This is a genomic window from Streptococcus sp. KCJ4932, from assembly GCF_004352745.1.
In the GTDB taxonomy this organism is placed as follows: domain Bacteria; phylum Bacillota; class Bacilli; order Lactobacillales; family Streptococcaceae; genus Streptococcus; species Streptococcus ruminicola.
This window is the reverse complement of sequence record NZ_SJWW01000016.1, coordinates 1-49,923: the sequence shown is the minus strand read 5'-3', so window position 1 is coordinate 49,923 and position 49,923 is coordinate 1. Positions and strand designations below refer to the sequence as shown.

At 38.7% G+C, this 49,923-nt stretch carries 58 protein-coding genes, 17 tRNA genes, 1 rRNA gene and 1 pseudogene; all 77 read left to right on the top strand.

The window, feature by feature from the left end:
* Positions 1-10 precede the first annotated feature (10 nt).
* The 77 genes and pseudogenes from rrf to rplQ all read left to right on the top strand — a co-directional run bounded on the left by rrf (position 11) and on the right by rplQ (position 48,909).
* Positions 11-126, top strand: a 5S ribosomal RNA gene (gene rrf, locus E0E02_RS07845).
* A 4-nt stretch (positions 127-130) separates the two neighbouring features.
* Positions 131-203 (top strand) — tRNA-Val (locus tag E0E02_RS07840).
* Positions 204-227: 24 nt separating this feature from the next.
* A tRNA-Asp gene (locus E0E02_RS07835) sits at positions 228-300 on the top strand.
* Positions 301-303: 3 nt separating this feature from the next.
* A tRNA-Lys gene (locus tag E0E02_RS07830) sits at positions 304-376 on the top strand.
* 9 nt (positions 377-385) lie between these two features.
* A tRNA-Leu gene (locus E0E02_RS07825) sits at positions 386-467 on the top strand.
* Between the two features lie 14 nt (positions 468-481).
* Positions 482-554 (top strand) — tRNA-Thr (locus E0E02_RS07820).
* A gap of 17 nt (positions 555-571) precedes the next feature.
* Positions 572-643, top strand: a tRNA-Gly gene (locus tag E0E02_RS07815).
* Between the two features lie 8 nt (positions 644-651).
* Positions 652-737 (top strand) — tRNA-Leu (locus tag E0E02_RS07810).
* A gap of 22 nt (positions 738-759) precedes the next feature.
* Positions 760-833, top strand: a tRNA-Arg gene (locus tag E0E02_RS07805).
* Between the two features lie 6 nt (positions 834-839).
* A tRNA-Pro gene (locus E0E02_RS07800) sits at positions 840-913 on the top strand.
* Between the two features lie 5 nt (positions 914-918).
* Positions 919-992 (top strand) — tRNA-Met (locus E0E02_RS07795).
* A 22-nt stretch (positions 993-1,014) separates the two neighbouring features.
* Positions 1,015-1,088 (top strand) — tRNA-Ile (locus E0E02_RS07790).
* Positions 1,089-1,112: 24 nt separating this feature from the next.
* Positions 1,113-1,202: transfer RNA gene (locus E0E02_RS07785), tRNA-Ser, on the top strand.
* 13 nt (positions 1,203-1,215) lie between these two features.
* Positions 1,216-1,289, top strand: a tRNA-Met gene (locus E0E02_RS07780).
* Between the two features lie 6 nt (positions 1,290-1,295).
* Positions 1,296-1,368 (top strand) — tRNA-Phe (locus E0E02_RS07775).
* Positions 1,369-1,385: 17 nt separating this feature from the next.
* Positions 1,386-1,456, top strand: a tRNA-Gly gene (locus E0E02_RS07770).
* 38 nt (positions 1,457-1,494) lie between these two features.
* A tRNA-Ile gene (locus tag E0E02_RS07765) sits at positions 1,495-1,568 on the top strand.
* 10 nt (positions 1,569-1,578) lie between these two features.
* A tRNA-Ser gene (locus E0E02_RS07760) sits at positions 1,579-1,666 on the top strand.
* Positions 1,667-1,739: 73 nt separating this feature from the next.
* Entirely contained in the window at positions 1,740-2,567 is an 828-nt protein-coding gene (mreC, locus tag E0E02_RS07755) for a rod shape-determining protein MreC (RefSeq protein ID WP_276319490.1), read from the top strand.
* The gene (gene mreD, locus E0E02_RS07750) at positions 2,560-3,075 is read left to right on the top strand and encodes a rod shape-determining protein MreD (RefSeq protein WP_206282023.1); all 516 of its coding nucleotides are present in this window, start codon (positions 2,560-2,562) and stop codon (positions 3,073-3,075) included. The genes mreC and mreD overlap by 8 nt, the downstream gene beginning before the upstream one ends.
* Positions 3,076-3,176: 101 nt before the next feature.
* Positions 3,177-4,514 carry a CHAP domain-containing protein gene (locus E0E02_RS07745; protein WP_039696067.1) on the top strand — a complete coding sequence of 446 codons (1,338 nt, stop codon included), beginning with the start codon at positions 3,177-3,179 and terminating at the stop codon, positions 4,512-4,514.
* 142 nt (positions 4,515-4,656) lie between these two features.
* Positions 4,657-5,628, top strand: coding sequence for a ribose-phosphate diphosphokinase (locus tag E0E02_RS07740; protein WP_039696066.1), 972 nt, complete (start codon positions 4,657-4,659; stop codon positions 5,626-5,628).
* A gap of 185 nt (positions 5,629-5,813) precedes the next feature.
* Positions 5,814-6,989, top strand: coding sequence for a pyridoxal phosphate-dependent aminotransferase (locus E0E02_RS07735; protein WP_074565237.1), 1,176 nt, complete (start codon positions 5,814-5,816; stop codon positions 6,987-6,989).
* Positions 6,979-7,734: a DNA repair protein RecO gene (recO, locus tag E0E02_RS07730; RefSeq protein WP_133018278.1), complete on the top strand. Its 756-nt coding sequence runs from the start codon at positions 6,979-6,981 to the stop codon at positions 7,732-7,734. Before E0E02_RS07735 ends, recO begins: the two co-directional genes overlap by 11 nt.
* 138 nt (positions 7,735-7,872) lie before the next feature.
* Complete coding sequence (plsX, locus tag E0E02_RS07725; RefSeq protein ID WP_133018277.1) at positions 7,873-8,868, top strand: phosphate acyltransferase PlsX; 996 nt, start codon at positions 7,873-7,875, stop codon at positions 8,866-8,868.
* Between the two features lie 17 nt (positions 8,869-8,885).
* Entirely contained in the window at positions 8,886-9,128 is a 243-nt protein-coding gene (locus E0E02_RS07720) for an acyl carrier protein (RefSeq protein WP_039696062.1), read from the top strand.
* A 124-nt stretch (positions 9,129-9,252) separates the two neighbouring features.
* On the top strand, positions 9,253-9,963 hold the full coding sequence (purC, locus tag E0E02_RS07715) for a phosphoribosylaminoimidazolesuccinocarboxamide synthase (RefSeq protein ID WP_074565243.1): 711 nt from the start codon (positions 9,253-9,255) through the stop codon (positions 9,961-9,963).
* Positions 9,964-10,013: 50 nt separating this feature from the next.
* Positions 10,014-13,739 carry a phosphoribosylformylglycinamidine synthase gene (locus tag E0E02_RS07710; protein ID WP_133018276.1) on the top strand — a complete coding sequence of 1,242 codons (3,726 nt, stop codon included), beginning with the start codon at positions 10,014-10,016 and terminating at the stop codon, positions 13,737-13,739.
* Positions 13,740-13,848: 109 nt separating this feature from the next.
* Positions 13,849-15,312: an amidophosphoribosyltransferase gene (purF, locus tag E0E02_RS07705; protein WP_133018275.1), complete on the top strand. Its 1,464-nt coding sequence runs from the start codon at positions 13,849-13,851 to the stop codon at positions 15,310-15,312.
* A 48-nt stretch (positions 15,313-15,360) separates the two neighbouring features.
* Positions 15,361-15,768: a hypothetical protein gene (locus E0E02_RS07700; RefSeq protein WP_133018274.1), complete on the top strand. Its 408-nt coding sequence runs from the start codon at positions 15,361-15,363 to the stop codon at positions 15,766-15,768.
* A gap of 9 nt (positions 15,769-15,777) precedes the next feature.
* Positions 15,778-16,758, top strand: a complete 981-nt coding sequence (pyrF, locus tag E0E02_RS07695) for an orotidine-5'-phosphate decarboxylase (RefSeq protein WP_240789026.1) — start codon at positions 15,778-15,780, stop codon at positions 16,756-16,758.
* 36 nt (positions 16,759-16,794) lie between these two features.
* Positions 16,795-17,814 (top strand): phosphoribosylformylglycinamidine cyclo-ligase, encoded by a 1,020-nt coding sequence (purM, locus tag E0E02_RS07690; protein ID WP_074561393.1) that lies wholly within the window; start codon positions 16,795-16,797, stop codon positions 17,812-17,814.
* Positions 17,814-18,365, top strand: coding sequence for a phosphoribosylglycinamide formyltransferase (gene purN, locus E0E02_RS07685; RefSeq protein WP_133018273.1), 552 nt, complete (start codon positions 17,814-17,816; stop codon positions 18,363-18,365). The genes purM and purN overlap by 1 nt, the downstream gene beginning before the upstream one ends.
* A 70-nt stretch (positions 18,366-18,435) precedes the next feature.
* Positions 18,436-19,983 (top strand): bifunctional phosphoribosylaminoimidazolecarboxamide formyltransferase/IMP cyclohydrolase, encoded by a 1,548-nt coding sequence (purH, locus tag E0E02_RS07680; RefSeq protein WP_074603843.1) that lies wholly within the window; start codon positions 18,436-18,438, stop codon positions 19,981-19,983.
* Between the two features lie 362 nt (positions 19,984-20,345).
* Complete coding sequence (purD, locus tag E0E02_RS07675; protein WP_074481033.1) at positions 20,346-21,608, top strand: phosphoribosylamine--glycine ligase; 1,263 nt, start codon at positions 20,346-20,348, stop codon at positions 21,606-21,608.
* Entirely contained in the window at positions 21,598-22,047 is a 450-nt protein-coding gene (locus E0E02_RS07670) for a DUF523 domain-containing protein (protein ID WP_093816058.1), read from the top strand. Before purD ends, E0E02_RS07670 begins: the two co-directional genes overlap by 11 nt.
* Positions 22,047-22,535 (top strand): 5-(carboxyamino)imidazole ribonucleotide mutase, encoded by a 489-nt coding sequence (purE, locus tag E0E02_RS07665; protein WP_074603837.1) that lies wholly within the window; start codon positions 22,047-22,049, stop codon positions 22,533-22,535. Before E0E02_RS07670 ends, purE begins: the two co-directional genes overlap by 1 nt.
* Complete coding sequence (gene purK / locus E0E02_RS07660) at positions 22,522-23,613, top strand: 5-(carboxyamino)imidazole ribonucleotide synthase (protein WP_133018272.1); 1,092 nt, start codon at positions 22,522-22,524, stop codon at positions 23,611-23,613. The genes purE and purK overlap by 14 nt, the downstream gene beginning before the upstream one ends.
* A 3-nt stretch (positions 23,614-23,616) precedes the next feature.
* Positions 23,617-23,712, top strand: a pseudogene (locus tag E0E02_RS09540) (phosphoribosylaminoimidazole carboxylase); the annotation flags it as partial.
* 92 nt (positions 23,713-23,804) lie between these two features.
* The gene (purB, locus tag E0E02_RS07650) at positions 23,805-25,103 is read left to right on the top strand and encodes an adenylosuccinate lyase (protein WP_006531307.1); all 1,299 of its coding nucleotides are present in this window, start codon (positions 23,805-23,807) and stop codon (positions 25,101-25,103) included.
* A 157-nt stretch (positions 25,104-25,260) separates the two neighbouring features.
* Positions 25,261-26,163, top strand: coding sequence for an XRE family transcriptional regulator (locus tag E0E02_RS07645; protein WP_133018271.1), 903 nt, complete (start codon positions 25,261-25,263; stop codon positions 26,161-26,163).
* Positions 26,164-26,336: 173 nt separating this feature from the next.
* Positions 26,337-27,335, top strand: a complete 999-nt coding sequence (gene ruvB, locus E0E02_RS07640) for a Holliday junction branch migration DNA helicase RuvB (RefSeq protein WP_074565269.1) — start codon at positions 26,337-26,339, stop codon at positions 27,333-27,335.
* A 172-nt stretch (positions 27,336-27,507) separates the two neighbouring features.
* The gene (locus tag E0E02_RS07635; RefSeq protein ID WP_074965577.1) at positions 27,508-28,038 is read left to right on the top strand and encodes a hypothetical protein; all 531 of its coding nucleotides are present in this window, start codon (positions 27,508-27,510) and stop codon (positions 28,036-28,038) included.
* Positions 28,039-28,277: 239 nt separating this feature from the next.
* Positions 28,278-28,709: a low molecular weight protein-tyrosine-phosphatase gene (locus E0E02_RS07630; RefSeq protein ID WP_074965575.1), complete on the top strand. Its 432-nt coding sequence runs from the start codon at positions 28,278-28,280 to the stop codon at positions 28,707-28,709.
* 17 nt (positions 28,710-28,726) lie between these two features.
* Positions 28,727-29,107 carry an MORN repeat-containing protein gene (locus E0E02_RS07625; protein ID WP_133018270.1) on the top strand — a complete coding sequence of 127 codons (381 nt, stop codon included), beginning with the start codon at positions 28,727-28,729 and terminating at the stop codon, positions 29,105-29,107.
* Positions 29,104-30,897 carry an acyltransferase family protein gene (locus tag E0E02_RS07620; RefSeq protein WP_133018269.1) on the top strand — a complete coding sequence of 598 codons (1,794 nt, stop codon included), beginning with the start codon at positions 29,104-29,106 and terminating at the stop codon, positions 30,895-30,897. The genes E0E02_RS07625 and E0E02_RS07620 overlap by 4 nt, the downstream gene beginning before the upstream one ends.
* A 451-nt stretch (positions 30,898-31,348) precedes the next feature.
* Positions 31,349-32,833 (top strand): threonine synthase, encoded by a 1,485-nt coding sequence (gene thrC, locus E0E02_RS07610; protein WP_133018268.1) that lies wholly within the window; start codon positions 31,349-31,351, stop codon positions 32,831-32,833.
* A gap of 59 nt (positions 32,834-32,892) precedes the next feature.
* Positions 32,893-34,191, top strand: a complete 1,299-nt coding sequence (locus tag E0E02_RS07605) for an MATE family efflux transporter (protein ID WP_133018267.1) — start codon at positions 32,893-32,895, stop codon at positions 34,189-34,191.
* A gap of 272 nt (positions 34,192-34,463) precedes the next feature.
* A complete protein-coding gene (gene rpsJ / locus E0E02_RS07600; RefSeq protein ID WP_006531319.1) occupies positions 34,464-34,772 on the top strand; it encodes a 30S ribosomal protein S10 in 309 nt (102 codons plus the stop codon).
* 109 nt (positions 34,773-34,881) lie between these two features.
* Complete coding sequence (gene rplC, locus E0E02_RS07595; RefSeq protein ID WP_003067226.1) at positions 34,882-35,508, top strand: 50S ribosomal protein L3; 627 nt, start codon at positions 34,882-34,884, stop codon at positions 35,506-35,508.
* A gap of 23 nt (positions 35,509-35,531) precedes the next feature.
* Positions 35,532-36,155: a 50S ribosomal protein L4 gene (gene rplD, locus E0E02_RS07590; RefSeq protein WP_003067225.1), complete on the top strand. Its 624-nt coding sequence runs from the start codon at positions 35,532-35,534 to the stop codon at positions 36,153-36,155.
* Positions 36,155-36,451 (top strand): 50S ribosomal protein L23, encoded by a 297-nt coding sequence (locus E0E02_RS07585; RefSeq protein ID WP_003062842.1) that lies wholly within the window; start codon positions 36,155-36,157, stop codon positions 36,449-36,451. The genes rplD and E0E02_RS07585 overlap by 1 nt, the downstream gene beginning before the upstream one ends.
* Before the next feature lie 17 nt (positions 36,452-36,468).
* The gene (gene rplB, locus E0E02_RS07580; RefSeq protein WP_039696045.1) at positions 36,469-37,302 is read left to right on the top strand and encodes a 50S ribosomal protein L2; all 834 of its coding nucleotides are present in this window, start codon (positions 36,469-36,471) and stop codon (positions 37,300-37,302) included.
* A gap of 102 nt (positions 37,303-37,404) precedes the next feature.
* The gene (gene rpsS / locus E0E02_RS07575; protein WP_020916215.1) at positions 37,405-37,680 is read left to right on the top strand and encodes a 30S ribosomal protein S19; all 276 of its coding nucleotides are present in this window, start codon (positions 37,405-37,407) and stop codon (positions 37,678-37,680) included.
* Positions 37,681-37,695: 15 nt separating this feature from the next.
* Positions 37,696-38,040 (top strand): 50S ribosomal protein L22, encoded by a 345-nt coding sequence (gene rplV / locus E0E02_RS07570; RefSeq protein WP_003062848.1) that lies wholly within the window; start codon positions 37,696-37,698, stop codon positions 38,038-38,040.
* A gap of 12 nt (positions 38,041-38,052) precedes the next feature.
* On the top strand, positions 38,053-38,706 hold the full coding sequence (gene rpsC / locus E0E02_RS07565) for a 30S ribosomal protein S3 (RefSeq protein ID WP_021141408.1): 654 nt from the start codon (positions 38,053-38,055) through the stop codon (positions 38,704-38,706).
* A gap of 3 nt (positions 38,707-38,709) precedes the next feature.
* Entirely contained in the window at positions 38,710-39,123 is a 414-nt protein-coding gene (rplP, locus tag E0E02_RS07560; RefSeq protein ID WP_003029477.1) for a 50S ribosomal protein L16, read from the top strand.
* A 9-nt stretch (positions 39,124-39,132) separates the two neighbouring features.
* Positions 39,133-39,339 (top strand): 50S ribosomal protein L29, encoded by a 207-nt coding sequence (gene rpmC, locus E0E02_RS07555; RefSeq protein WP_003062854.1) that lies wholly within the window; start codon positions 39,133-39,135, stop codon positions 39,337-39,339.
* 27 nt (positions 39,340-39,366) lie between these two features.
* Positions 39,367-39,627: a 30S ribosomal protein S17 gene (rpsQ, locus tag E0E02_RS07550; RefSeq protein WP_002885836.1), complete on the top strand. Its 261-nt coding sequence runs from the start codon at positions 39,367-39,369 to the stop codon at positions 39,625-39,627.
* A 24-nt stretch (positions 39,628-39,651) separates the two neighbouring features.
* The gene (rplN, locus tag E0E02_RS07545; protein ID WP_020916217.1) at positions 39,652-40,020 is read left to right on the top strand and encodes a 50S ribosomal protein L14; all 369 of its coding nucleotides are present in this window, start codon (positions 39,652-39,654) and stop codon (positions 40,018-40,020) included.
* Positions 40,021-40,096: 76 nt separating this feature from the next.
* The gene (rplX, locus tag E0E02_RS07540; protein WP_003067218.1) at positions 40,097-40,402 is read left to right on the top strand and encodes a 50S ribosomal protein L24; all 306 of its coding nucleotides are present in this window, start codon (positions 40,097-40,099) and stop codon (positions 40,400-40,402) included.
* Positions 40,403-40,428: 26 nt separating this feature from the next.
* Positions 40,429-40,971, top strand: coding sequence for a 50S ribosomal protein L5 (gene rplE / locus E0E02_RS07535; RefSeq protein WP_006531327.1), 543 nt, complete (start codon positions 40,429-40,431; stop codon positions 40,969-40,971).
* Between the two features lie 17 nt (positions 40,972-40,988).
* A complete protein-coding gene (locus E0E02_RS07530) occupies positions 40,989-41,174 on the top strand; it encodes a type Z 30S ribosomal protein S14 (RefSeq protein ID WP_003062863.1) in 186 nt (61 codons plus the stop codon).
* Positions 41,175-41,349: 175 nt separating this feature from the next.
* Positions 41,350-41,748 carry a 30S ribosomal protein S8 gene (gene rpsH, locus E0E02_RS07525; protein ID WP_006531328.1) on the top strand — a complete coding sequence of 133 codons (399 nt, stop codon included), beginning with the start codon at positions 41,350-41,352 and terminating at the stop codon, positions 41,746-41,748.
* Positions 41,749-41,892: 144 nt separating this feature from the next.
* A complete protein-coding gene (rplF, locus tag E0E02_RS07520; RefSeq protein ID WP_039696044.1) occupies positions 41,893-42,429 on the top strand; it encodes a 50S ribosomal protein L6 in 537 nt (178 codons plus the stop codon).
* Positions 42,430-42,536: 107 nt separating this feature from the next.
* Positions 42,537-42,893 carry a 50S ribosomal protein L18 gene (rplR, locus tag E0E02_RS07515; RefSeq protein WP_003001342.1) on the top strand — a complete coding sequence of 119 codons (357 nt, stop codon included), beginning with the start codon at positions 42,537-42,539 and terminating at the stop codon, positions 42,891-42,893.
* An 18-nt stretch (positions 42,894-42,911) separates the two neighbouring features.
* The gene (gene rpsE, locus E0E02_RS07510; protein ID WP_003062871.1) at positions 42,912-43,406 is read left to right on the top strand and encodes a 30S ribosomal protein S5; all 495 of its coding nucleotides are present in this window, start codon (positions 42,912-42,914) and stop codon (positions 43,404-43,406) included.
* A gap of 14 nt (positions 43,407-43,420) precedes the next feature.
* Entirely contained in the window at positions 43,421-43,603 is a 183-nt protein-coding gene (rpmD, locus tag E0E02_RS07505) for a 50S ribosomal protein L30 (protein WP_006531331.1), read from the top strand.
* Between the two features lie 140 nt (positions 43,604-43,743).
* Positions 43,744-44,184 carry a 50S ribosomal protein L15 gene (rplO, locus tag E0E02_RS07500; protein ID WP_003062876.1) on the top strand — a complete coding sequence of 147 codons (441 nt, stop codon included), beginning with the start codon at positions 43,744-43,746 and terminating at the stop codon, positions 44,182-44,184.
* A 16-nt stretch (positions 44,185-44,200) separates the two neighbouring features.
* Positions 44,201-45,505, top strand: a complete 1,305-nt coding sequence (gene secY / locus E0E02_RS07495) for a preprotein translocase subunit SecY (RefSeq protein ID WP_039696042.1) — start codon at positions 44,201-44,203, stop codon at positions 45,503-45,505.
* Positions 45,506-45,601: 96 nt separating this feature from the next.
* Entirely contained in the window at positions 45,602-46,258 is a 657-nt protein-coding gene (locus E0E02_RS07490) for an adenylate kinase (protein ID WP_133018266.1), read from the top strand.
* Positions 46,259-46,376: 118 nt separating this feature from the next.
* Entirely contained in the window at positions 46,377-46,595 is a 219-nt protein-coding gene (gene infA / locus E0E02_RS07485; RefSeq protein WP_001040189.1) for a translation initiation factor IF-1, read from the top strand.
* Between the two features lie 25 nt (positions 46,596-46,620).
* Complete coding sequence (gene rpmJ, locus E0E02_RS07480) at positions 46,621-46,737, top strand: 50S ribosomal protein L36 (protein ID WP_002959355.1); 117 nt, start codon at positions 46,621-46,623, stop codon at positions 46,735-46,737.
* Between the two features lie 17 nt (positions 46,738-46,754).
* Complete coding sequence (gene rpsM / locus E0E02_RS07475; protein ID WP_006531334.1) at positions 46,755-47,120, top strand: 30S ribosomal protein S13; 366 nt, start codon at positions 46,755-46,757, stop codon at positions 47,118-47,120.
* Between the two features lie 17 nt (positions 47,121-47,137).
* Positions 47,138-47,521: a 30S ribosomal protein S11 gene (gene rpsK, locus E0E02_RS07470; protein WP_003062885.1), complete on the top strand. Its 384-nt coding sequence runs from the start codon at positions 47,138-47,140 to the stop codon at positions 47,519-47,521.
* A gap of 48 nt (positions 47,522-47,569) precedes the next feature.
* On the top strand, positions 47,570-48,508 hold the full coding sequence (locus tag E0E02_RS07465; RefSeq protein WP_009853219.1) for a DNA-directed RNA polymerase subunit alpha: 939 nt from the start codon (positions 47,570-47,572) through the stop codon (positions 48,506-48,508).
* Positions 48,509-48,522: 14 nt separating this feature from the next.
* Complete coding sequence (rplQ, locus tag E0E02_RS07460; RefSeq protein WP_003067190.1) at positions 48,523-48,909, top strand: 50S ribosomal protein L17; 387 nt, start codon at positions 48,523-48,525, stop codon at positions 48,907-48,909.
* Positions 48,910-49,923: the final 1,014 nt, after the last annotated feature.

The following is a 49,923-nucleotide window of genomic DNA, read 5'->3' as shown; positions in this document are numbered from 1 at the left end:
TCAATCATAGTTAAGTGACGATAGCCTAGGAGATACACCTGTTCCCATGCCGAACACAGAAGTTAAGCCCTAGCACGCCTGATGTAGTTGGGGGTTGCCCCCTGTTAGATATGGTAGTCGCTTAGCAAAAGGGAGTTTAGCTCAGCTGGGAGAGCATCTGCCTTACAAGCAGAGGGTCAGCGGTTCGATCCCGTTAACTCCCATTAACAATGGTATATAAACCAAAAGGTCCCGTGGTGTAGCGGTTATCACGTCGCCCTGTCACGGCGAAGATCGCGGGTTCGATTCCCGTCGGGACCGTTTGACTCGTTAGCTCAGTTGGTAGAGCATCTGACTTTTAATCAGAGGGTCACTGGTTCGAGCCCAGTACGGGTCATATTAATATGCGGGTTTGGCGGAATTGGCAGACGCACCAGATTTAGGATCTGGCGCTTAACGGCGTGGGGGTTCAAGTCCCTTAACCCGCATTAAATAAGAAGTTGCCGGCTTAGCTCAGTTGGTAGAGCATCTGATTTGTAATCAGAGGGTCGCGTGTTCAAGTCATGTAGCCGGCATATAGGATACTCTTTATGCGAACGTAGTTCAGTGGTAGAACATCACCTTGCCAAGGTGGGGGTCGCGGGTTCGAACCCCGTCGTTCGCTTGTTAGAGGCCGGGGTGGCGGAACTGGCAGACGCACAGGACTTAAAATCCTGCGAAGGGTAACCTTCGTACCGGTTCGATTCCGGTCCTCGGCAGTATACAATTTAATATTATGATGCACCCTTGGCTCAACTGGATAGAGTACCTGACTACGAATCAGGCGGTTGCAGGTTCGAATCCTGCAGGGTGCATAATTTCGGGAAGTAGCTCAGCTTGGTAGAGCACTTGGTTTGGGACCAAGGGGTCGCAGGTTCGAATCCTGTCTTCCCGATTGATGGCGGTGTAGCTCAGCTGGCTAGAGCGTCCGGTTCATACCCGGGAGGTCGGGGGTTCGATCCCCTTCGCCGCTATAGATGATATATGGATGACTTTGGACCTTTAGCTCAACTGGTTAGAGCACTCGGCTCATAACCGAGCGGTCGTAGGTTCGAGTCCTACAAGGTCCATATTGATTTGAAACTTTTTATTATGGAGGATTACCCAAGTCCGGCTGAAGGGAACGGTCTTGAAAACCGTCAGGCGTGTAAAAGCGTGCGTGGGTTCGAATCCCACATCCTCCTTTAATATTGTTAGCGCGGGATGGAGCAGCTCGGTAGCTCGTCGGGCTCATAACCCGAAGGTCGTAGGTTCAAATCCTGCTCCCGCAATAGTTTGGCTCGGTAGCTCAGTTGGTAGAGCAATGGATTGAAGCTCCATGTGTCGGCGGTTCGATTCCGTCTCGCGCCATTTAAAATTTAATAAATGCGGGTGTAGTTTAGTGGTAAAACTACAGCCTTCCAAGCTGTTGTCGCGAGTTCGATTCTCGTCACCCGCTTTTTATTTTTTATTTATATTGGTTATTCCAAGTTTCATGGGCGCATAGCTCAGCTGGTTAGAGCGCACGCCTGATAAGCGTGAGGTCGGTGGTTCGAGTCCACTTGTGCCCATACATGGAATGGAGAATTACTCAAGAGGCTGAAGAGGACGGTTTGCTAAATCGTTAGGTCGGGTAACTGGCGCAAGGGTTCGAATCCCTTATTCTCCGTGCTATTTTACAAACGAGATTATCTTTTGATATCTCGTTTATTTTTATATTCTAAGTTAGTTGGTGCACAATTTTGAAAAAATTAAGAATCTCTCGTCTCGTTTTCTTCGCTGTGTTGATTTTATTGGTTCTCTGTCTTTCTTTGGCATTTCTATTTAAGAATGAGGGAATTATTTCTAGTGTAACTTCTCCAGTTCGGAGTGTTGTTGCAAGAGTGGATTCTATTGTTTCCGCTCCCTTTAGATCTTTAGATTCTCTTAATGAGGATATTCACGATCTTTTTGATACTTATTCTGAGAACAAAAAGTTAAAGAAAAAGGTTGCAGAGCTTGAAAATCAGAGTGAAGTGATTGATTCTTTAAAATCTGAAAATGATCAATTAAATAGTGCTATTAATGCATCATCATCTATTACTACTCAGTTTTCTGCTACAGGAAAAGTTATTGTTAGAAGCCCAGTTTCTTGGTATGATTCTTTGACTGTTAAGTTAGGAAAAAATAATAATGTTGCTAAAAAGATGCTTGCTTTGTCAAATGGGGGACTTATTGGTGTAGTCACTGACGTTTCTTCAACTACTTCAAGTATTGCACTTTTAGCAAATGGTTCTGATTTTAGTATTCCTGTTAAAATTTCAACTGCTTCAGGTGATGTTTTTGGAATTTTAGAATCTTATGATTCAGATAAGAAATGTTTTGTTGTTTCGAATCTAAATTCTTCTACTGATATTAATGGAAATGATAGTGTTGTGACAAGTGGACTTGATGGTGATACTGTTGCAAATATTGCTGTTGGCTCAGTTTCAAGTGTGAAGAACAGTTCAGAGAATTTAGAACGTGTTGTTTATGTAACACCTGCGGCAGATTTTTCTGATATCTCATATGTAACAATAGTTGGTGATTAAAGTGGCTTTTTTTAAGAATAAATACTTTTTACTTTTTTTACTTTTTCTCTTGATGTTGATTGATGGTCAGCTTTCTTACTTGATGAGTTCTGTTTTCTCGTATCATGTAACCATTAGTAGTCATCTACTTTTGCTGGCAATTATTAATTTTTATCATGATAGGAATAAACATTTTGTCTTATTCAGTGCCTTGGTCTTAGGTGCTTTATATGATATCTATTACTTGAATCGAATTGGTTTGGTTGTTTTCTTACTACCGGTTTTAGTAATTTTTACTAATAAGATTACTAAGAGTATTTTTGCAAGTAATTTTCAAACATTAACCTTCTATATTATTGTTTTGTTTTTGTTTGAAATTGTTGGAGAATCAGCAGCTGTTTTATTAGGAATGACAACGTTATCAATGGCTAATTTTATAGCATATAGTTTTGCGCCTACACTTATTTTTAACATTTTGTTGTATTTGATATTCCAGAAATTGTTTAAAAAAGTATATTTTAACGCTTAGATTACCATAACAAAACATAAATGTAACAATCACGTAATATTAATTGCGTGATTTTTTGGTAAAATAATAATGTCTTATCAAAAAGGAGTAGTTTAATTAATATGAAAAAAAGAATTTTATCAGCTGTTCTTGTCAGTGGTGTGACACTTGGAACAGCGGCCGTAACTGTAAATGCGGACGATTATGATACACAAATTGCTGCACAGGATGCTGTAATCAGCAACCTAACTTCAGAACAAGCTGCAGCTCAAAGTAAAGTTGACGCTATTCAAAGTCAAGTGTCTTCTCTTCAATCACAACAAGCTGATTTGGAAGCACAAAATGCTCAACTTGAAGCTGAATCTCAAAAATTAAGTGAAGAAATTCAAGCTCTTTCAAGCAAAATTGTTGCTCGTAACGAAACTTTGAAAAACCAAGCTCGTAACGCACAAAAAAATGCTTCAGCTACAAGCTACATCAACACAATCTTGAACTCTAAATCAGTTTCTGATGCTATCAACCGTGTTCAAGCAATTCGTGAAGTAGTTGCTGCAAACAAAAAAATGCTTGATGAACAAGAAGCTGATAAAGCTGCAATTGAACAAAAACAAGCTGAAAACCAAGAAGCTATCAATACAGTAGCTGCTAACAAAGCAACTATCGAACAAAACCAAGCTGCTTTGGCAACACAACAAGCTGAATTGCAAGCTGCTCAATTGGATCTTTCTGCTCAATTGGCAACTGCTGAAGATGAACGTGCTAACCTTGTAGCTCAAAAAGAAGCTGCTGAACAAGCCGCTGCTGAAGCTGCTGCAGCACAAGCTGCTGCCGAAGCACAAGCACAAGCTGAAGCACAAGCACAAGCTGAATCTGTAGCACAAGCACAAGCTGCTGTTCAAAACGGTACAGCTACAACTGATACAACTACAGATACTTCAGCTCAAGATTCATCAGCTGCAGCACCAGCACAACAAGCTTCAACTCCAGCTCAAGCAGCGCCAGCACAACAAGCTGCAACACCAGCTCAAAGTGCACCAGCACAAACTGCTGCTAAACCAGCTGCTTCAACTTCATCATCAGCTGCTAAACCATCTTCAGTAACACCAACTACTAACACAGCAGGTAACACTTACCCAGTAGGTCAATGTACTTGGGGTGTTAAATCACTTGCTTCATGGGTTGGTAACTACTGGGGTAATGCTAACCAATGGATTGCTAGCGCACAAGCTGCTGGTCACTCTGTAGGTACTACACCACAAGCTGGTGCAGTAGCTGTATGGCCATACGATGGTGGTGGTTATGGACACGTTGCATACGTAACAGCTGTTCAAAGCTCAACTAACATCCAAGTTATGGAAGCTAACTACGCTGGTAACTCATCAATCGGTAACTACCGTGGATGGTTCAACCCAACTTCATCAACTTGGGGTGGCGGAACTGTCTACTATATCTACCAATAATAAAACTGTGAGAAGGATTATGTCCTTCTCTTTTTTTGTGTCCCTCTATTTTGCCTGTATTTAGCGGATTTAACGCATTTGTCATTGAAAAAATGCTAAAAAAACGTTAAAATGGTAAAGGATAAAAACTTTGGAGGAAATCATGTCTTATTCTGATTTAAAATTGTTTGCCTTATCGTCAAACAAAGAATTAGCAGAAAAAGTAGCTTCGGCTATGGGAATTCAACTCGGAAAATCAACCGTTCGTCAATTTTCTGATGGTGAAATCCAAGTCAACATTGAAGAATCAATTCGCGGCGACCATGTCTTTATTTTACAGTCAACTAGCTCACCAGTTAACGATAACTTGATGGAAATCTTGATTATGGTTGATGCTCTTAAACGCGCTAGTGCTGAAAAAATTAGTGTGGTTATTCCTTACTACGGTTATGCACGTCAAGACCGTAAAGCTCGTTCACGCGAACCGATTACTTCTAAATTAGTCGCAAATATGCTTGAAGTAGCTGGAGTTGATCGTCTTTTGACTGTTGACTTGCACGCTGCACAAATTCAAGGCTTCTTTGATATTCCAGTTGATCATTTGATGGGTGCACCATTGATCGCTGATTACTTTGACCGTCACGGATTGGTTGGAGACGATGTTGTTGTCGTTAGTCCTGACCACGGTGGTGTGACTCGTGCACGTAAATTGGCACAATTCCTCCAAACACCGATTGCTATCATTGATAAACGTCGTAGTGTTACAAAAATGAATACCAGTGAAGTTATGAACATCATTGGTAATGTTAAAGGTAAAAAATGTATCTTGATTGATGATATGATCGATACAGCAGGTACTATTTGTCACGCAGCAGATGCTCTTGCTGAAGCTGGAGCAACTGCGGTTTATGCATCATGTACTCACCCAGTTCTTTCTGGCCCTGCTCTTGAGAATATCGAGAAATCAGCAATCCAAAAATTGGTTGTTTTGGATACTATCTATCTTCCAGAAGAACGTTTGATCGATAAGATTGAACAAATTTCAATCGCTGAATTAATTGCTGAAGCAATTACTCGTATTCACGAAAAACGTCCTTTGTCACCATTGTTTGAAATGGGAACAGCTAATAAATAAGATTTGACTTTAAGTCAGAAGAAATCGTTGGTGTTATTCCAGCGATTTTTTTAGTTTTAGATATTAACATGTGGATAAGTCACTTTTAGACATCGTTCGGTTATTGCTGTGGATAACTTGAAAAAGGGTGTATAATTATCAAATTTTATGTATAATAGATGTAATTAGATTTTTGAGGTGAAACTATGAGTTTAACAGATCGTTTTAATAAAAATTTAAATAAGATCGAAGTGTCGTTGATTCGTCAATTTGATCAGTCTATCTCTGACGTGCCAGGCATTATGAAATTGACTCTTGGAGAGCCTGATTTTACAACACCTGATCATGTTAAAGAGGCAGCAAAAGCTGCGATTGATGCCAATCAGTCTCACTATACTGGGATGGCAGGTTTACCTGCTCTTCGTCAAGCAGCTGCAGATTTTTTGAAATCTAAATATCATTTGTCTTATAATCCTGACAATGAAATTTTGGTTACAATTGGAGCAACGGAAGCTTTGTCAGCAACTTTAACGGCTATTTTGGAACCTGGTGATACAGTTCTTTTGCCTGCGCCAGCTTATCCTGGTTATGAACCTATTGTTAATCTTGTAGGAGCTGAAATTGTTGAAATTGATACAACAGCTAATGATTTTGTTTTAACACCAGAAATGCTTGAAAAAGCCGTTTTGGAACAAGGCGATAAGCTAAAAGCTGTTTTGCTTAATTACCCAACTAACCCAACTGGTGTGACTTATTCACGTGAACAAATTAAAGCTTTGGCGGATGTGCTTAAGAAATATGATGTTTTTGTGGTTTCAGATGAAGTTTATTCTGAATTAACTTATAGTGATGAACCTCATGTATCAATTGCTGAATATCTTCCAGAACAAACTATTTTAATTAATGGTCTTTCTAAATCTCACGCTATGACAGGTTGGCGAATTGGTATGATTTTTGCACCAGCTAATTTTACAGCGCAGTTGATTAAAAGTCACCAATACTTGGTTACAGCTGCTGCAACAATGGCACAGTTTGCTGCGATTGAAGCTCTTTCAGTTGGTAAAGATGATGCTCTTCCAATGAAAGCAGAGTATATGAAACGTCGTGATTACATCATTGATAAGATGTCAGCACTTGGTTTTAAGATTATTAAACCAGATGGTGCCTTTTACATTTTTGCTAAGATTCCAGCTGGCTATGAACAAGATTCATTTAAATTCTGTCAAGATTTTGCTCGTGAAAAAGCAGTTGCTTTTATTCCAGGTGTGGCGTTTGGTAAATATGGTGAAGGCTATCTTCGTTTGTCATATGCGGCAAGTATGGAAACAATCACAACAGCCATGGATCGTTTGAAAGAATTTATGGAAGAACATGCAAAATAAGGAAACTTACGGTCTTGTCCTTTATAATCGTAATTATCGTGAGGATGATAAGTTAGTTAAGATTTTTACTGAAACCAATGGGAAACACATGTTTTTTGTGAAACATGCTAGTAAATCTCGCTTTAATTCGGCTATTCAACCGTTAACGGTAGCTAAATTTATTTTAAAAATCAATGAGACTGGTTTATCTTTTATTGAAGATTATAAGGAAGTTGATTCTTTCAAGGAGATTAATGCGGATTTATTTAAACTATCTTATGCGTCTTATGTGACGTCCCTAGCTGATGCTGCTGTACCAGATGGTGTTGCAGATCCGCAGTTATTTGCCTTTTTAAAGAAGACTCTTTTGTTGATGGAAGAGGGGCTTGACTATGAAATTTTGACTAATATTTTTGAGATTCAGATTTTAGAACGTTTTGGTGTTAGTCTTAATTTTCATGACTGTGCTTTTTGTCATCGTGTAGGGCTTCCTTTTGATTTTTCACACAAGTATTCTGGTTTGCTTTGTCCTGAACATTATGTGAAAGATGAGCATCGCAGTCATTTGGATCCAAATGTTCTTTATCTGGTGGATCGTTTTCAAGCAATTCAATTTGATGATTTGAAGACAATTTCTGTTAAACCAGAGATGAAACAAAAATTGCGTTTATTTATTGATGATATTTATGATAATTACGTTGGTCTTCGTTTGAAGAGTAAGAAATTCATCGATGATTTAGGAACTTGGGGAAATATTATGAAATAAAGTCACTTGATAGGTAGAATTTTCATCCTGCTTATCAGATGGCTTTTTTTTTCTGAAAGCATGCGAGGATTTTCAAAAAATGAAAAAAATCGCGAATCATGCTATAATAAGGCGATAATGTTTTGTGAGGAAATTCATATGAAGAAAATTGCTATTGATGCTATGGGCGGAGATAATGCTCCTAAAGCTATTGTTGAGGGAGTTAATCGTGCCTTGGCTGAATTCTCAGATATTGAGATTCAACTTTATGGAGATGAAGCAAAAATTAAGGAATATTTGACAGCAACAGACCGTGTATCAATTATTCATACAGATGAAAAAATTAATTCGGACGATGAGCCAGCAAAAGCGATTCGTCGTAAAAAGAAAGCTAGTATGGTACTTGGTGCTCAAGCCGTTAAGGAAGGAACAGCAGATGCTGTGATTTCTGCGGGTAATACAGGTGCTCTTTTGGCAGCAGGACTTTTTGTTGTTGGACGTATTAAAGGAATTGATCGTCCAGGGCTTATGTCTACTCTACCAACTTTAGATGGTAAAGGTTATGATATGTTGGACCTTGGTGCTAATGCGGAAAATACACCTAAACACTTGCACCAATATGCTATCTTGGGCTCATTTTATGCTAAAAATGTTCGTGGCATTGATAAACCTCGAGTTGGTCTGCTAAATAACGGAACAGAGGCTACTAAAGGTGACCCGCTTCATAAGGAAGCTTATACTCTTTTGGCAGAAGATACTAGTTTGAATTTTGTTGGAAATGTTGAAGCGCGTGATTTGATGAATGGCATTGCTGATGTTGTGGTATCAGATGGATTTACTGGAAATGCTGTTCTTAAAACGATGGAAGGAACTGCTCTTAACATTATGGGAAGCTTGAAATCTTCTATTAAATCAGGTGGATGGAAAGCAAAATTAGGAGCCCTTCTACTAAAAGACAGTTTGTATAGTCTAAAAGATACTATGGATTATTCAAGTGCAGGTGGTGCAGTTCTCTTTGGGCTTAAAGCACCTGTTGTGAAATGTCATGGTTCAAGTGACGCGCAAGCTGTTTACTATACTATTAGACAAGCTCGTAAGATGTTAGATACAAATGTTGTTGGTCAATTGGTTGAAGCATTCACACCAAAAGACTAATGAAAAGGGAGGATGAAATGACAAAAGAGGCTATTTTTGAAAGGATTAGTTTCATCATTAAGGAGCAAATGAATAAACCAGATATGGAGATTACGCAAACAACGAGTCTTCATGATGATTTGGGAGTTGATTCAATTGCCTTGATGGAATTTATCATCAACTTGGAAGATGAGTTTCATTTGGAAATCCCTGACGAAGATGTTGAAGACATGAAATGTATGGGAGAAATGATGGAATATCTCTATAATAGAGTAAATTAAGCAAAAACGTTCGCTAAAAGCGGACGTTTTTATTTTTATTTTATTAAAAAGTCTGTTAAATATTGAAATTGGTTAGAGCATGTGTTAAAATTTAGTAGAATAAAAGCGAAAGGCGAACAAAAACATGTCACGACAACTAATTTATACGGGAAAAGCTAAAGATATTTACACAACTTCAGAAGATGAGAACTTGATTATTTCAGTCTACAAAGACCAAGCAACAATGCTTAATGGTGCTCGTAAAGAGACTATTAAAGGTAAAGGCGTTCTTAATAATCAAATCTCATCTTTAATTTTTACTAAATTGAATGAAGCAGGTGTGGCAACTCACTTTGTTAAACAATTGTCAGAAACCGAACAATTGAACAAAAAAGTTGATATTGTTCCTCTTGAAGTTGTTTTGCGTAATGTTACAGCAGGTTCATTCTCAAAACGTTTTGGTGTCGAAGAAGGTATCAAATTGGACACACCAATTGTTGAGTTTTATTACAAAAACGATGAATTGGATGACCCATTCATTAATGATGAACATGTGAAATTCCTTGGTATTGCAAGCGATGAAGATATTGCTTACATCAAAGCTGAAACACGTCGTATTAATGAACTTTTGAAAGATTGGTTCAAACAAATCGGACTTACTTTGATTGATTTCAAATTGGAATTTGGTAAAGATAAAGACGGTAAAATCATTCTTGCTGATGAATTTTCACCTGATAACTGCCGTCTTTGGGATGCTGAAGGTCACCACATGGACAAAGATGTCTTCCGTCGTGATCTTGGTAGCTTAACAGATGTTTATGAAGTTGTTCTTGAAAAACTAAAAGGACTTAAATAATCTGCAACATTTGCTAGTAGGTAAAAGAAGAATTCTAAAAAGGGTAAAAAATGGATAAACGAATTTTCGTTGAGAAAAAATCAAATTTCAATATTAAAGCTCAAGCGCTTGTTAAAGAGCTTAAACATAATCTTCAATTAACAAGTTTGACTGATCTACGTATCATTCAAGTTTATGATGTTTTTGGGCTAGACAAAGCACTTTTTGAACGTGCGGAAAAACATATCTTTTCTGAACAAGTAACAGATAATATTTTGGCTGAAAATGATTTGGTTGCTGAACTTGCTAATTATGCTTTCTTTGCGATTGAATCACTTCCTGGTCAGTTTGACCAACGTGCAGCCTCATCACAAGAAGCCTTGCTTTTGCTTGGTAGCAATAGTGACGTGACTGTTAATACTGCTCAACTTTATCTCGTTAATAAAGATATCGCTGCAGCTGAACTTGATGCGGTTAAGAATTATTTGCTTAATCCTGTTGATTCTCGTTTTAAAGGTATTACAACAGGAATTGCCCCACAAGCATTTTCAGAATCTGACAAAACAATTCCAAATCTTGATTTCTTTAAAACTTATACAGCAGCTGAATTTGCTGACTACAAAGCTGAACAAGGTTTGGCGATGGAAGTTGATGACCTTCTTTTCATCCAAGATTATTTCAAATCAATTGGTCGTGTGCCAACTGAAACTGAATTGAAAGTTTTGGACACTTACTGGTCAGACCACTGCCGTCACACAACCTTTGAAACTGAGCTTAAACATATTGATTTCTCAGCGTCTAAATTCCAAAAACAATTGCAAGCAACTTATGATAAATACATTGCTATGCGTGATGAATTAGGTCGCTCTGAAAAACCACAAACATTGATGGATATGGCGACTATCTTTGGTCGTTACGAACGTGCTAATGGACGTTTGGACGACATGGAAGTCTCAGATGAAATCAACGCATGTTCTGTTGAAATCGAAGTAGATGTGAATGGTGTTAAAGAACCTTGGCTTCTTATGTTCAAGAATGAAACACATAATCACCCAACAGAAATTGAACCATTTGGTGGTGCTGCAACATGTATTGGTGGTGCTATTCGCGACCCATTGTCAGGACGTTCTTATGTTTACCAAGCTATGCGTATCTCAGGTGCTGGTGATATCACAACACCAATTGCAGAAACTCGTCTTGGTAAATTGCCACAACAAGTGATTTCTAAAACAGCAGCTCATGGTTATTCTTCATATGGTAACCAAATCGGTCTTGCAACAACTTACGTTAAAGAATACTTCCACCCAGGATTTGTTGCTAAACGTATGGAACTTGGTGCTGTTGTCGGTGCAGCTCCTAAAGGTAATGTTGTTCGTGAAAAACCAGAAGCTGGTGATGTAGTTATCCTTCTTGGAGGTAAAACAGGTCGTGATGGTGTCGGTGGTGCAACTGGTTCATCTAAAGTTCAAACAGTTGAATCTGTTGAAACAGCTGGCGCAGAAGTTCAAAAAGGTAATGCCATCGAAGAACGTAAAATTCAACGCCTTTTCCGTAATGGCAATGTGACTCGCCTCATCAAAAAATCAAATGACTTTGGTGCTGGTGGAGTCTGTGTTGCGATTGGTGAATTGGCTGATGGTCTTGAAATTGACCTTAATAAAGTGCCACTTAAATATCAAGGGCTTAACGGAACTGAAATTGCTATCTCAGAATCACAAGAACGTATGGCTGTTGTAGTTCGTCCGAAAGACGTTGAAGCTTTCGTAGCTGAATGTCACAAAGAAAATATCGATGCTGTTGTTGTTGCGACAGTTACAGAAAAACCAAACCTTGTCATGACTTGGAATGGTCAAACCATTGTCGATATTGAACGTCGTTTCCTTGATACTAACGGTGTGCGCGTGGTCGTTGATGCTGATGTTGTTGACAGTCAAGTTGACATGCCAGAACAACGTACAACTTCAGCAGCAACTCTTGAAACTGATACAACTAAAGTCCTTTCAGACCTTAACCATGCTAGCCAAAAAGGTTTACAAACAATCTTTGATAGCTCTGTTGGTCGTTCAACAGTTAACCATCCAATTGGTGGTCGCTACCAAATCACACCAACAGAAAGTTCTGTTCAAAAACTTCCTGTTCAAAATGGTGTAACAACAACAGCTTCAGTCATGGCTCAAGGATTCAATCCTTACATTGCTGAATGGTCACCATATCACGGTGCTGCTTATGCTGTGATTGAAGCGACAGCACGTTTGGTGGCAACTGGAGCAAACTGGTCTAAAGCACGTTTTTCTTATCAAGAATACTTCCAACGTATGGATAAAAAAGCTGAACGCTTTGGTCAACCTGTCTCAGCTCTTCTTGGTTCAATCGAAGCTCAAATTCAACTTGGTTTACCATCAATTGGTGGTAAAGATTCAATGTCTGGTACTTTTGAAGAATTGACAGTACCACCAACATTGGTTGCTTTTGGGGTAACAACAGCTGATAGCCGTAAAGTTCTTTCACCTGAATTTAAAGCAGCTGGCGAAAATGTTTACTATATTCCAGGTCAAGCTATTTCACAAGATATTGATTTTGACCTAATCAAAGGTAACTTTGCTAAATTTGAAGCCATTCAAAAAGCACATCACATTACAGCAGCGTCAGCTGTTAAATACGGTGGTGTGATGGAAAGCTTGGCACTTGCTAGCTTTGGTAATCATATCGGTGCTAAGGTTGAATTGGCCGAGCTTGCAACAAGCTTGACAGCACAACTTGGTGGCTTTGTCTTTACTTCAGATGAAGAAATTGCTGACGCTATTAAAATTGGTGAAACAACAGCTGACTTTACACTTACTGTCAACGATATCAACCTTGCTGGTGACAAACTTCTTTCAGCCTTTGAAGGAACACTTGAAGAAGTTTACCCAACTGAATTTGAACAAAGTACTAAGCTTGAAGATGTTCCAGCTGTCGCTTCAGACGCTGTGATTAAGGCAAGTCAAAAAGTTGCTGAACCACTTGTTTACATACCAGTTTTCCCTGGTACAAACTCAGAATACGATTCAGCTAAAGCCTTTGAACAAGCTGGTGCAAAAGTTAATTTGGTACCATTTGTGACACTTAATGAAGCAGCTATTGAAGCTTCAGTTGATACAATGGTTGACAACATCAGTAAAGCTAACATTATCTTCTTTGCTGGAGGATTCTCAGCTGCTGATGAACCAGATGGTTCTGCTAAATTTATCGTGAACATCTTGCTTAACCAAAAAGTTCGCGCAGCTATTGATAGCTTTATCGAAAAAGGTGGTCTTATCATTGGTATCTGTAATGGATTCCAAGCCCTTGTTAAATCAGGTCTTCTTCCATACGGTAACTTTGAAGATGCTACTGAAACAAGTCCAACTCTTTTCTACAACGATGCTAACCAACACGTGGCGAAAATGGTTGAAACACGTATTGCAAATACAAACTCACCTTGGCTTGCTGGTGTTGAAGTTGGTGATGTTTACGCTATTCCAGTTTCACATGGTGAAGGTAAATTTGTTGTGACTGATGAAGAGTTTGCTGAACTTCGTGATAACGGACAAATCTTTAGTCAATACGTTGACTTCGATGGCAAACCAAGCATGGATTCTAAATACAATCCAAATGGCTCTGTGAATGCTATTGAAGGTATCACAAGCAAGAACGGACAAATCATCGGTAAGATGGGACACTCAGAACGTTACGAAGATGGTCTTTTCCAAAATATTCCAGGAAATAAAGACCAACACTTGTTCCGTAGCGCGGTTGAGTATTTCACTAAAGCTTAATATCCACAAAAATATATTTTATAGAATTGATAGTGACAGGGTACGTGAGTACCTTTTGTCAACTTATCAGAGAAAAATTCTGACGAGTAAATTTAGGTAATAAAAAAGAATGACATACGAAGTTAAATCTCTTAATGAAGAGTGTGGTGTGTTTGGGATTTGGGGACATCCTCAAGCTGCTCACGTCACTTATTTTGGACTCCACAGTCTTCAACACCGCGGTCAAGAAGGTGCTGGTATCGTAACTAACGATAACGGCAAACTTCTTCAACATCGCAATACAGGTCTCCTTTCAGATGTGTTTAAAAATCCTGCTGATTTGGAAAAATTGACAGGGACTGCAGCTATCGGTCACGTTCGTTACGCGACTGCTGGCTCAGCCTCTATTAATAACATCCAACCTTTCCTTTACAACTTTACAGATGAACAATTTGGTCTTTGCCACAATGGTAATTTGACAAATGCCGTATCATTGAAGAAAGAACTTGAAGATGAAGGTGCGATTTTCAATGCCTCATCAGATACTGAAATTTTGATGCATTTGATTCGTCGTAGTCACAATCCAGAGTTCCTTGGGAAAGTTAAAGAAGCCCTTAACACTGTCAAAGGTGGCTTTGCTTATCTGTTGATGACAAAAGATAAGTTAATTGCTGCGCTTGATCCAAATGGTTTTCGTCCATTGTCAATTGGTCAAATGGAAAATGGAGCTTGGGTGGTTTCAAGTGAAACATGTGCTTTTGAAGTGGTTGGTGCTAAATGGGTTCGCGATGTTAAACCAGGTGAAATGGTGATTATCGACGATAGTGGTATTCGCTATGATTCTTATACAAATGACACCCAACTTGCCATTTGTTCAATGGAATACATTTACTTTGCCCGCCCTGATAGTGACATTTACGGTGTCAATGTTCACACAGCTCGTAAAAATATGGGGAAACGTTTGGCACAAGAGTTTCATCATGAAGCTGATATCGTTGTTGGTGTGCCAAATTCATCGCTTTCAGCAGCCATGGGATTTGCTGAAGAATCAGGTCTTCCTAATGAAATGGGCTTGGTGAAAAATCAATACACACAACGTACCTTCATTCAACCGACACAAGAATTGCGTGAGCAAGGTGTTCGTATGAAACTTTCAGCTGTTTCAGGTGTTGTTAAAGGTAAGCGTGTGGTCATGGTAGATGATTCTATCGTACGTGGAACTACATCACGTCGTATCGTTCGTCTTCTTCGTGAAGCTGGTGCAACAGAAGTTCACGTGGCTATTGGTAGTCCAGAGTTGAAATACCCATGTTTCTACGGTATCGACATTCAAAATCGTCGTGAATTGATTTCGGCTAATCATACCAAAGATGAAGTTTGTGAAATTATCGGTGCAGATAGTCTAACTTACTTGTCAATTGATGGTTTGATTGAATCAATCGGTCTTGATACAGATGCTCCAAATGGTGGTCTTTGTGTGGCATACTTTGACGGTAAGTATCCAACACCACTCTATGATTATGAAGAAGCATACCTCAAGAGCTTGGAAGAAAAAACAAGTTTCTATATTCACGAAGTTAATGAGAATAAATAGCTTTTGGTTAGAGGAAGGAACAATGTAATGCAAGAATTTGGTTTGTCCATGCTATGGTACTGGTTGGCTTATATTGTAGTGACTTTTATCTTTGGTGTAGGACATACGGTCTTTAATATTGTTGTTCTTAAAATGTCATCGATGGCTGATGGTCCAGGTATGGGAGAAGGTTACGAAGCAACTAAACCTTGGCATCCACTATATAATATTTTAATTTTCCCTATTGCTGCTTATATGTATTTGTTTACTTTACCAGTAGTTACGCTGTATGAAGTGGTTCTAACATCACTACTCTGGGGAACATTAACTATAATTGTCGATGTTGTTGGGTGGGTAATTATTAAACACCCGTGGTCGTTGACTTTTAAGGAGTTTTATATTGATTATCAGCCATGGATTACATTGATTTATATAGCCATCTATATTAGTCCATTTTTGGCATATATGGCACTATAGGATAGGAAAATGTTATCAAAAAATAAAAATGCTTATGCTGAATTCATGTTTTCAGATAAATATATTGAAAAAGTTATAGCAACTCACTCACATCTTTGTGTTGGTTTAGATCCGATTTTAGACAAGTATCCAACTTATCTTTTGCAAGAGGCTACAGAAAAGTATGGTAAAACTCCGAAAGGTGCTGCATATGCTATCTTGACTTTTAATAAAATGGTTATTGATTTAATTGATGGTAAGGTGCCTGCTATCAAACCACAGCTTGCCTATTTTGAAAAATATGGTGCAGAAGGTTTACAAGCTTTCTGGGATACTGTTGCTTATGCTCATGAAAAAGGATTGTTGGTTATTGCAGATGCCAAGCGTGGGGATATCGGAACGACTTCTGAAGCTTATGCTAAAGCTTTCTTCAAAGGTTCTTGTGATGAATGGATGGATGAAACAAGTTATGTTGATGCTGTTACAGTAAATCCTTTTCTAGGAAGTGATGGGGTGACACCATTTGTAGAAGTTGGTCATGAAACTGGTAATGGAACAATTATTCTTGTTAAAACTAGCAATCCCTCTTCTGGTGAGTTACAAGACATGGAAACAGTTAATGGTGCTACAGTATCAGAACTTGTTTGTGATTACATTAATAATCATGGAACAAAAGTTGGTAAGTATGGATATTCTGATTTAGGTGCAGTTATCGGTGCAACTTATCCAGAAGAAGTTGCTAAATTTAGAAAACTATTACCGAACTCATTGTTCTTGATGCCTGGTATTGGATATCAAGGTGGAGATGTCACTTTGCTTGAATCAGCATTTGATGATAAAGGAACTGGTGTTATTATTCCATGTTCAAGAGCTATCAATTATGCTTATCAAGATGTTGATGCTTCTCAAGAAGAAGTTAGAACTGCTATTTCTAAAGCTGTCGATGGTTATAATAAGTTAATCAACGATACTTTGGAAAATTCAAATAAACTTATCTGGAAAAATGTTTAAATAGCTCTGCTATTTCCCAAAAAGGAGAAAATTATTATGTCAAAAAATGCTTACGCTCAGTCTGGTGTTGATGTTGAAGCGGGTTATGAAGTTGTTGCACGTATCAAAAAACACGTTGCGCGTACTGAACGTGCAGGTGTTATGGGAGCTCTTGGTGGTTTTGGTGGTATGTTTGACCTTACTAAAACTGGCGTTAAAGAACCTGTTTTGATTTCAGGAACTGATGGTGTGGGAACAAAACTTATGCTTGCCATTAAATATGACAAACACGATACCATTGGTCAAGACTGTGTGGCGATGTGTGTCAATGATATCATTGCTGCTGGTGCAGAACCACTTTACTTCTTAGATTACATCGCAACTGGTAAAAATGAACCTGCAAAACTTGAACAAGTTGTTGCTGGTGTTGCTGAAGGTTGTGTCCAATCTGGTGCAGCTCTTATCGGTGGTGAAACTGCTGAAATGCCTGGCATGTACGGTGAAGATGATTATGATTTGGCTGGTTTTGCAGTAGGTGTTGCTGAAAAATCACAAATCATTGATGGTTCAAAAGTTTCTGATGGCGACGTTCTTCTTGGACTTGCTTCAAGCGGTATCCACTCAAATGGTTACTCACTTGTTCGTCGAGTTTTTGCTGATTATTCAGGTGAAGAAGTTCTTCCAGAACTTGAAGGTAAAAAATTGAAAGAAGTCCTTCTTGAACCAACTCGTATTTATGTTAAAGCAGTGCTTCCGCTTATCAAAGAAGAATTGGTTAATGGTATTGCCCACATCACTGGTGGTGGATTCATCGAAAATGTGCCACGTATGTTCGCTGATGATTTGGCAGCTGAAATCGAAGAAGATAAAATTCCAGTTCTTCCAATTTTCAAAGCTCTTGAAAAATATGGCAACATCAAACACGAAGAAATGTTTGAAATCTTCAACATGGGTATTGGTTTGATGATGGCAGTTAGCCCTGACAAAGTTGAACGTGTGAAAGAATTACTTGACGAACCAGTTTACGAACTTGGTCGCATCGTTAAAAAAGCAGATGCAAGTGTGGTGATTAAATAATGAAAAAAATCGCAGTATTTGCGAGCGGTAATGGGTCGAATTTTCAAGTTATTGCTGAGCAGTTTCCGGTTGAGTTTGTCTTTTCAGACCACCGAGATGCTTATGTCTTAGAACGTGCTGAAAAACTGGGTGTAACAACTCATACTTTTGAGCTTAAAGAGTTTGACAGTAAAACAGCTTATGAAGAAGCGATTGTGGCTTTGCTTGAAAAATATGACATTGATTTGGTTTGCTTGGCTGGTTATATGAAAATTGTTGGAACGACTTTGTTAAAAGCTTACGAAGGTCGTATTATCAATATTCATCCAGCTTATCTTCCTGAATTTCCAGGCGCTCATGGTATTGATGATGCTTGGGAAGCAGGAGTTGACCAGTCTGGCGTTACCATTCATTGGGTTGACAGTGGTGTCGATACAGGGACAGTGATTAAACAAGTTCGTGTGCCTCGTCTAGCAGGTGATACCATTGAAAGTTTTGAAGCTCGCATTCATGAAAATGAGTATAAGCTTTATCCTGAGGTTTTAGAGAGCTTGGGAGTTGAGAAAAAGTAATCTCACAACTTATGCTTTGTGATGACTTTAAATTTAAAAATAGCAGTAACATCTTTTTAAAGGAGAAAAAATGACAAAACGTGCACTAATTAGTGTTTCTGACAAAGCGGGCATTGTTGAATTTGCTCAAGAATTGAAAAAACTTGGTTGGGATATTATCTCAACTGGTGGAACAAAAGTTGCGCTTGATAAAGCAGGTGTTGATACAATTGCGATTGATGATGTGACTGGTTTCCCAGAAATGATGGATGGACGTGTGAAGACACTTCACCCAAATATCCACGGTGGTCTTTTGGCTCGTCGTGACCTTGATAGTCACCTTCAAGCAGCAAAAGATAATCACATCGAATTGATTGACCTTGTTGTGGTTAACCTTTACCCATTCAAAGAAACAATCTTGAAACCAGATGTGACTTACGCTGATGCGGTTGAAAACATTGATATTGGTGGTCCTTCAATGCTTCGCTCTGCAGCTAAAAACCACGCTAGTGTTACAGTTGTCGTTGACCCAGCTGATTACGCTGTTGTTTTGGATGAATTGTCAGCAAATGGTGAAACAACATTTGAAACTCGTCAACGTTTGGCAGCGAAAGTCTTCCGTCACACAGCAGCATACGATGCTTTGATTGCGGAATACTTTACAAAACAAGTTGGTGAAACAAAACCTGAAAAACTTACCATCACTTACGATTTGAAACAACCAATGCGTTATGGTGAAAACCCACAACAAGACGCGGATTTCTACCAAAAAGCATTGCCAACAGATTACTCAATTGCTTCTGCTAAACAATTGAATGGTAAAGAATTGTCATTTAACAACATTCGTGATGCTGATGCAGCTATCCGTATCATCCGCGATTTCAAAGATCGCCCAACTGTTGTTGCTCTTAAACACATGAACCCATGTGGTATCGGACAAGCTGATGACATCGAAACAGCTTGGGATTACGCTTATGAATCAGACCCTGTTTCAATCTTTGGTGGAATCGTTGTGCTTAACCGCGAAGTTGACGCTGCAACAGCTAAGAAAATGCACGCTATCTTCCTTGAAATCATCATTGCTCCAAGCTATTCTGATGAAGCTCTTGAAATCTTGACAACTAAGAAGAAAAACATGCGTATTCTTCAATTGCCATTTGACGCTCAAGAAGCTAGTCAAGTTGAAAAAGAATACACTGGTGTTGTTGGTGGACTTTTGGTTCAAAACCAAGATGTTATCGAAGAAAATCCAGCAGATTGGAAAGTTGTCACAAAACGTCAACCAACTGACCAAGAAAAAGCAGCTCTTGAATTTGCTTGGAAATCAATCAAATATGTTAAATCTAACGGTATCATCGTGACAAATGACCACATGACACTTGGTGTTGGTCCTGGTCAAACAAACCGTGTTGCTTCAGTTCGTATTGCGCTTGACCAAGCTAAAGATCGTCTTGACGGTGCTGTCCTTGCTAGTGATGCTTTCTTCCCATTTGCAGATAACGTTGAAGAAATTGCTGCCGCAGGTGTGAAAGCTATCATCCAACCTGGTGGTTCAGTTCGTGACCAAGAATCTATCGACATGGCTGATAAATACGGCATTGCCATGGTATTTACAGGTGTTCGTCACTTCCGCCACTAAGATAAATAGGCAAACTTCCTTTAATAAATATTTCATGAAGCATCTTGGCTAAGGCTAGGATGCTTTTACTTTAAGCTTTTTGAAAGTTATGCTTAAGTCTCACTTAAGTAATGCTTACTATACTAACAATAACTCCTAAATAAACTTTTTTTCATAATCCAACCAAGTCCCAGTCTATCTAGATTGGGATTTTTTTATTTTTATGGTATTTTTTCTAAACTTATCACAGGATTTCCATCTATTTCCGAACAAATATGTTATAATATATCTAGATAATTCGTGAAAATATTTTGTTTTTACGTGCTTTGTTGATTTTGGAGCCTAGGCTCCTGTGATTGTTTTCTATTGAGGTATTTTTACTTATGAAACTTTTAGTTGTTGGCTCTGGCGGGCGTGAGCACGCTATTGCTAAGAAGTTGTTGGAATCTCCTCAAGTGAGCCAGGTTTTTGTAGCACCTGGAAATGATGGGATGACACTTGATGGACTTGATTTAGTAAATATCGGAATTTCCGAACATTCTAAACTAATTGATTTTGCGAAAGCAAATGACATTGCTTGGGCATTTATCGGACCTGATGATGCTTTGGCTGCAGGAATTGTTGATGATTTTAATGCTGCAGGTTTGAAAGCCTTCGGTCCAAGTAAAGCTGCTGCGGAGCTTGAATGGTCTAAAGACTTTGCTAAATCAATCATGGCTAAATATCATGTTCCAACAGCGGCTTACAGCACTTTCTCAGATTTTGAGCAAGCAAAGAGTTATATTGAAGAACATGGCGCACCGATTGTTGTTAAAGCTGACGGTTTGGCATTAGGTAAAGGTGTGGTAGTTGCTGAAACAGTAGAACAAGCCGTTGAAGCTGCACATGAAATGTTGCTTGATAATAAATTTGGTGATTCTGGTGCACGTGTGGTTATTGAAGAATTTCTTGATGGCGAAGAATTCTCATTGTTTGCTTTTGTCAATGGCGATAACTTCTATATCATGCCAACTGCGCAAGACCACAAACGTGCTTTTGATGGCGATAAAGGTCCTAATACTGGTGGTATGGGAGCTTACGCACCAGTACCACATTTGCCACAAAGTGTTGTTGATACAGCCGTTGAAACAATCGTTAAGCCTGTTCTTAATGGGATGATTGCTGAAGGACGTCCATACCTTGGTGTTCTTTATGCAGGACTTATTTTAACAGCTGATGGTCCTAAAGTTATTGAATTTAATTCACGCTTTGGTGACCCTGAAACTCAAGTTATCTTGCCGCGTTTGACATCTGATTTTGCTCAAAACATTACTGATATTTTAGACGGTAAAGAGCCAGAAATCACTTGGACTGACAAGGGCGTTACTTTGGGTGTGGTAGTTGCCTCAGAAGGTTACCCAGTTGCCTACGAAAAAGGTGTTCGTCTTCCAGAAAAAACATCAGGTGATGTGATTACTTATTACGCAGGAGCTAAGTTCGCTGATGATAAAGCATTGCTTTCAAATGGTGGACGTGTATACATGTTAGTCACAACAGAGGCTGACGTAAAATCTGCTCAAGATGTTATTTATGCAGAGCTTGCTAAGCAAGATACAACAGGTCTTTTCTATCGCAACGATATCGGAAGTAAAGCTCTTGGACGTTAAACCTAAATGTGTTTTAGTCAGCGCTTGTCTCTTGGGTGAGAAGTGTAAGTATAACGGTGGTCATAATTACAATCAAGCTCTGGTTGATTATGTTGCTGACAAAGAAGTGGTAGCCATTTGCCCAGAAGTTTTAGCTGGTCTGCCTACACCACGAGAACCTGTTGAATTAGTTGATGGACATGTTCTTGATAAGAGAGGGAATTGTTACGATGACCTGTTTGAAAAAGGCATTGAGCGTTGTGTCAATGAGCTTGCTAAAAAGTCTATTGATTTAGCTATTTTACAATCGCGCAGCCCGTCATGTGGTGTTAATCAGATTTACGACGGAAACTTTTCTGGTAAAAAAGTGGCAGGTAGTGGTCTTTTTGCCCAAAAGTTAAAAGCCCTTGGCTATCCTGTTCTTGATGTTGAAGATATAAAACAATTGGAAGGAAAATAATGAAACCATTAATTTCAGTTATCATGGGAAGCAAATCAGATTGGGCTACCATGAAAAAAACAGCAGAAGTACTTGATGAATTTGGTGTGGCTTATGAAAAGAAAGTTGTTTCAGCTCACCGTACACCAGATTTGATGTTTAAACATGCCGAAGAAGCAAGAGGTCGCGGCATCAAGGTGATTATTGCTGGTGCTGGTGGTGCTGCGCATTTACCTGGTATGGTTGCAGCAAAAACAACACTTCCGGTTATTGGTGTTCCTGTGAAGTCACGTGCCCTTAGCGGACTTGATTCTCTTTATTCAATCGTTCAAATGCCTGGTGGTGTCCCTGTGGCAACAATGGCGATTGGTGAGTCAGGAGCTAAAAATGCTGCTCTTACAGCTCTTCGTATTTTAGCAATTGAAGATGCTGCTTTGGCAGAAAAACTAGAAAAATTTGCCATCGAACAAGGCAAAGCTGCGGAGGCATCAACTGATGAACTCGACTAAAACAATTGGTATTATCGGTGGTGGTCAACTAGGTCAAATGATGGCTATCTCAGCTATCTATATGGGACATAAGGTGGTTACACTTGATCCAACGAAAGATTGTCCTGCATCTCGTGTTAGTGATATGATTGTGGCACCTTACGATGACGTTGACGCGATGCGTGAATTGGCAGAGCGCTGTGATGTGCTTACTTATGAGTTTGAAAATGTCGATGCGGATGCTTTGGATGCAGTGGTAAAAGCAAATCAATTACCCCAAGGAACTGATCTGCTTAGAATTTCACAAAATCGTATTTTTGAGAAAAACTTTTTATCTCAAAAAGCTGGTGTTACCGTAGCGCCTTATAAAGTTGTGACATCAAGTCTTGACCTTGAAGATATTGATTTGTCTAAGAATTATGTCTTGAAAACTGCAACTGGCGGTTACGACGGTCATGGTCAAATCGTCATTAAATCAGCCGATGATTTGGAAGCTGCAAATAAATTAGCCAATTCTTGTGAATGTGTGCTAGAAGAATTTGTGAATTTTGACCTTGAAATTTCAGTGATTGTGTCAGGTAATGGTAAGGAGATGACTGTTTTCCCAGTTCAAGAAAATATTCATCGCAACAACATCTTGTCAAAAACTATCGTGCCTGCTCGTATTTCTGATGAGCTTGCCAAAAAAGCACAAGCTATGGCAACGCAAATTGCTGAACAATTGGAATTGTCTGGGACACTTTGTGTTGAGATGTTCGCGACATCAGATGACATTATTGTCAACGAAATTGCACCGCGTCCACACAACTCTGGACACTATTCAATCGAAGCTTGTGATTTTTCACAATTTGATACACATATTTTAGGAATTCTTGGCTTGCCACTTCCTAAGATTCACTTGCATCAACCAGCTGTTATGCTTAATGTTCTTGGACAACATATGGACAAAGCACGAGCTTATGTTAAGGAAAATCCTAGCGCTCACCTCCACCTTTATGGTAAACTAGAGGCGAAACATAACCGCAAAATGGGACACATTACTTTGTTTAGTAGTGAACCTGATACCATTGCGGAAATGGGTGAAGGAATGGATTTTTAAGGTGATTACCTTGCTGCTTATGCTTTACCACTTGATACAGATTTGACAACTTTACCTCGCTATCCATCTGTTGAAATTGGTAAGGAAGATTTTAATTAAATGCGTTAGTTATTTTATTGATATATAACTTAAAAAAGGAAAGGAGATAGGGTTGTTAACCAATTTTGTTTAACACCCTTAATATCTTAAACATGATCGATCGTTATTCACGCCCTGAGATGGCGGCAATTTGGAGTGAAGAAAATAAATACAAAGCTTGGCTTGAAGTTGAAATTTTGGCTGACGAAGCATGGGCTGAACTAGGCGAAATTCCTAAAGAAGATGTCGCTAAAATCCGTGCCAATGCAAGCTTTGACGTTGACCGTATCTTAGAAATCGAACAACAAACACGTCACGACGTTGTTGCCTTCACACGTGCTGTTTCTGAAAGTCTTGGTCAAGAACGTAAATGGGTTCACTATGGTTTGACATCAACTGACGTTGTTGATACAGCTTACGGTTACCTTTACAAACAAGCTAACGAAATCATCCGCAAAGATTTGCACAATTTCCTTGAAATCATTGCTAACAAAGCTAAAGAACATAAATTCACTATCATGATGGGCCGTACTCACGGTGTCCACGCAGAACCAACTACATTTGGTTTGAAATTGGCAACATGGTACAGCGAAATGAAACGTAACATCGAACGTTTCGAACATGCTGCTGCTGGTGTCGAAGCTGGTAAAATTTCAGGTGCTGTTGGTAACTTCGCTAACATCCCACCATTTGTTGAAGCATACGTATGTGAAAAACTTGGTATCCGTGCTCAAGAAATCTCAACACAAGTTCTTCCACGTGACCTTCACGCAGAATACTTCGCTGTTCTTGCTAGCATCGCAACATCAATCGAACGTATGGCAACTGAAATCCGTGGTCTTCAAAAATCTGAACAACGTGAAGTTGAAGAATACTTTGCTAAAGGCCAAAAAGGTAGCTCAGCTATGCCTCACAAACGTAACCCAATCGGTTCAGAAAATATGACAGGTCTTGCGCGTGTTATCCGCGGTCACATGGTAACAGCTTACGAAAACGTGTCACTTTGGCATGAACGTGACATCTCACACTCATCTGCTGAACGTATCATCTCACCTGATACAACAATCCTTATCGACTACATGCTTAACCGTTTCGGAAACATCGTTAAAAACTTGACTGTTTTCCCAGAAAACATGATTCGCAACATGGGTTCTACTTTTGGACTTATCTTCAGCCAACGTGTTATGCTTAAATTGATTGAAAAAGGTATGACACGTGAACAAGCTTACGACCTTGTCCAACCTAAAACAGCTTATTCTTGGGATAACCAAGTTGACTTCAAACCACTTCTTGAAGCTGATGAAGAAGTCACTTCACGTTTGACTCAAGACGAAATCGATGAATTGTTTAACCCATCTTACTACACTAAACGTGTTGATGAAATCTTTAACCGTATTGGTTTAGGAGATTAATTTAATCAAAAAAGTGCCTGAGACGAAAGTCTTGGGTATTTTTTATTAAATGTTTCATTAGAAAAAATATTATTTTTAATGAAAATAGTTTGTCAAATGAAAGCGGTATGTTAAAATATGAAATAAGCAGATTTTTTTAATAAAACAGGAGATTGAAGTGGAAAAATTTGGGGAGAAGATCCGCTTGATGCGGGAGGAAAAGGGAATCTCACGCGAAGAATTCTGTGGAGATGAAACAGAATTATCAGTAAGACAATTAGCCAGAATCGAGTTGAATCAATCAATACCCAATCTCAGTAAAGCAAACTTCATTGCCAATCGTCTGGGAGTAAAATTAGGTACCTTAACTGATGGTGACAGTTTAGAATTACCTAAGCGGTATAAAGAGTTGAAGTATTTAATATTGCGTACGCCAACGTACAAGGATGAAGAACGTGTAAAACAAAAAGATTCTTACTTTGATGAGATTTATGATGATTTTTATGATGACCTGCCAGAAGAGGAACAATTAGTTGTGGAGTGTATGCGCTCAAAAGCTGATGTTTTTACGACGGATAATAGTCACTTAGCTACTAAGCTATTGGAAGATTATTTTCATCAGATAAAGACAAAAAAACATTATTCTATTAATGATTTGATTATTATTGATTTATATATGGTTTGTGCTAATGCTTCGGACTATACATACTTTATGTTTAATCAAGAAGACTTTAGGGATATTGCCAAAAATCTTTTGAAACAGGAAAAAAATCTTTCTTTAGAGGAAGTATTCGTCTTGAACAATGCTTTATTCAATAGTTTAAGTATATTGTTAGATTTAGAAATGTGGGATGAAATTGATAGTACTTTTGTGGTGTTAAAAAGTCTTATGGCAAAAATTCAAGATTATCATAAGAAACCTATTTTAAACATGATTGAATGGAAGTATATTTTAAAATGTACAGGTGATGTCGAGCGGGCTCAGAAATTGTATGAAGAAGCTGTCTTGTATGCTAATTTAATTGGTGATAATTATTTGGCTTATAAAATCTCTGAAGAGTGGGAAAATGATGCAACATGACATTTTTGTCATGTTGTTTTTTCTTCGAACCTTTTACAATAATATCAGAAATTAGAGAAAGGGGAGAAGAAGCGAATGTTAAAAGGAATTACAGTATTCTTAACAGGTTGGTGGCTAGGATAGAACTCATCAAAACAATTCACTGACAGCTCTTGTTTTGGTATAATAAGGCTATGAGTAGAATTTTAGATAATGATATCATGGGTGACGAAGAATTTGTGGAACGTACGCTTCGTCCTCAATATTTAAAAGAATATATTGGACAGGATAAGGTTAAAAATCAGCTGAAAATCTTTATTGAAGCTGCTAAATTACGAGATGAATCACTTGACCACGTGCTATTGTTTGGACCTCCGGGTCTTGGTAAGACGACAATGGCATTTGTGATTGCTAACGAATTAGGGGTGAATCTCAAACAAACTTCAGGTCCAGCTATTGAAAAAGCTGGCGATTTGGTTGCTATTTTGAATGATTTGGAACCTGGGGATGTTTTGTTTATCGATGAAATTCATCGTATGCCGATGGCGGTAGAAGAAGTGCTTTATAGCGCGATGGAAGATTTCTATATTGATATTATGATTGGTAATGGTGAGACTAGTCGTAGTGTTCATTTAGATTTGCCACCTTTTACGCTAATTGGAGCAACAACTCGAGCAGGGATGCTTTCGAATCCATTGCGTGCGCGTTTTGGAATTACGGGGCATATGGAATATTATGCGGTTGACGATTTGACAGAAATTGTTGAACGCACAGCTGATATTTTTGAAATGGAAATCGTGCATGAAGCTGCACAAGAATTGGCGCGACGTAGCCGAGGTACACCGCGTATTGCTAACCGTTTGTTAAAACGTGTTCGCGACTATGCTCAAATTATGGGTGATGGTATTATTACAAAAGATATTACAGATAAAGCTTTAACAATGCTGGATGTCGATCATGAAGGGCTTGATTACATTGACCAAAAAATCTTGCGTACTATGATTGAAGTTTATAATGGTGGTCCAGTTGGTTTGGGAACTCTTTCTGTTAATATCGCTGAAGAACGTGATACGGTTGAGGATATGTATGAACCTTATTTGATTCAAAAAGGCTTTATTATGCGTACACGTACAGGTCGTGTAGCCACTGCTAAAGCTTATGACCATTTGGGATATCCTTATGCCGAAAAATAAAATATTATCTTAAGGAAAGTTTAAGCAAGTCTTTATATACTATAACCATCCTAAAACTTTTCTTTTTCATAATCTCCGGAAAGAACCTTGGTTTTCCAAGGTTCTTTCTTTGTTTTATAAATGGCTATGGAGTGTGGTATAATTGAGAAAAAGTGCTTATAGGAGCAAGATTATGGATTTAGAAGTTTTACGAAAAGATATGATTGTTAGTCAGAGAAAAGGGCAACCTTTTATTGTTGCGTCCATCATTATCTGGGTTTTAATAACCTTGGTAACTATGATGAAGGTATCACTTCCTTTTCAAAATCTTTTGATTTTTTGTTGTTCATGTCCATTGTTGCCACTTTCTTGGTTTGTTGGGAAATGGCTGAATGTTGATATCTTCTCCAAAGAAAATCCTTTAACGAATTTAGGCTTCTTATTTACTTGCAACCAATTGATTTATTTATTGATTGTTATGTGGGTCTTTAGTGCGGTACCTGAAAAAATGCTTATGGTTTATACAATGGTTTTTGGAGCGCATCTTTTACCCTATTCATGGCTATATAAATCAAGAACATATTTTGTTTTTGCTATTTTGATTCCGATACTTGCACTTGTCTTAGGTCACATGGCGAGCATGACATGTCTTAGTTTAGTGATGGTATTTTTGGAGATTGTTTTTGCCATGCTACTACAAGTTGAGCTAAATGCGAATAAATAATTAAAGGTTCTTAGTTGTCTAAGAACTTTTTATAAAAAACGAGAGGGCCCCGCAAGCGGAGCCCTCTCAGGAGATTATGAAAAAGAAAAGTTTTAGGATTGTCTATATTATAGGAAGCCTGCCTTAATTTTTTCTTAAAGTCAGCAGATAAAGGAATTTGCATGTGATAAGACTTCTTTTTTTGTTATAATGATAAAAGAAGTTTTAAACAATCAGTTACTGACTACGTAGGAGAGAACATGAAAAAAGTTTGTTTTGTTTGCTTAGGAAATATCTGTCGTAGTCCGATGGCTGAATTTGTGATGAAGGATTTAGTTTCTAGTGAAAATCTATTAATTGAAAGTCGTGCGACTTCTAACTGGGAACATGGCAATCCTATTCATCACGGGACACAAGGTATTTTTAAAAAGCATCATATTGCTTATGATTATCAAAAATCATCACAACAGATTTCTTATCAAGATTTTCGAGATTTTGATGTCATCATTGGGATGGATAGGAATAACGTGGCAGATTTAAAAGAAATGTCACGAGGACGCTTTGATGAAAAAATCTTTCTTTTTGTAGATGGCGGTGTACCAGATCCATGGTTTACAGGTGATTTTGATGCTACCTATGAGTTGGTTAAGCGTGGCTGTGAGCAATGGCTAGCGCGACTAAGAAATTCTTAAAGAGAAGTTGAGTAAAAATGAAAAAAATCAAAATAACCAGAGGACGCCTTGAGCTTCTGACGGTTTTAATTCTTATCATTTGTGGTTTGTCGGTCTTTACTTTATCGGTGAAATCAAAGACAACCTTAACGTATGACAATGGTAAAATCACCTACACGGGTTATGTGGTCAATCACCGTATGAATGGTCAAGGTAAGTTGACTTATGAAAATGGGGATTGCTACGAAGGTAATTTTAATGATGGTGTGTTTGAAGGCCAGGGCGTCTTTACCTCACATTCTGGTTGGATTTATAAAGGTGAATTTAAAAATGGTCAACCAGATGGTGAAGGCACTCTAACAGCACAAAATGGTAAGGTGTATACAGGAACCTTTAAACAGGGGATTTTTCAAAAATGAGAATAAAATGGTTTTCAATGGTTAGGGTAACTGGGCTTTTCCTAGTTCTGCTCTATCATTTCTTTAAAACGGCCTTTCCAGGCGGTTTTATCGGTGTTGACATTTTCTTTACTTTCTCAGGGTATTTGATTACAGCTTTGCTGATTGATGAGTATTCGAGAAACAAGAAAATTGATCTTTTAGGATTTTATAAGAGACGTTTTTATCGGATTGTTCCACCGCTAATTTTGATGATTTTGATTGTCATGCCATTTACTTACTTGGTTCGCAGAGACTATGTGGCAAGTATTGGTAGTCAAGTGGCTGCAGCAATTGGTTTTACAACAAATTTCTTTGAAATTATCACAGGTGGTAATTACGAAACGCAATTTATTCCACATCTCTTTGTCCACACATGGAGTTTGGCAATTGAGATGCATTTCTATTTAATTTGGGGATTTTTAGTTTGGTTATTGGGAAGACATCAAGATAATCTGGCAAAATTCCGTAGTTTGATTTTTGCGATTTCGGCGGTATTTTTTACTGGAAGTTTCCTAACAATGTTTGTCCGAGCTTTCTTTGTCGACAACGTTTCAACGATTTATTTCTCATCTTTGACGCATAGTTTTCCATTCTTCTTAGGGGCTATGGCGGCAACGATGACTGGTATTAGAGAAACAACTATTCGTTTTAAAAAGAATGTTCGCCTGTGGTCTACAAAACGTAGTATCGTCACAATGCTAGTGAGCGCAGCTCTCTTAGTTTTATTGATGTTTACTTTGAAATTTGACCAACGCATCACTTATTTATTTGGATTTGTTTTAGCAAGTTTGTTTGCTACAGTAATGATTTATGCGGCGCGTGTCCTAAATGATCAAACGCCAAATGCAAAAGAACCTGCTATTATCAACTATTTAGCTGATGTTAGTTATGGTGTTTATCTTTTCCACTGGCCATTTTACATTATCTTTACACAGTTGATGTCAAATGGATTTGCTGTTGTGCTGACGGTTATTCTATCATTGGTATTTTCAACCTTATCTTATTATGTGATTGAACCGTTTCTTGCTGGTAAGCCAGTTAAACCATTTGGTATCTCTTTGGATTTATCTCCTTATAAGAAATGGCTATATGGTAGCTCAGCTGTTTTAGCTTTGATAACTTTGATAACTGTTGCTACAGCACCAGCTATGGGGAATTTTGAAACAGGGCTCTTGGTTAACTCACTACAACAAGCTCAAACGAATTTGAATCGTACGCATACCGTGACAGCTGGTGATGCGGGAGCTTTAAGTGATGTAACTGTGATTGGAGATTCTGTTGCTCTGCGTTCAAGTGCTGCATTCTCAAGCCTGCTTCCTAATGCTCAATTAGATGCAGCGGTAAGTCGTAGCTTTGACAATGCGTTTGAAATTTTCCAAAATGAGATTTCGAGTGGAACACTTTCTAAGACAACAGTGCTTGCAATTGGTGTGAATTCACTCGATCATTATCAAGAAGACATTCAACAATTTATTGATGCTTTGCCAGATGGTTATCGCTTGATTATTGTGACACCATATAATGCTAGCGATGAAGCGAAAGTTAAGCAGGCGCGTGATTATGAATTGAGTTTACCGAAAACGTATAACTACATTACTATTGCTGATTGGTATAAAACAGCAACTAGTCATCCAGAAATTTGGAATGGTACTGATGGTGTTCACTATAGTGACGCTAATACGACAGGTGCTGACCTTTACGTTAAAACCATTCAAAAAGCAATTGATAAATCAGCTAAGAGACCTGCAAAAGGTGAAACTAATAGTTAATATCAAAAGTCAACTTCGGTTGGCTTTTTTGTGTAGGGAACTACCATTCTATGTTAGAAAATATAACGTCGAAAAATCTAAGAAAATCCCTTTACATCAACAGTTTGTAGCGTTATAATACATGTGACATTAAACGTGAGAAGAAGGGAGCGAAAAAGGTGGCTGAATTGTTCTATGACGTTTTAGCAAGCGTCTGGATTTCTATTGCTGGTGTTGATTCACGTTGGGGAAAATAATCGATTTATAAAAACAAGGAAACTTAGAAAAGACTGATGTTGTCAAAGTTTTCAAATAGTTATTAAGCACTTGTAGAGTAAGGGATGAAGCTGTTGTTTGGTAGAAAATAGCTTTGCCTTACTCTTTTTTTGATAAATTGCACAAATTTGTATAAATTTTCTGATAATTATGATACAATGGGTGCAAGACTATCTATTAATATGAGGAATTTGTGATGACGTTAATTTACCAATCAACTCGCGACGAAAATAACAAAGTGACTGCTAGCCAAGCTATTTTACAAGGATTGGCAACTGACGGCGGACTCTTCACCCCAACGTCACTTCCAGAAGTGGCTTTGGATTTTGATGCTTTAAAAGATGCTTCATACCAAGAAGTGGCTAAACTAGTTCTGTCAGCATTTTTGGATGATTTTACAGAAGAAGAATTAGATTACTGTATCAATTCGGCTTATGATGAAAAATTTGACACACCTGCCATTGCTCCTGTTGTTAAATTAGGGAATCAATATAATCTAGAGCTTTTCCATGGTTCAACGATTGCCTTTAAAGATATGGCTTTGTCAATCTTACCATACCTTTTGACAACATCAGCTAAAAAACAAGGTGTTGATAATAAAATTGTGATTTTGACAGCGACATCAGGAGATACTGGTAAAGCTGCCATGGCTGGTTTTGCGGATGTTCCAGGGACTGAAATCATCGTCTTTTATCCAAAAGATGGTGTCAGCAAAATTCAAGAACTTCAAATGACAACACAGACTGGTAACAACACGCATGTAGTGGCTATTACTGGTAACTTTGACGATGCTCAAACAGATGTTAAACGTATGTTTAACGATGTGGCTTTGCGTGAAAAATTGCTTGCGCACAAGACACAATTCTCATCAGCTAACTCAATGAACGTTGGTCGTTTGGTGCCGCAAGTTGTTTACTACGTTTACGCTTATGCACAGTTAGTTAAAGCAGGGCACATTAAAGCAGGCGAAAAAGTTAATTTTACAGTACCAACAGGTAACTTTGGTAATATCTTAGCAGCTTACTATGCTAGTCAAATTGGTGTTCCAGTTGGTAAATTAATTTGTGCTTCAAATGAAAACAAAGTCTTAACTGACTTCTTCACAACAGGTACATACGATAAAAAACGTGAGTTTAAGGTAACAACAAGTCCATCAATGGATATCTTGGTATCATCTAACTTGGAGCGTTTGATTTTCCATCTTTTGGGCAACGATGCTGCTAAAACAAAAGAATTGATGGAAAAACTTGTGTCTGAAGGAGAGTACACTCTTTCAGGTGCTAACCAAGCTATTCTTGATATGTTTGAAGCTGGTTTCGCAACAGAAGTTGAAACATCAGCTGAAATTAAACGTGTTTATGATGCTTGTGACTATGTTGAAGACCCCCACACAGCCGTTGCGTCAGCTGTTTATCAAAAATATGTTGAACGTACTGGTGATCATACACCGACTGTTATTGCCTCTACAGCAAGTCCATATAAATTCCCACGTGTTGCTGTAGAAGCTGTCAGTGGTCAAGCGCCAGCAGATGACTTTGTGGCAGTTAAAGAACTTGAAAAATTATCAGGAGTTGCTATTCCAAAAGCTGTCAATGGACTTGAGACAGCTGAGGTTCGTCACAAAACAGTTGTTGCTACAAGTGACATGCAAAAAGCTGTTGAAGATTATTTAGGACTTTAAAAATTATAAAGTAAGAGCTGAGGCTGGTTCTCGGCTTTTCTTTTTGTTACGATAGAATCATGAAACAAACAAAGAAAATTATTCGATTGGCTTTTCCGGCCATGATGGAAAATCTTTTGCAGATGCTTATGGGGGTAGTAGATAACTATCTTGTTGCACAAGTTGGTTTAATTGCTGTCTCTGGGGTCTCTGTAGCTAATAATATTATTACCATTTATCAAGCGATTTTCATTGCTCTTGGTGCGGCGGTTTCAAGTCTAGTTGCCAAAAGTCTTGGGGAAAAGAACGCTCAAAAATCACTTCACTATCAATCTGAGTCTTTATTGATTACTCTTGGATTGAGTTTAGTTCTTGGTCTCGTTTCTCTTGGCTTAGGGAAAATGATTCTAACTTGGCTTGGGACAGATGCGGCAGTCACGCAAGCTGGCAGTCTTTATCTTTCGATTGTCGGTGGTTTGATTGTTAGTTTAGGGCTGATGACGACCTTGAGTGCTTTTTTACGGGCTTTGGGAAAACCACAACTACCAATGTATATCAGTTTGTTGACCAATGTCTTAAATGCAGGTTTGTCAGCTGTAGCGGTATTTATTCTGCATTGGGGGATTGTTGGTGTGGCTTGTTCAACAGTTCTGGCACGTTTGGTTGGAACGCTGTTGCTAGCCAGTCAGTTACCGATTAAAAAGATTATCAAAAACATCCGGTGGACACTGGAAAGTGATTTAATTAAAATTGCTTTGCCAGCTGCTGGTGAGCGCTTAATGATGCGCGCAGGTGATGTGGTTATTGTGGCAATTATCGTTAAGTTTGGAACGGAAGTGGTAGCTGGTAACGCTATTGGAGAAACGTTGACACAATTTAATTACATGCCAGGGATGGGGGTGGCTACGGCTACAGTAATCCTTGTGGCGCATAGCCTCGGGCAGAAGAATATCCAAGAAATCAAGCAATTGATTAAGGAATCCTATCTAATTTCTGTTGCTCTTATGCTTCTTGTTGGAGCTACGATTTACTTTTCTGGAGGTTACTTAACGCACTTGTTTACTTCTAATCAAGCTGCTCTAGATGCTAGCCTTGTTGTTTTGTTTTATTCGTTCGTTGGTGGGCCGGCAACAGCGGGAACCTTGATATTTACGGCAGCTTGGCAAGGGTTAGGAAATGCAAAACTTCCGTTTTATGCAACGACATTTGGAATGTGGGTTATTCGAATTATTTCGGGTTACGTACTTGGTGTAAGTCTGCACTTAGGTCTAACTGGAGTGTGGTTAGCGACCGTGGCAGATAATATTTTCCGTTGGATTTTTCTATATATTCTTTACAAGAAATATATGAATTCTTTTCAAGAATCTACTATTAAATAACAGGATTTTTAACCAGATGAAAGTCTGGTTTTTTCATTGTAAAAAATAATAGAAAAAGCTGAAAACATTTTCTTCTAAAAAATCGAAAAAAAGGGAGCAAAATCCTTGCAAACCACTGTTAAATCTGATATTATATACTGGTGCTGTTAATACAGTAACTTTAGCTATGATACAAGAGGTTGCGACACGCTCGGTTGCATTGCCACGCAAAGACGTGTTGGTTTTCTTGAGGAGCTAGCCTATTATCTTAAATAGACGAAAAGGAGAAAAAGATGGCAAACAAAAAAATCCGTATCCGTTTGAAAGCATACGAACATCGTACACTTGACACAGCGGCAGAAAAAATTGTTGAAACTGCAACACGTACAGGTGCTTCAGTAGCTGGACCAGTTCCACTTCCAACTGAACGTAGCTTGTACACAATTATTCGTGCGACTCACAAATACAAAGATTCTCGCGAACAATTTGAAATGCGTACTCACAAACGCTTGATCGATATCATCAACCCAACTCAAAAAACAGTTGACGCTTTGATGAAATTGGATCTTCCAAGTGGTGTTAACGTAGAAATCAAACTTTAATAAGGATTTGATTCTTGAGCACAAAAAACGCTCGTTAAAAACTTTTTTGAGCATAAAAAACGCTCATTAAAAACTTTTTAAATAAATAAAGTAAAGGAAATATTTTCTCATGACAAAAGGAATCTTAGGGAAAAAAGTGGGAATGACTCAAATCTTCACTGAATCTGGTGAATTCATCCCTGTTACTGTCATCGAAGCAACTCCAAACGTTGTGCTTCAAGTGAAAACTGTTGAAACAGACGGTTATGAAGCTGTTCAAGTTGGTTTTGACGACAAACGTGAAGTATTGAGCAACAAACCTGCCAAAGGCCATGTAGCAAAAGCTAACACAGCTCCTAAGCGCTTCATTCGTGAATTCAAAAACATTGAAGGCTTGGAAGTTGGTCAAGAAATCACAGTTGATACATTCGAAGCTGGAGATGTTGTTGATGTAACTGGTACATCTAAAGGTAAAGGTTTCCAAGGTGTTATCAAACGCCATGGTCAAGCTCGTGGACCAATGGCTCACGGTTCTCGTTATCACCGTCGTCCAGGTTCTATGGGACCTGTTGCGCCTAACCGTGTTTTCAAAAACAAACACTTGGCAGGACGTATGGGTGGTAACCGTGTGACAATCCAAAACCTTGAAGTTGTCCAAGTTATCCCAGAGAAAAACGTTATCCTTATCAAAGGTAACGTACCAGGTGCTAAGAAATCTCTTATCACTATCAAATCAGCAGTTAAGGCTGCTAAATAATAAGAAAGGAGAAAACAGTTAAAATGGCAAACGTAAAACTATTTGACCAAACTGGTAAAGAAGTTAGCTCAGTTGAATTGAACGATGCTATCTTCGGTATCGAACCAAACGAATCAGTAGTGTTTGATGTTGTTATCAGCCAACGCGCTAGCCTTCGCCAAGGTACTCACGCAGTTAAAAACCGCTCAGCAGTATCTGGTGGTGGTCGTAAACCATGGCGTCAAAAAGGAACTGGACGCGCTCGTCAAGGTTCTATCCGCTCACCACAATGGCGTGGTGGTGGTGTAGTCTTCGGACCAACTCCACGTTCATACGGATACAAACTTCCACAAAAAGTTCGTCGCCTTGCATTGAAATCAGTTTACTCAGCTAAAGTTGCTGAAGAAAAATTTGTAGCTGTAGAAAGCCTTTCATTTGCAGCTCCAAAAACTGCTGAATTCGCAAACGTACTTTCAGCTCTTAACGTTGACTCAAAAGTACTTGTAATCCTTGAAGAAGGTAATGAATTTGCAGCACTTTCTGCACGTAACCTTCCAAACGTTAAAGTTGCAACTGCAACAACTGCAAGTGTTCTTGATATCGTAAACAGCGACAAACTTCTTGTTACTAAAGAAGCAATCTCTACAATCGAGGAGGTTCTTGCATAATGAATTTGTACGACGTAATCAAAAAACCAGTTATCACTGAAAAATCAATGTACGACCTCGAAGCAGGTAAATATACATTTGAAGTTGACTCTCGTGCGCACAAACTTTTGATCAAACAAGCTGTTGAAGCTGCTTTTGATGGAGTTAAAGTTGCAAACGTGAACACTGTAACAGTTAAACCAAAAGCTAAACGTGTTGGTCGTTACACTGGTTTCACTTCAAAAACTAAAAAAGCTATCATCACTCTTACAGCTGATTCTAAAGCAATCGAGTTGTTTGCAGCTGAAGCTGAATAATCTAAGGAGGAAATAACGTGGGTATTAAAGCTTATAAACCAACGACAAATGGTCGTCGTAATATGACTTCTTTGGATTTTGCTGAAATCACTACAAGCACTCCTGAGAAATCATTGCTTGTTTCACTTAAAAACAAAGCTGGTCGTAACAACAACGGTCGCATCACTGTTCGTCACCAAGGTGGCGGTCACAAACGTCACTACCGTTTGATCGACTTCAAACGTAACAAAGATGGCGTTGAAGCAGTTGTTAAAACTATCGAGTACGATCCAAACCGTACAGCAAACATCGCTCTTGTACACTACACTGATGGTGTGAAAGCTTACATCCTTGCACCTAAAGGTCTTGAAGTTGGTCAACGTATCGTTTCAGGTCCAGATGCAGATATCAAAGTTGGTAACGCACTTCCACTTGCTAACATCCCTGTTGGTACAGTTATTCACAACATCGAACTTCAACCAGGTAAAGGTGCTGAATTGATCCGTGCTGCTGGTGCATCTGCACAAGTTCTTGGTCAAGAAGGTAAATACGTTCTTGTTCGTCTTCAATCAGGCGAAGTTCGTATGATTCTTGGAACTTGCCGTGCTACAATCGGTACAGTTGGTAACGAACAACAAGTCCTTGTTAACCTTGGTAAAGCTGGTCGCAGCCGTTGGATGGGTGTCCGTCCTACAGTTCGTGGTTCTGTAATGAACCCTAATGATCACCCACACGGTGGTGGTGAAGGTAAAGCACCAGTTGGACGTAAAGCGCCATCTACTCCTTGGGGTAAACCTGCGCTTGGTCTTAAAACTCGTAACAAAAAAGCTCAATCAGACAAACTTATTATTCGTCGTCGTAACGACAAATAATTTATTAGTCGCTTAAGCTTATTAATCATCCGCCAGCTCGGTAGTGTGCATTTATGCACACAGGCCGCTGTGGTACTATAATTTAAAGGAGAAAACTACAAAATGGGACGTAGTCTTAAAAAAGGACCTTTCGTCGATGAGCATTTGATGAAAAAAGTTGAAGCTCAAGCAAACGACGAAAAGAAAAAAGTAATTAAAACTTGGTCACGTCGTTCAACGATTTTCCCAAGTTTCATCGGATATACAATCGCAGTTTATGATGGACGTAAACACGTACCAGTTTACATTCAAGAAGACATGGTAGGTCACAAACTTGGTGAATTCGCACCAACTCGTACTTACAAAGGTCACGCTGCTGACGATAAGAAAACACGTTAATAAGAGGAGGACACAATGGCAGAAATTACTTCAGCTAAAGCAATGGCTCGTACAGTCCGTGTTTCACCTCGTAAAACACGTCTTGTACTTGATCTTATCCGTGGTAAGAACGTTGCTGACGCAATCGCAATCTTGAAATTCACTCCAAACAAAGCAGCTCGTGTAGTTGAGAAAGTTCTTAACTCTGCTATCGCTAACGCAGAAAACAACTTTGGTTTGGAAAAAGCTAACTTGGTAGTATCTGAAACTTTCGCAAACGAAGGACCAACAATGAAACGTTTCCGTCCACGTGCTAAAGGTTCAGCTTCACCAATCAACAAACGCACAACTCACGTAACAGTAGTTGTGTCAGAAAAATAAGGAGGTAAAATCGTGGGTCAAAAAGTACATCCAATTGGTATGCGTGTCGGAATCATCCGTGATTGGGATGCGAAATGGTATGCTGAAAAAGAATACGCGGATTACCTTCATGAAGATCTTGCAATCCGCAAATTCATCCAAACAGAATTGGCAGACGCTTCAGTTTCACGTATTGAAATTGAACGTGCTGTAAACAAAGTAATTGTTTCACTTCACACTGCTAAACCAGGTATGGTTATCGGTAAAGGTGGAGCTAACGTTGACGCTCTTCGCGTTAAACTTAACAAATTGACAGGAAAACAAGTTCACATCAACATCGTTGAAATCAAACAACCTGATTTGGACGCTCACCTTGTTGGTGAAAACATTGCACGTCAACTTGAACAACGTGTTGCTTTCCGTCGTGCTCAAAAACAAGCTATCCAACGTACAATGCGTGCAGGTGCTAAAGGTATTAAAACTCAAGTATCTGGTCGTTTGAACGGTGCTGATATCGCTCGTGCTGAAGGTTACTCAGAAGGAACTGTTCCACTTCACACACTTCGTGCAGATATCGACTACGCTTGGGAAGAAGCTGACACTACTTACGGTAAACTTGGTGTTAAAGTTTGGATCTACCGTGGTGAAGTTCTTCCAGCTCGTAAAAACACTAAAGGAGGCAAATAACAAATGTTAGTACCTAAACGTGTTAAACACCGTCGCGAATTCCGTGGAAAAATGCGCGGTGAAGCTAAAGGTGGTAAAGAAGTCGCATTCGGTGAATACGGTCTTCAAGCTACTACTAGCCACTGGATCACAAACCGTCAAATCGAAGCTGCCCGTATTGCAATGACTCGTTACATGAAACGTGGTGGTAAAGTTTGGATTAAAATCTTCCCACACAAATCATACACTGCTAAAGCTATCGGTGTACGTATGGGTTCTGGTAAAGGGGCACCTGAAGGTTGGGTAGCACCAGTTAAACGTGGTAAAGTTATGTTCGAAATCGCTGGTGTACCTGAAGAAGTTGCACGTGAAGCACTTCGTCTTGCTAGCCACAAATTGCCAGTTAAGACTAAATTCGTGAAACGTGAAGCAGAATAAGGAGAAATCATGAAACTTCAAGAAATTAAAGATTTTGTTAAAGAGCTTCGTGGTCTTTCTCAAGAAGAACTTGCTAAGAAAGAAAACGAACTTAAGAAAGAACTTTTTGATCTTCGTTTCCAAGCTGCAGCAGGTCAACTTGATCAAACTGCTCGTTTGAACGAAGTTAAAAAACAAATTGCACGTGTTAAAACAGTGCAATCTGAAAAGAAATAATAGATTGGGAAAGGAGAAATTCTAATAATGGAACGTAATCAACGTAAAACCCTTGTTGGACGCGTAGTATCTGACAAAATGGATAAAACAATCACTGTTGTAGTTGAAACTAAACGTAACCACCCAGTCTATGGTAAACGTATCAACTATTCTAAAAAATACAAAGCACATGATGAAAACAACGTTGCTAAAGAAGGCGATATCGTTCGTATCATGGAAACTCGTCCACTTTCAGCTACAAAACGCTTCCGTCTTGTAGAAGTTGTGGAAGAAGCTGTTATTATCTAATCAAACTAAAAGGAGAAATTTGAAATGATTCAACAAGAAACTCGCTTGAAAGTTGCTGATAATAGCGGTGCTCGTGAGATCTTGACTATCAAAGTTCTTGGTGGTTCAGGACGTAAATTCGCTAACATCGGTGACGTAATCGTTGCTTCTGTAAAACAAGCTACTCCTGGTGGAGCTGTTAAAAAAGGTGATGTCGTAAAAGCTGTAGTTGTTCGTACTAAAACTGGTGCACGCCGTCCAGACGGTTCATACATCAAATTTGACGACAACGCTGCTGTAATCATCCGTGATGACAAAACTCCTCGCGGAACTCGTATCTTCGGCCCTGTTGCACGTGAATTGCGTGAAGGTGGCTTCATGAAGATCGTTTCACTTGCACCAGAAGTACTTTAATTCATAAACACAAACTAAGTCCCCTGCTTTTGCAGGGTGCCCATTAGGGCGTAAGAAATAATAGGAGAAAAACCAAATGTTTGTAAAAAAAGGCGATAAAGTTCGCGTTATTGCTGGTAAGGACAAAGGCGTTGAAGCTGTAGTTCTTAAAGCCCTTCCTAAAGTCAACAAAGTTGTTGTTGAAGGTGTTGCTATTGTTAAAAAACATCAAAAACCAAACAACGTAAACCCTCAAGGTGCTATCGTGGAAAAAGAAGCACCAATCCATGTGTCTAACGTTCAAGTTCTTGACAAAAATGGTGTTGCAGGACGTGTTGGTTACAAAGTTGTAGACGGCAAAAAAGTTCGTTACAACAAAAAATCAGGCGAAGTGCTTGATTAATCACGAAGGAAAGGAGAAAGTATATAATGGCAAATCGCTTAAAAGAAAAATACACTAACGAAGTTGTTTCTGCTTTGACTGAAAAATTCAACTATTCTTCAGTTATGGCTGTCCCAAAAGTTGAGAAAATCGTTCTTAACATGGGTGTTGGTGATGCTGTAAATAACGCTAAAAACCTTGAAAAAGCTGCTGCTGAATTGGCACTTATTTCAGGTCAAAAACCATTGATTACTAAAGCTAAGAAATCAATCGCTGGCTTCCGTCTTCGTGAAGGTGTAGCGATCGGTGCAAAAGTTACCCTTCGTGGTGAACGTATGTACGAATTCTTAGATAAATTGGTAACAGTTTCACTTCCACGTGTTCGTGACTTCCACGGTGTTCCAACAAAATCATTTGACGGACGTGGTAACTACACACTTGGTGTGAAAGAACAATTGATCTTCCCAGAAATCAACTTTGATGACGTTGATAAAGTACGTGGTCTCGATATCGTTATCGTAACTACTGCTAACACTGACGAAGAAGGTCGTGAATTGCTTAAAGGCCTTGGAATGCCTTTTGCAAAATAATTTAGGAGGTAAATCAATTGGCTAAAAAATCTATGATTGCTAAGAATCATCGCCCTGCGAAATTCTCTACGCAAGCTTACACTCGTTGCGAACGTTGTGGCCGTCCACACTCAGTTTACCGCAAATTCAAACTTTGCCGTGTTTGCTTCCGTGAGTTAGCTTACAAAGGACAAATCCCAGGCGTTACCAAAGCTTCTTGGTAAGTCGATGATATAAGAAACCTGACTGGACAAGCCATTTAGTAAATTGTTATTCAATTTTCTATTTGGCGTGGTTCATGATGGGATTCAAGTAATAAACTTGAATTTAATTAAGCCTTCGGGCGACATTAACTAGCAAGTGAACAATTCAAACTACTAGTAAGAGGAGAATATATAAATGGTTATGACTGACCCAATTGCAGACTTTTTGACACGCATTCGTAACGCTAACCAAGCAAAACACGAAGTGCTTGAAGTACCTGCATCAAACATCAAAAAAGGTATTGCTGAAATCCTTAAACGCGAAGGTTTCGTGAAAAACGTTGAAGTTATCGAAGATGACAAACAAGGTATCATCCGCGTATTCCTTAAATACGGACAAAACGGTGAACGTGTTATCACTAACTTGAAACGTATCTCAAAACCAGGTCTTCGTGTTTACGCAAAACGTGAAGATGTTCCTAAAGTTCTTAACGGACTTGGAATTGCAATCATCTCTACATCAGAAGGTCTTTTGACTGACAAAGAAGCTCGTCAAAAGAACGTTGGTGGAGAAGTTATTGCTTACGTTTGGTAAGAAGTTTTTCATCTCTCTATTTTTGGAGAGGGAATCTTACTTAACCATCTAATGGACTATTAAGCACAATTTTGTGTATTAGTCGCCCCGTGAAAACTCGTCGCTTTATGCGGCCTGACAATTTAACAGGAGAAAAATAAAACTATGTCACGTATTGGTAATAAAGTTATCAACTTGCCTGCTGGTGTAGAAGTTACTAACAACAACAATGTAGTAACTGTTAAAGGACCTAAAGGCGAACTCACTCGTGAGTTTAACAAAAACATTGAAATCAAAGTTGAAGGAACTGAAGTTTCACTTCACCGTCCAAACGACTCAAAAGAAATGAAAACAATCCATGGTACAGCTCGTGCTAACTTGAACAACATGGTACTTGGCGTTTCTGAAGGTTTCAAAAAAGAACTTGAAATGCGCGGGGTTGGTTACCGTGCTCAACTTCAAGGTTCAAAACTTGTACTTTCTGTAGGTAAATCTCACCAAGACGAAGTAGAAGCTCCAGAAGGAATTTCATTTGAAGTACCATCTGCAACTTCAATCATCGTTAACGGTATCAGCAAAGAAGTTGTTGGTCAAACAGCTGCTTACATCCGTAGCCTTCGTGCTCCAGAACCTTACAAAGGTAAAGGTATCCGTTACGTTGGTGAATACGTACGTCGTAAAGAAGGTAAAACAGGTAAATAATAGTTTATGGGATGTCTTGCGAGATTTTTTCTCGCAGAACTCATATGCTAACATTTATAAAAACAATGTCGTTTTGACATTAATCAATTAATTAAGAGGTGAAAATTGTGATTTCGAAACCAGATAAAAACAAAATCCGCCAAAAACGCCACCGTCGCGTTCGCGGTAAACTCTCTGGAACTGCTGATCGCCCACGTTTGAACGTTTTCCGTTCTAATACAGGCATCTACGCTCAAGTTATTGATGACGTAGCGGGTGTAACGCTCGCAAGTGCATCAACTCTTGATAAAGAAGTTTCTAAAGGAACTAAAACAGAACAAGCCGTTGTTGTCGGTAAACTTGTTGCTGAACGCGCAGTAGCTAAAGGTATTTCTGAAGTGGTGTTTGACCGCGGTGGATATCTCTATCACGGACGTGTTAAAGCTTTGGCTGACTCAGCTCGTGAAAACGGATTGAAATTCTAATAGGGAGGACACTAAATAATGGCATTTAAAGATAATGCAGTTGAACTTGAAGAACGCGTTGTTGCGATCAACCGTGTTACAAAAGTTGTTAAAGGTGGACGTCGTCTTCGTTTTGCAGCTCTTGTAGTTGTTGGTGACCGTAATGGTCGTGTTGGTTTCGGTACTGGTAAAGCTCAAGAAGTACCAGAAGCTATTCGTAAAGCTGTTGAAGACGCTAAGAAAAACTTGATCGAAGTACCTATGGTTGGTACAACAATTCCTCACGAAGTTCGTTCAGAATTTGGTGGAGCTAAAGTATTGTTGAAACCTGCTGTAGAAGGTGCTGGGGTCGCTGCTGGTGGTGCTGTTCGTGCCGTCATCGAATTGGCCGGTGTTGCAGATGTTACATCTAAATCACTTGGTTCAAACACTCCAATCAACATTGTTCGCGCAACTGTTGAAGGTTTGAAACAACTTAAACGTGCAGAAGACGTTGCTGCTCTTCGCGGTGTTTCAGTTTCTGATTTAGCATAAGAAAGGGGATAATAATGGCTCAAATTAAAATTACTTTGACTAAGTCTCCAATCGGACGCATTCCTGCACAACGTAAAACAGTTGCTGCTCTTGGACTTGGTAAATTACATAGCTCAGTTGTCAAAGAAGACACTCCAGCTATCCGTGGAATGGTTACTTCAGTTTCACACTTGGTAACTGTTGAAGATGTTAAATAATTAACATTAAATAAATTTTAGGTTTAAGTCGCAAGGGATTCTCTTGCGACTTAAACTAGATATAGTATAGGCGAGTTTCTATGGGGAGTCCTTTCCCCTCATAGAGGCGCTAGCATTTTACAAAAAAGGAGAAATTAATAATGAAACTTCATGAACTTAAACCTGCTGAAGGTTCTCGTAAAGTACGTAACCGTGTAGGTCGTGGTACATCATCTGGTAACGGTAAAACTGCAGGACGCGGTCAAAAAGGTCAAAAAGCTCGTAGCGGTGGTAAAGTACGTCTTGGTTTTGAAGGTGGACAAACTCCATTGTTCCGTCGTATGCCAAAACGTGGTTTCTTGAACGTTAACGCTAAAGAATACGCTCTTGTAAACCTTGACCAACTTAACGTTTTCGAAGATGGTACAGAAGTAACTCCAGTTGTTCTTAAAGAAGCTGGAATCATTCGTGCTGAAAAATCAGGCGTTAAAGTTCTTGGTAACGGCGAATTGACTAAAAAATTGACTGTTAAAGCAGCTAAATTCTCAAAATCTGCTGAAGCAGCTATCACTGCAAAAGGTGGTTCAATCGAAGTCATCTAATTAAGGAGGACTCGGTATGTTCTTTAAATTACTTAAAGATGCACTTAAGGTAAAAAATGTTAGAAATAAAATTTTCTTTACACTTTTTATCATCTTTGTTTTCCGCGTTGGAACACATATTACTGTGCCAGGTATCAACGCTAAGAGTCTTGATCAATTAGGTGAACTTCCCTTTCTAAACATGTTGAACCTTGTCTCTGGTAATGCTATGAGCAACTTCTCTGTATTCTCAATGGGTGTTAGCCCGTATATCACAGCATCTATCATTGTTCAACTGTTACAAATGGATATTTTGCCTAAGTTTGTTGAGTGGAGTAAACAAGGTGAAGTTGGACGTCGTAAGTTAAATCAGGCGACTCGCTACATTTCACTTGTCTTAGCCTTCATTCAATCTATCGGGATTACAGCAGGATTTAATACTTTATCAAGTATCTCATTGGTTTCTACACCGAATGTGAAAACTTATATCCTGATTGGTGCCTTGCTCACAACAGGTAGTATGATTGTGACATGGCTTGGTGAACAAATCACCGACAAAGGTTTCGGAAATGGTGTTTCAATGATTATCTTTGCGGGTATCATTTCATCAATTCCAAATGCTATTTCAACAATCTACGAAGATTTCTTTGTTAACGTTCGTTCAAGTGATTTAATATCTTCATACATCTTTGTAGCTTTGTTAATCGTAGCAGTATTGGCAATTGTGTTCTTTACAACCTTTGTCCAACAAGCAGAATACAAAATTCCAATCCAATATACAAAACTTGTTCAAGGTGCACCAACAAGTTCTTATCTTCCTTTAAAAATTAATCCGGCTGGCGTCATTCCCGTTATCTTTGCCAGCTCGATTACAACGATTCCAAGTACGATTATTCCGTTGATTTCAAATGGACATGATATTCCTTGGCTTACTACTCTAGAATCATATTTGAATTACCAAACACCAATCGGAATGGTAATTTATGCAGTTCTAATTATTTTATTCTCATTCTTCTATACTTTTGTGCAAGTTAACCCTGAAAAAACTGCAGAAAACTTGCAAAAAGGTGCGTCATATATTCCTAGTGTTCGACCTGGACGCGAAACAGAAGAATACCTTTCTTCACTATTGAAGAAATTAGCAACTGTAGGTTCAATTTTCTTGGCGTTCATTTCATTGACACCAATTATTGCTCAACAAGCAATGAACCTATCTAGCAGTATTGCCCTTGGAGGAACAAGTCTTCTTATCTTGATTTCAACAGGCATTGAAGGAATGAAACAACTTGAAGGTTATCTCTTGAAGAGACAGTATGTTGGTTTCATGAACACAGCAGAATAGAATATAGGTTGACCTAGTCAACCTTTCTATTTTGTTTTTGAATAAGTTTAGCACTTCGGTGTTAAATTTATTTAAAAATAAAATAAGGAGAGTATCATGAATCTTTTAATCATGGGTTTACCAGGGGCTGGTAAAGGAACTCAAGCAGCAAAAATCGTTGAAGAATTCGGCGTTGCTCACATTTCTACCGGAGATATGTTCCGTGCTGCAATGGCAAACAAAACTGAAATGGGTGTTCTTGCTAAATCATTCATCGACAAAGGTGAACTTGTACCAGATGAAGTTACTAACGGTATTGTTAAAGAACGTTTGGCACAAGATGACATTGCTGAAAAAGGTTTCTTGCTTGATGGTTACCCACGTACTATTGAACAAGCACACGCTTTGGATGAAACACTTAAAAATTTGGATCTTAAATTGGACGGTGTTATTAATATTGACGTTAATCCAGACAGCTTGATTGAACGTTTATCAGGACGTTTCATTTGTCGTTCTTGTGGAGCTACATATCACAAAGTATTCAATCCAACAAAAGTTGAAGGAACTTGTGATGCATGTGGTGGACACGACTTCTACCAACGTGAAGATGACAAACCAGAAACTGTAAAACGTCGTCTTGATGTTAACATCGCTCAAGGTGCACCAATCATCGAACACTATCGTAAAGCTGGTATTGTTTTCGATATCCAAGGTAACCAAGACATCAATGATGTATTTGCTGATATTGAAAAAGCAATCTCATCATTAAAATAATTTAAGAGTTTCTACTTGCACAAGTAGAAGAGTCGTGATATAATAGGCTAGTCTGGCTTATAATTGTTACCTCTGTGCTCAGAGGACATCAAATCGAAATTTAGGGGGGTACTTTTGCGTGGCAAAAGAAGATGTGATTGAAATTGAAGGTAAAGTTGTTGAGACGATGCCTAACGCTATGTTTACTGTTGAATTAGAAAATGGACACCAAATCTTGGCAACTGTATCAGGAAAAATCCGTAAAAACTACATTCGTATTTTGGTAGGTGACCGTGTTACTGTTGAAATGAGTCCTTACGATTTAACACGTGGACGTATCACATACCGCTTTAAATAATCGAAATAATTGGAGGGATTAAAAAATGAAGGTAAGACCATCAGTCAAACCAATTTGCGAATACTGTAAAGTTATTCGTCGTAACGGTCGTGTTATGGTAATTTGTCCATCAAATCCAAAACACAAACAACGTCAAGGATAATATAGAAAGGAGAAAAAATGGCTCGTATTGCTGGAGTTGATATTCCAAATGAAAAACGTGTAGTAATTTCACTTACTTATGTATATGGTATCGGTCTTGCAACTTCTAAGAAAATCTTAGCAGCTGCTGGTATTTCTGAAGACATCCGTGTTAAAGATTTAACATCAGACCAAGAAGATGCTATCCGTCGTGAAGTTGATGCAATTAAAGTTGAAGGTGACCTTCGTCGTGAAGTGAACATGAACATCAAACGCTTGATGGAAATTGGTTCATACCGTGGTATCCGTCACCGTCGTGGACTTCCTGTCCGTGGTCAAAACACTAAAAATAACGCTCGCACTCGTAAAGGTAAAGCTGTTGCGATTGCAGGTAAGAAAAAATAAAATAGGAGGTAAAAAAATTGGCTAAACCAACACGTAAACGTCGTGTGAAAAAGAACATCGAATCTGGTGTTGCTCATATTCACGCTACATTCAATAACACTATTGTTATGATTACAGATGTGCATGGTAATGCAATTGCTTGGTCATCAGCTGGTGCTCTTGGATTCAAAGGTTCTCGTAAATCTACTCCATTCGCTGCACAAATGGCTGCTGAAGCTGCTGCTAAATCTGCACAAGAACATGGTCTTAAAACTGTTGAAGTTACTGTAAAAGGTCCTGGTTCAGGTCGTGAGTCTGCTATTCGTGCTCTTGCTGCTGCTGGTCTTGAAGTGACTTCAATCCGTGACGTTACTCCTGTGCCACACAATGGTGCTCGTCCTCCAAAACGTCGTCGTGTGTAATCATAATTGTTAATAGTACACAAGATTCGTTTCGAGGGAGTATAATAAATGATTGAGTTTGAAAAACCAATAATAACAAAAATTGATGAAAATAAAGATTACGGCAGATTTGTTATCGAACCACTTGAACGTGGATACGGTACAACTCTAGGTAATTCTCTTCGTCGTGTACTCTTGTCTTCACTCCCAGGTGCGGCAGTAACATCAATTAAAATTGATGGAGTACTCCACGAATTTGACACTATTCCAGGTGTACGCGAAGATGTTATGCAAATCATCCTTAACATTAAAGGACTTGCAGTAAAATCTTATGTTGATGATGAAAAAATTATCGAACTTGATGTTGAAGGTCCAGCAGAAGTTACTGCAGGGGATATCTTGACTGATAGTGATGTTGAAATCGTCAACCCAGACCACTATCTCTTTACAATCGCTGAAGGACACAGTTTGAAAGCAACAATGACTGTTGCTAAAAAACGTGGTTACGTTCCAGCCGAAGGTAATAAAAAAGAAGATGCTCCAGTGGGAACATTGGCTGTAGACTCTATCTACACACCAGTGAAAAAAGTTAATTATCAAGTTGAACCTGCTCGTGTAGGTAGCAATGACGGCTTTGATAAATTAACAATCGAAATCATGACAAACGGCACAATCATTCCTGAAGATGCTTTAGGTCTATCAGCACGCGTTTTGATTGAACACTTGAATCTGTTTACTGACCTTACAGAAGTGGCTAAAAACACTGACGTAATGAAAGAAACTGAAAAAGTTAACGATGAAAAAGTGCTTGACCGTACTATCGAAGAACTTGATTTGTCAGTCCGCTCATATAACTGTCTTAAACGTGCAGGTATCAACACTGTATTTGATTTGACAGAAAAAACTGAGCCTGAAATGATGAAAGTCCGTAACCTTGGTCGTAAGAGCCTTGAAGAAGTCAAAGTTAAACTTGCTGATCTTGGACTCGGACTCAAAAACGATAAATAATATAGGAGGATAAAATGGCTTACCGTAAACTAGGACGCACTAGCTCACAACGTAAAGCAATGCTTCGTGATTTGACAACAGATCTTTTGATTAACGAATCTATTGTAACAACTGAAGCTCGTGCTAAAGAAATCCGTAAAACAGTTGAAAAAATGATTACTTTAGGTAAACGTGGTGACCTTCATGCACGTCGTCAAGCTGCTGCTTTCGTACGTAATGAAATTGCATCTGAAAACTTTGATGAAGCTACTGAAAAATACTCTTCACAAACAGCTCTTCAAAAACTTTTCGATGAAATCGCACCTCGCTATGCAGAACGCAACGGTGGATACACTCGTATTCTTAAAACTGAACCTCGCCGTGGTGATGCTGCTCCAATGGCAATCATTGAATTAGTATAATTTTTATCAATTTTGTTGAGTGTTATGATGATGGAACCTTTTGGTTCTTAGTCTAGCTCTGGTCTACCGCTGGGGATTTTTCCCTAGCGGGAACACTCATCATATTGGTGATTGAGTAACGCTTGTTTACGAAATGTCTCTAGATTAGAAACACTTCGTAAGCAGGCGTTTTTCTATTTAAAAACTGAAACTAGCTTCAATTCATGGATAATAGTACCCAATACCATATATTACTCAGCAATAATTCAATGCAATCGAAACAAGAATCTTTTGCATAGACTTTATAATAGCTAGTTTATACCTAAAAATGGCCTCTTTATACGGGAAAGATAGGATTTTTATCAAGGATGTATCAAATGGCGCTTAAAAAGCTCCTGAGACGCTCTGAGGGAGGTTTGGATGAATTTCGCTGTGGGGAAGTAAAAATCCAAGTGAGAAGCCTGTAGAGACCTTATTTGGTATTTTATGGAGAATAATCGAAGTGTCATCGTTTTAACTGGGAAGGAAATTCTAGCGAGCATCGATTTTTTTATTAAAAAAATTGTCGACTAACTAAACTGTTGTTATCAGAAAAAAATATAAAAACGGCTTAGTTATAGTGGTGAAGCTCATAAACTCAGCTTATATGACAGATTTTGTGACATTGTTACAAAAAAATATCAAAAAATCTTAAAAAACATGTTGACAGTATAGATGAAGTTTAGTATACTAAATAAGCTGTTGTTTGAGGCAGCAAACATTTCAAAAGGCTTTGAAAAAAAGTTCAAAAAACTTCTTGACAAAGCTTGCTAGAAATGATAAACTAATATAGCTGTTGTCCGAGAGGACAGCGGTAACAAATTTGAAAAGATCTTGAAAATTTCTTGAAAAAAGATGTTGACAAAGGATTTCAAATTTGATAGAATATAGAAGTTGTCTCTGATGAGACAAAGACCTTTGAAAACTGAACAATACGAACCAAACGTGCGGGTTACGGAAGTAACCTGTCAAAAACGATAAATCTGTCAGTGACAG

Bases quoted from the DNA above. Each gene is read 5' to 3' on its own strand.
- E0E02_RS07735 (WP_074565237.1), top strand. From the start codon at position 5,814: ATGAGTTTAACAGATCGTTTTAATAAAAATTTAAATAAGATCGAAGTG.
- E0E02_RS07700 (WP_133018274.1), top strand. From the start codon at position 15,361: ATGCTATGGTACTGGTTGGCTTATATTGTAGTGACTTTTATCTTTGGT.
- rpsJ (WP_006531319.1), top strand. From the start codon at position 34,464: ATGGCAAACAAAAAAATCCGTATCCGTTTGAAAGCATACGAACATCGT.
- rplP (WP_003029477.1), top strand. From the start codon at position 38,710: ATGTTAGTACCTAAACGTGTTAAACACCGTCGCGAATTCCGTGGAAAA.
- E0E02_RS07745 (WP_039696067.1), top strand. From the start codon at position 3,177: ATGAAAAAAAGAATTTTATCAGCTGTTCTTGTCAGTGGTGTGACACTT.
- rpsE (WP_003062871.1), top strand. From the start codon at position 42,912: ATGGCATTTAAAGATAATGCAGTTGAACTTGAAGAACGCGTTGTTGCG.
- E0E02_RS07490 (WP_133018266.1), top strand. From the start codon at position 45,602: ATGAATCTTTTAATCATGGGTTTACCAGGGGCTGGTAAAGGAACTCAA.
- purH (WP_074603843.1), top strand. From the start codon at position 18,436: ATGACAAAACGTGCACTAATTAGTGTTTCTGACAAAGCGGGCATTGTT.
- rpsH (WP_006531328.1), top strand. From the start codon at position 41,350: ATGGTTATGACTGACCCAATTGCAGACTTTTTGACACGCATTCGTAAC.
- purE (WP_074603837.1), top strand. From the start codon at position 22,047: ATGAAACCATTAATTTCAGTTATCATGGGAAGCAAATCAGATTGGGCT.
- purN (WP_133018273.1), top strand. From the start codon at position 17,814: ATGAAAAAAATCGCAGTATTTGCGAGCGGTAATGGGTCGAATTTTCAA.
- recO (WP_133018278.1), top strand. From the start codon at position 6,979: ATGCAAAATAAGGAAACTTACGGTCTTGTCCTTTATAATCGTAATTAT.
- thrC (WP_133018268.1), top strand. From the start codon at position 31,349: ATGACGTTAATTTACCAATCAACTCGCGACGAAAATAACAAAGTGACT.
- E0E02_RS07605 (WP_133018267.1), top strand. From the start codon at position 32,893: ATGAAACAAACAAAGAAAATTATTCGATTGGCTTTTCCGGCCATGATG.
- purD (WP_074481033.1), top strand. From the start codon at position 20,346: ATGAAACTTTTAGTTGTTGGCTCTGGCGGGCGTGAGCACGCTATTGCT.
- E0E02_RS07620 (WP_133018269.1), top strand. From the start codon at position 29,104: ATGAGAATAAAATGGTTTTCAATGGTTAGGGTAACTGGGCTTTTCCTA.
- rpmC (WP_003062854.1), top strand. From the start codon at position 39,133: ATGAAACTTCAAGAAATTAAAGATTTTGTTAAAGAGCTTCGTGGTCTT.
- purC (WP_074565243.1), top strand. From the start codon at position 9,253: ATGTCACGACAACTAATTTATACGGGAAAAGCTAAAGATATTTACACA.
- E0E02_RS07710 (WP_133018276.1), top strand. From the start codon at position 10,014: ATGGATAAACGAATTTTCGTTGAGAAAAAATCAAATTTCAATATTAAA.
- rplF (WP_039696044.1), top strand. From the start codon at position 41,893: ATGTCACGTATTGGTAATAAAGTTATCAACTTGCCTGCTGGTGTAGAA.
- E0E02_RS07635 (WP_074965577.1), top strand. From the start codon at position 27,508: ATGGATTTAGAAGTTTTACGAAAAGATATGATTGTTAGTCAGAGAAAA.
- E0E02_RS07630 (WP_074965575.1), top strand. From the start codon at position 28,278: ATGAAAAAAGTTTGTTTTGTTTGCTTAGGAAATATCTGTCGTAGTCCG.
- rplN (WP_020916217.1), top strand. From the start codon at position 39,652: ATGATTCAACAAGAAACTCGCTTGAAAGTTGCTGATAATAGCGGTGCT.
- rplV (WP_003062848.1), top strand. From the start codon at position 37,696: ATGGCAGAAATTACTTCAGCTAAAGCAATGGCTCGTACAGTCCGTGTT.
- E0E02_RS07740 (WP_039696066.1), top strand. From the start codon at position 4,657: ATGTCTTATTCTGATTTAAAATTGTTTGCCTTATCGTCAAACAAAGAA.
- rpsQ (WP_002885836.1), top strand. From the start codon at position 39,367: ATGGAACGTAATCAACGTAAAACCCTTGTTGGACGCGTAGTATCTGAC.
- pyrF (WP_240789026.1), top strand. From the start codon at position 15,778: ATGTTATCAAAAAATAAAAATGCTTATGCTGAATTCATGTTTTCAGAT.
- rpmJ (WP_002959355.1), top strand. From the start codon at position 46,621: ATGAAGGTAAGACCATCAGTCAAACCAATTTGCGAATACTGTAAAGTT.
- E0E02_RS07720 (WP_039696062.1), top strand. From the start codon at position 8,886: ATGACAAAAGAGGCTATTTTTGAAAGGATTAGTTTCATCATTAAGGAG.
- rplQ (WP_003067190.1), top strand. From the start codon at position 48,523: ATGGCTTACCGTAAACTAGGACGCACTAGCTCACAACGTAAAGCAATG.
- rpsS (WP_020916215.1), top strand. From the start codon at position 37,405: ATGGGACGTAGTCTTAAAAAAGGACCTTTCGTCGATGAGCATTTGATG.
- purM (WP_074561393.1), top strand. From the start codon at position 16,795: ATGTCAAAAAATGCTTACGCTCAGTCTGGTGTTGATGTTGAAGCGGGT.
- rplE (WP_006531327.1), top strand. From the start codon at position 40,429: ATGGCAAATCGCTTAAAAGAAAAATACACTAACGAAGTTGTTTCTGCT.
- E0E02_RS07465 (WP_009853219.1), top strand. From the start codon at position 47,570: ATGATTGAGTTTGAAAAACCAATAATAACAAAAATTGATGAAAATAAA.
- E0E02_RS07585 (WP_003062842.1), top strand. From the start codon at position 36,155: ATGAATTTGTACGACGTAATCAAAAAACCAGTTATCACTGAAAAATCA.
- E0E02_RS07625 (WP_133018270.1), top strand. From the start codon at position 28,727: ATGAAAAAAATCAAAATAACCAGAGGACGCCTTGAGCTTCTGACGGTT.
- rplO (WP_003062876.1), top strand. From the start codon at position 43,744: ATGAAACTTCATGAACTTAAACCTGCTGAAGGTTCTCGTAAAGTACGT.
- secY (WP_039696042.1), top strand. From the start codon at position 44,201: ATGTTCTTTAAATTACTTAAAGATGCACTTAAGGTAAAAAATGTTAGA.
- purK (WP_133018272.1), top strand. From the start codon at position 22,522: ATGAACTCGACTAAAACAATTGGTATTATCGGTGGTGGTCAACTAGGT.
- rplD (WP_003067225.1), top strand. From the start codon at position 35,532: ATGGCAAACGTAAAACTATTTGACCAAACTGGTAAAGAAGTTAGCTCA.
- plsX (WP_133018277.1), top strand. From the start codon at position 7,873: ATGAAGAAAATTGCTATTGATGCTATGGGCGGAGATAATGCTCCTAAA.
- purF (WP_133018275.1), top strand. From the start codon at position 13,849: ATGACATACGAAGTTAAATCTCTTAATGAAGAGTGTGGTGTGTTTGGG.
- rplX (WP_003067218.1), top strand. From the start codon at position 40,097: ATGTTTGTAAAAAAAGGCGATAAAGTTCGCGTTATTGCTGGTAAGGAC.
- purB (WP_006531307.1), top strand. From the start codon at position 23,805: ATGATCGATCGTTATTCACGCCCTGAGATGGCGGCAATTTGGAGTGAA.
- rpsM (WP_006531334.1), top strand. From the start codon at position 46,755: ATGGCTCGTATTGCTGGAGTTGATATTCCAAATGAAAAACGTGTAGTA.
- rpmD (WP_006531331.1), top strand. From the start codon at position 43,421: ATGGCTCAAATTAAAATTACTTTGACTAAGTCTCCAATCGGACGCATT.
- rplC (WP_003067226.1), top strand. From the start codon at position 34,882: ATGACAAAAGGAATCTTAGGGAAAAAAGTGGGAATGACTCAAATCTTC.
- ruvB (WP_074565269.1), top strand. From the start codon at position 26,337: ATGAGTAGAATTTTAGATAATGATATCATGGGTGACGAAGAATTTGTG.